Here is a 57,671-nt window from a genome sequence, read left to right on the forward strand (position 1 = left end):
GCTAAAGGCGCCGCGCGCCGTTATGCCAACCAGGCAAGCTACGCGGCACGCGATGCTGCTGACTGCATTAAGGATCAGGTTCAGTCTAATCCTGTTGCCGGTCTGGCTGTTGCGGCAGGCGTTGGTGTTATCCTCGGCTTTCTGCTGGGCCGCAAGTAATCCTGCAGAACGTCAGCAGAACGGAAGCCGGTGGCTTCCGTTTTTTTTCGCTCACAGCGACGTGCCGCTGAGAAACATCTGAAAAATAACCCTTTTCAGGCCAGATCGCGGTCAGTCACTATGATTAAGTGAGCTTCCCTTTTTCTGACAACATCAAGGTGACCTAATGAAAACAATTCCTGCCCTGCTGCTCGTTGCAGCGACGCTGACCTCTCTGGCGGGCTGCTCACACCAAAGCAGCGCGATTAAAGAAGATGGACGCCCTCATGCGCCAAGCGGTCAGTCCTCACCAGGTGGCACGCTCGGCTCCGGCCCGGTGGGTCAGCCTCAGTCCTGATTCCCGGCCCCGGCTCTGACGCCGGGGTCTGTTTTTAGTGCGCGGCATTAACCGATAGCGCGCATAAAATAATGTCACTCATTGTTATCCTGCTATTAGTTATTACTGCAATTAACATCACATGCAAAATAAAATAATTTTTTAAGATTCATCCCAGTCCTTTTCAATAAACCCCTACTCTCTTTACGCAATCCTGTAAATATACCCTGAATAAACAACACAGAAATTGTGGAAACAATTTAAACAGATCCTCTACAGCGTTTAAAAAAACATTTCCGCAATGAACTTTCTCGCTGAAACTATTCTCTAATCACGCATAATGATTTTTTGTTTAATATAATTGCTACGTGAAAGAGAATTGAGACGTGAAGAAAAAAAAGATTTATCTGATAGACCGCCTTTTAACGCTTTATTCTCGATTTTCCGGCAGAAGACAACCGCAGGCCCTGCAGCAGCTGAACCCGGAGACCGTGGTCATCTATTCCACCACCGCGCTGGGCGATTTCCTGATGAATACGCCCGCTATCTGGAGCCTGAAAAAACGCTTTCCTGCCAGTAAATTTATTCTCGTCTCCAGCCTGAAAAATAAGGATCTCGTCAGCCGCTACCCCTGGTTTGATAAGATTTATATCTGGGATAACAAACTGGCAAATTTTCTGCCGTTATTTTTCAAACTGCGTCGCCATAAACCAGAACTGTCCGTCATATTACACGCGCATTTCCCCTACGATATTATGAGCTCGGTACTGACCGGCAGTCAGGCTATTTTACGCGACCATTACGGCAGCGAATCGCCGGTACTGAATAAATATCTGGACCACTATTCGGGTTATTTCGACGACCACACCATCAAGCGTAAGCTGAAATTAATTGAAGCACTGGGCGCAGAGACGCAGCAGACCCGGATGCATCTGCCAGAGCTGAATAGCAGTGCCACGGCAAACGCGTCGCATCGCCGCATCGGGTTTCAGCTGGGGGCATCGAAAGATATCCGCCGCTGGCCGCTGGAGTCGTTCAGTCAGCTGGCCACCGCCCTGCTTGCGCGCTGGCCTGACAGTGAAATCGTTGTGACCGGTACAGCGGCTGAGCAACCGCTTGAGCAGGCGTTTATCGCCAGCCTGCCGCCGCACTGCCGGAAAAATGTGACGCCAATGGCGGGCAAAACAAATCTCAGTGGCCTGATTACCCTGATCCGCTCGCTGGATCTGCTGGTCACCGGCGATACCGGCCCGCTGCACATCGCCGTGGCAGCGCAGACGCCGACCGTCAGCCTCTTCTCCACCGCTAACCCGCGCTATACCGGCCCCTGTCAGGACAGCGATCGCCACATTATCATTCACCGTCCGGATAAGACGGCGACGCAGCATCCCATGGCATCGATTAAGGCGGAAGAGGTTGAGCAGGCCGTGGCGCAACTGGTGGGATAATGAACCGCTTATCTACCGCCATTATTACGCTGATTGAATATCATAATCAGCCGACCCCTCTGGGCTGGTTCCGCAGAGTGGACCGGCCGGGTTTTTACCTGCAACAGCTTCCGCTGAATGAGGTGGAATTTGCGCTGCTGATGAGCGACTTTTTTCTCACGTTTAACGTCAGCGCCGACCATTATGATGAGTCCCGCTATTTTCCGGCAACGCAACGGCGACGCTTGGCTTTCACTACCGGATTCAGAGCCGGCGCTGAACCGGCTTACCGCCCTGTCACCGTCGCGATGCTGTCTGAGGCGGCCAGCCGGGGATGCTGGCCTGAAGAGGATGACTGAATCAGGGTATGGACAACGGCGTCATAGACTTCACAGCTGTTCAGCGCGTTAACATTCCGTGACGCGGGCTGCAGCACCTGATAATTCACCTGCCAGGGATGCCAGCACGCCGGGTCGCTGTCGCCGAACAGCGCCACCACCGGCAATCCCAGCGCCGCACCGATGTGCATCGCCCCGCCATCACTGCTCACGAGCCCCTGACATAACGACATCGCCGCGATCAGTTGCGGCAGGCTGGTTGTTGAGACCGCTCTGATCGGCAGGTGCGGACAGAGCGCCATGATGTCTGCGGCTTTTTCATCATCACCCGGATGACGCGGATTATCGCGACTGCCGGGTGACCACAGCAGCATGATCTGGCAGGGATGGTGAGCGGCAATCTTCTCAGCCAGTCCGGCAAAACGTGTCGCCTCCCACTGCTGGCTCGGCTTACGGGCGCTGATTTGCAGCGCATACACCGGGAGGCCGGCATCAATCGCGTAAGTGTCGCGCAGGCTGGCGGCAAGGGCGGCGTCAGGCCGTAGCGTCAGTCTGCCCGGTCTGTTTTCACGGAGATTGAAGGGGCGTCCCAGGCTGAACAGCGTTTCGCTGATATGGCACGGCGACGGGTCGGGCGGTGGCAGCAGGTCGGTAATCAGAGGATGTGACTGTTCTCCCAGGGCGATGACTCTTGCCGGACGGAGGCTCTTTACCCATTTCAGGCCATGCTGATCCCAGCGGCTTTTCGCCAGTATCACCACCTCATAGCGTTGCTTTTTCAGGGTCAGCATCAGCTTCAGCCGCTGCAACAGGCAGGTCACTCTTCCCTGCCCTGACTCCCGGTGATGCAGTTTGGTGTAAAAGAAGAGCTGCCGGATGTCGGGATTATGCGCCAGCACAGGGGCGGCGTAGTTGTTCGTCAGTACATCGACCTGATACTGTCCCGACTGCGCCAGCGCACTGATGAGCGGCGTGGTCAGTAACGTGTCGCCAATATTATCCCTGCAAATAATTAAAACCCGCATGTCTGACATCCTCTGCGCACAGTCTGTGCTGGCTGGCTAAAAATAAGACGGCCCGTTAACGCTCGTGGAATGCTAACGTAACGGTACAGTCAGCTGATTAGTCAGCGAAGTGTCAGATTGGTTCAACAGTTGCCATATTGTTAAAACATGAGGCCGGGCAGAGCGGACGAATACGCTTAACGGGTTTGGGCAGTTAGCCGGTTTCCGGCAGGGAGAGCGTCAGGATCATTCGGCCCGGCACAGAGTATGCCGGGCACGCAGTTTTCAGGACGGGATTAATGGAGCCTGTCGTCTAACAGCTCAAGGGCGACCCGATAAATCAGCCCAGGCTGGGCATCGGGTAACATCCGCTTGATTTTCTCCTCCAGGGCGCGGTTCGTGACGGCCTGATTATCCGCCAGTAATTCCAGCACAGCCTGACCGAACATCAGGCGACAGATATAAATCGCGTCTTTGGTATATTTTGCGTCCATAAATCCTCCTTATGAATGAGTGTTTACAGTAACGGGATTCAGACGCTGAAGAATGGCCGATGCAGGGGCGCTGCCTTTTTTTGCAGTGGCATCAGACAATCCGATTTACAGAAATATTAAAACGCGATGATGTCACTGAAGGATCACGTGAGGCGGAGAAAGAGAAAAGCGTGGAACGCGGGCACAAAAAAGCCGGCACAGAGCATGACCCTGTGCCGGCCGCATCAGACATTACATATTTTCGATGATTGCGTCACCAAACTCTGAACATTTCAGCAGTTTAGCGCCATCCATCAGGCGTTCGAAATCGTAAGTCACGGTCTTGTTAGCGATAGCGCCTTCAACACCTTTAACAATCAGGTCAGCCGCTTCGAACCACTCCAGGTGGCGCAGCATCATCTCTGCCGACAGGATTACGGAACCCGGGTTCACTTTATCCTGGCCTGCATACTTCGGCGCAGTGCCGTGCGTGGCTTCAAACAGCGCGCACTCGTCACCGATGTTGGCGCCAGGTGCGATACCGATACCACCGACCTGAGCCGCCAGGGCGTCAGAGATGTAGTCACCGTTCAGGTTCATACAGGCGATAACGTCATATTCAGCCGGACGCAGCAGGATCTGCTGCAGGAACGCATCCGCGATCACATCTTTAACGATGATCTCTTTGCCGGTGTTCGGGTTTTTGAACTTCATCCACGGGCCGCCGTCGATCAGCTCGCCGCCGAACTCCTCTTTCACTAACTGGTATCCCCAGTCTTTGAAAGAGCCTTCGGTGAACTTCATGATGTTGCCTTTGTGAACCAGGGTCAGTGAATCACGATCGTTGGTGATGGTGTATTCCACTGCCGCACGCACCAGACGCTTGGTTCCCTCTTCGGAGCATGGCTTAACGCCGATACCGCACTGCTCAGGGAAGCGGATTTTCTTCACGCCCATCTCTTCGCGCAGGAACTTGATCACTTTGTCCGCTTCGGCAGAGCCCGCTTTCCACTCGATACCCGCATAGATATCTTCGGAGTTTTCACGGAAGATCACCATGTCGGTCTCTTCAGGACGTTTAACCGGGCTTGGCGTGCCTTTGTAGTAACGAACCGGACGCAGGCAGACGTAGAGGTCAAGCTCCTGACGCAGGGCCACGTTCAGTGAACGAATACCGCCGCCGACCGGAGTGGTCAGTGGACCTTTGATCGCAACGCGATATTCTTTGATTAAATCGAGGGTTTCCTGAGGCAGCCAGACGTCCTGGCCGTAGAGTTCGACTGACTTCTCACCGGTGTAAATCTCCATCCAGGAGATTTTACGCTCGCCGTTGTAGGCTTTCTTCACCGCCGCGTCGACCACTTTCAGCATGACCGGGGAAACATCAACACCGATACCGTCACCCTCAATGTAAGGAATGATCGGATTGTTTGGCACTGTCAGCTTGCCCTGATTCAGGGTGATTTTTTGACCTTCCGCCGGAACAACTACTTTGCTTTCCATTAACCTCTCCTGGGCGTTTGTTAATGATTTGTAAGATGCGCGTCAATACTACTTGAATATTTACGCCACGCCAATCACCGCAATTTCACGTTATAATGCGCCGAATGTTTCTGACTGCAAAGCCCATGCGAAAAACTTCTCAACGAATTCACCAGGATAAACGATTCAGCCGTCCGGCGCGTGATACGCGACGTACGCCTGCCCGCCCTGCGGCCCCGCGCCGCGTGATTCTCTTTAACAAACCCTTCGACGTTCTGCCGCAGTTTACGGATGAAGCGGGCCGCCGCACCCTGAAGGATTTTGTTACTGTTGCCGGGGTCTATGCCGCAGGCCGCCTCGATCGTGACAGTGAAGGCCTGATGGTGCTGACCAACGACGGCGCCCTGCAGGCCGCGCTGACTCAGCCCGGCAAACGCACCGGCAAAATCTACTACGTGCAGGTCGAAGGCGCGCCACAGGAGGCGGATCTGCAGCCGCTGCGGGATGGGGTTAATCTGAAAGATGGCCCGACCCTGCCCGCTGGCGTGGAAAAAGTCGATGAACCCGAATGGCTCTGGCCACGCCAGCCGCCGATCCGCGAGCGTAAAAACATTCCGACGCAGTGGCTGAAGGTCACGCTGTATGAGGGGCGTAATCGTCAGGTTCGCCGCATGACCGCCCACATCGGCTTTCCAACCCTGCGCCTGATTCGCTATGCCATGGGTCACTACAGCCTCGACGATCTGGCCCCCGGAGCGTGGCGCGAGATCGGCACAGACCCTGTCTGACAACCGAACTTTCATAACCTCAGGTTAACAATTGCGGAGAAGGGATGTTTAAACCTCATGTTACGGTCGCCTGTCTGGTTCAGGCGGAAGGTGAGCTGCTGGTGGTGGAAGAAACCATCAACGGACGCGCTACCTGGAACCAGCCAGCCGGCCATCTGGAAGCGGATGAAACGCTGCATGAAGCCGCGGCGCGTGAACTCTATGAAGAGACCGGCATCGTGGCGCAGATGGACTATTTCATTGCGATTAACCAGTGGATAGCCCCGGACACCACGCCTTTTGTGCGTTTTCTGTTTGGGGTCGATCTGCCGGAAAAAGTGGTGACGGAGCCACAGGACAGCGACATCGACTGCTGCTGGTGGCTGCCGCCAGCGCAGATTCTCACGGCTTCTAACCTGCGTTCGCCGCTGGTGGCGGAGAGCGTCCGCCTGTGGCAACAGGGCACGCGCTACCCGCTTCATCTGGTCAGCCCGTTCCGGTGGCCGTTTCACGAGGGTGCGCGTCTGCCTTCTGCATGATAGAATGCGCCGCCTGTTTTTTTATCGTAATGCGAGCGTGTCATGTCTGACAACAGCCAGAAAAAAGTGATCGTCGGTATGTCCGGCGGCGTCGATTCTTCCGTTTCCGCCTGGTTACTGCAGCAGCAGGGTTACCAGGTTGAAGGCCTGTTCATGAAGAACTGGGAGGAGGACGATGGCGAGGAGTATTGTACCGCCGCGGACGATCTGGCGGATGCGCAAGCGGTGTGCGACAAGCTGGGTATGAAGCTGCACAAGGTTAACTTTGCCGCGGAATACTGGGATAACGTCTTCGAGCATTTCCTCGAAGAGTACAAAGCGGGCCGCACCCCTAACCCCGATATTCTCTGTAACAAAGAGATCAAATTCAAAGCGTTCCTGGAGTTCGCGGCTGAGGATCTCGGCGCTGACTTCATCGCTACCGGTCACTATGTGCGCCGTCAGGATGTCGCTGGCCAGAGCCAGCTGCTGCGCGGCCTGGATGGCAACAAAGATCAGAGCTACTTCCTCTACACCCTGAGCCACCAGCAGATTGCGCAGAGCCTGTTCCCGGTCGGCGAGCTGGAAAAGCCGGAAGTGCGCCGCATCGCTGAAGAGCTGGACCTGATTACCGCGAAGAAGAAAGATTCGACCGGCATCTGCTTTATCGGCGAGCGTAAATTCCGCGACTTCCTGGCACGCTATCTGCCGGCCCAGCCAGGCGAGATTGAAACCACTGACGGTCAGATCGTCGGTGAGCACCAGGGGCTGATGTACCACACCCTGGGACAGCGTAAAGGCCTGGGTATCGGTGGCCTGAAAGAGAGCAAAGATGATCCCTGGTATGTAGTCGACAAAGATGTGGCGCGAAACCGCCTGATTGTCGCTCAGGGCGGCGATCATCCGCGTCTGATGTCTGTGGGACTGATTGCGCAGCAGCTGCACTGGGTCGATCGTCAGCCGATCACCGCCCCGCTTCGCTGCACCGTGAAAACCCGTTATCGTCAGACCGATATTCCCTGTGAGATTATTCCTCACGGTGACGATCGGATTGAAGTGCGCTTTGATGAGCCGGTTGCGGCGGTGACGCCCGGCCAGTCTGCGGTCTTTTATCTTGGCGATGTCTGCCTCGGTGGCGGTATTATCGAACAGCGTCTGCCTTTCGTGACAGAGTAAGCGGGCGCAGCCCCCTATTGATGACGCGTAAACAGGAGTAACCGTGGCGAAAAATTATCAGGAAATTACGCTGGCGCTGGCGGGCATCTGTCAGTCCGCGCATCTGGTGCAGCAGCTGGCTCAGCAGGGTCACTGCCAGCCAGAGGCGCTGACCGTTTCGCTGCGCAGCGTGCTGGATCTCAATCCTGACTCCACGCTGGCCGTGTTTGGCAACAATGAAGCCAACCTGCGTCTCGGACTGGAAACCCTGATGGCGGTGCTGAACAGCAGCAGTCGCCAGGGTGCCGGTGCCGAACTGACCCGTTACACCCTGAGCATGATGGTGCTGGAACGTAAACTCAGCGCCAGCAAGTCTGCCATGGCGACCCTGGCCCAGCGCATCAGTCAGCTGGATCGCCAGCTGGCGCATTATGAGCTGGAATCCGATACCATTCTCAGCGCCATGGCGGGCATCTATGTCGATGTCATCAGCCCGCTTGGCCCGCGGATTCAGGTGACCGGTTCACCTGCCGTGCTGCAGAACAGCCAGGTTCAGAGTAAAGTGCGCGCTACCCTGCTGGCCGGTATCCGCGCGGCGGTGCTCTGGCAGCAGGTCGGTGGTGGCCGACTGCAACTGATGTTCTCGCGTCAGCGTTTGCTGCGTGAAGCGAAAACCCTCTTATCCCGGCTGCCACTGACCTACTAAGTCGGTGTGGCCAAACACTGCTAAATGATTCAGGAGTTGCACTGATGGAATTATCCTCTCTGACCGCCGTCTCACCTGTCGATGGTCGTTACGGCGACAAAGTCAGCCCGCTGCGTGCGATTTTCAGCGAATTTGGTCTGCTGAAATTCCGCGTTGAGGTTGAAGTTCGCTGGTTACAAAAACTGGCCGCGACCGCAGAGATCAAGGAAGTTCCTGCATTTGACGCTGACGCAAACGCTTTCCTTGATGCGATTGTCGCCGGTTTTTCCGAAGAAGATGCCGCGCGCATCAAAACCATCGAACGCACCACCAACCATGACGTGAAAGCGGTCGAATACTTCCTGAAAGAAAAAGTTGCCGACACGCCTGCGCTGCACGCCGTCTCTGAATTTATCCACTTCGCCTGCACCTCGGAAGATATCAACAACCTGTCGCACGCGCTGATGCTGGAAACAGCCCGCCGTGACGTGCTCCTGCCTTACTGGGAACAGTTGATCGGTGCGGTGAAGGGTCTGGCCAGCGAATACCGTGATATTCCGCTGCTCTCCCGCACCCACGGACAGCCGGCAACGCCGTCAACCATGGGTAAAGAGATGGCAAACGTGGCGTACCGCCTTGAGCGTCAGTTACGTCAGCTGAAGCAGATCGAAGTGCTGGGCAAAATCAACGGCGCAGTGGGCAACTACAACGCCCACATTGCTGCCTACCCGGAAGTGGACTGGCACGCGCTGAGCGAGGATTTTGTCACCTCGCTGGGGATCACCTGGAACCCCTACACCACGCAGATCGAGCCGCACGACTATATCGCCGAGATGTTCGACTGCATCGCCCGCTTTAACACCATCCTGATCGACTTTGATCGCGATATCTGGGGCTACGTGGCGCTGAACCATTTCAAACAGAAAACCATTGCGGGTGAGATTGGCTCGTCAACGATGCCGCATAAGGTCAACCCGATCGACTTCGAAAACTCCGAAGGCAACCTGGGTCTGGCGAATGCGGTCATGCAGCATCTGGCCAGCAAACTGCCGGTGTCGCGCTGGCAGCGTGACCTGACCGACTCTACCGTGCTGCGTAACCTTGGCGTCGGCGTCGGTTATGCGCTGATCGCCTATCAGGCGACGCTGAAAGGCATCTCTAAACTGGAAGTGAACCGCGAACGTCTGCTGGACGAACTGGATCACAACTGGGAAGTGCTGGCGGAGCCGATCCAGACGGTGATGCGCCGTTATGGCATCGAGAAGCCTTATGAGAAGCTGAAAGAACTGACGCGCGGCAAACGCGTGGATGCCGCCGGTATGCAGGCCTTTATCGACAGCCTGGCGCTGCCGGAAGAGGAAAAAGTGCGTCTGAAGCAGATGACGCCAGCAAACTATATCGGTCGCGCTGTCCGGATGGTTGACGATCTGAAATAATGCCCGCCGCAGACCGGCTCACTCCGGTCTGCGTTAACATCCTGTTTAATACATTTCGCGTATACTTTCTGCAGGTTGACTCAAACAGAGTGTAAGGACTTTCTATGCGTGTTCTGGTTGTTGAAGACAATGCCCTGCTGCGCCATCATCTCGCCGTCCAGTTACGTGACATGGGCCATCAGGTCGATGCCGCCGAAGACGCCAAAGAAGCCGACTATTTTCTTCGGGAACATCTGCCCGATATCGCGCTGGTGGACCTCGGCCTGCCGGATGAAGATGGCATGTCGCTGATCCGTCGCTGGCGCGGCGACGCCGTGCGCCAGCCCATTCTGGTGCTGACAGCCCGCGAAGGGTGGCAGGCCAAAGTCGAAGCGCTGGAAGCCGGTGCCGACGACTACGTGACCAAACCGTTTCATATCGAAGAGGTGGCCGCCCGGCTGCAGGCGCTGATGCGCCGCAACAGCGGTCACGCCTCGCAGATTATCGATATGGCCCCCTTTCAGGTCGATCTCTCCCGCCGTGAACTCACCGTCAATGAACAGCCGGTGAAGCTCACCGCCTTTGAGTACACCATCGTCGAAACGCTGATTCGTAACGCAGGCAAGGTGGTCAGCAAAGATTCGCTGATGCTCCAGCTCTACCCGGATGCGGAACTGCGTGAAAGCCACACCATCGACGTACTGATGGGCCGCCTGCGCAAAAAGATTCTAGCGCTGCACCCCACTGACGTGATCGCCACCGTGCGTGGCCAGGGTTACCGCTTTGATCTCTGACCATGTCCTGGTTTAATCGTTATCGCCCGATTTCGCTGCGCGCCCGCTTTCTGCTGGCCTCCGCAGCGATTGTTCTGTTTCTCTCCCTCTCTTACGGCATGGTCGCAGTCATTGGCTATGTGGTGAGCTTTGATAAAAACACCTATCGCGTTATGCGTGGTGAGAGCAACCTCTTCTTTACGCTGGCGCAATGGCATGACAACAAGCTCACCATCGCCCAGCCGGAGCGGATGACGCTCAACTTCCCGACGCTGGTGTTTATCTACGACGAGCGCGGCAAGCTGCTGTGGCAGCAGCGCGACGTTCCGGATATCCGCAAAAAGATCCGCCATGAATGGCTGCTGAAGCCCGATTTTTACGAGATTGACACCAGCAACCGCACCAGCATGCTGGCGATGGGGAACAACCTGAATGCGCAGCGACGCCTCAATGACTGGGATAACGACAGCAACGATACCTTTACCCACTCGGTGGCTGTCAACCGTTACGATGCCACCACCAATCTGCCTGCGCTCACCATCGTGGTGGTCGACTCGATCCCGCAGGAGCTTCAGCACTCGGACGTGGTCTGGTCGTGGTTCAGCTACGTGCTGGCCGCCAACCTGATCCTGATTGTTCCGTTGCTGTGGCTGGCCGCGCACTGGAGTCTGCGGCCAATCGGTGCACTGACTCAGCAGGTGCGCGAACTGGAGACCAGTCAGCGCGAAAACCTGGACGACAATCCCCCACAGGAGCTGCGCAGCCTGGTGCGCAATCTCAATCTGCTGCTGACCAATGAGCGGCAGCGTTATACCCGCTATCGCACCACCCTCTCTGACCTGACCCACAGCCTGAAAACGCCGCTGGCCGTATTGCAGAGTACGCTGCGCTCGCTGCGCAACGGCAAAGAGCTGACGGTGGAAGAGGCAGAACCGGTGATGCTGGAGCAGATCAGTCGTATCTCGCAGCAGGTCGGATATTACCTGCACCGCGCCAGTATGCAGGCCGATCACAATCCGCTGCAGCGCGATCTGCATTCGGTCTCGGGCCTGCTCGACAGCCTCTGTTCGGCCCTGAATAAAGTCTATCAGCGTAAGGGCGTGGCGATTACCCTGGATATCTCCCCGGAGCTGACCTTTGTGGGTGACCAGAATGACTTTATGGAAGTGCTGGGTAACGTGCTCGATAACGCCTGCAAATATTGCCTGGAATTTATCGAAGTAAGCGCGTTTCAGAGCGACAAGGCGCTGCATCTCTATATCGATGACGATGGCCCGGGCATCCCTGAAAGCAAGCGCGACCTGGTGTTTGTTCGCGGACAGCGGGCCGATACGCTGCGTCCCGGCCAGGGATTAGGTCTGGCCGTGGTGCGCGACATTCTTGAGCAGTATGAAGGTAACGTCATCGCCTCCGGCAGTGCACTCGGCGGAACCCGCATGGAAGTGATCTTTCAGCGGCAGGAAGTCGAACATCGCCGCGAGTAGAAAAGCCGCCGGGCTGTTATACTTGCTGGCATTTACAGCCCTAAGCGGAACTCTTTTATGGACTATCAGCTCGATCTTAACTGGCCCGATTTTATTCAGCGCTACTGGCAGAAACGCCCGGTGGTGCTGAAGCGTGGCTTTAAAGACTTTGTCGATCCGATTTCACCGGATGAACTGGCCGGACTGGCGATGGAAAACGAGGTGGATAGCCGCCTTGTCAGCCATCAGGATGGCAAATGGCAGGTCAGCCACGGCCCGTTTGAGAGCTACGATCACCTGGGCGAGAACAACTGGTCGCTGCTGGTACAGGCGGTCAATCACTGGCACGAACCCTCTGCTGCGCTGATGCGCCCTTTCCGTTTCCTGCCTGACTGGCGCATTGATGACCTGATGGTGTCATTTGCTGTGCCTGGCGGCGGCGTCGGCCCCCATTTTGATCAGTACGATGTCTTTATTATTCAGGGAACCGGTCGCCGTCGCTGGCGCGTCGGTGAAAAAGTGCCGATGAAGCAGCACTGCCCGCATCCCGATCTGCTGCAGGTTGAGCCCTTCGACGCCATCATTGACGAAGAGCTGGAGCCGGGCGATATCCTCTACATTCCACCAGGATTCCCGCACGAAGGCTATTCGCTGGAGAACGCCCTGAACTACTCTGTCGGTTTCCGTGCCCCCAGTGGCCGGGAGCTCATCAGCGGCTTTGCGGATTATGCTCTGGCAAATGAGCTGGGCAGCCTGCGCTTCAGCGACCCGGATGTCCCGGCGCGCGAATGCCCGTCGCAGATCCTGCCGCAGGAGATTGAAGGTGTGCGTCAGCTGATGCTGGATGTCGTTAACCAGCCGGAGCATTTCGCGCACTGGTTTGGCGAATTTATTTCGCAGTCGCGCCATGAGCTTGATGTGGCCCCGCCGGAGCCGCCTTATCAGCCTGATGAAATTTATGATGCGCTGCAGCAGGGCGATGCCCTGAGCCGCCTGGGCGGCCTGCGTGTATTAACGGTTGGCGATGCGGTGTATGTCAACGGTGAGCGGGTCGAATGTTCACGCCCTGAGGTGATGGCGGTGCTGGCGCATCACTCCCGCATCACGCTGGATGATCTGGGCGATGCGCTGGATGATCCGGCAGTGCTGGCGCAGATCGCCGGTCTGGTGAATGCCGGGTACTGGTATTTTGGTGACGAATAACCGGTAGGCCGCTTACGGAATCAGGCTCTCTGCCCCTCAGGTCAGAGAGCCTTCTCTCATTATCCCTTCTTCTGCGCTGCCAGTTCTGACAGACGCACAATCACTTCCACCGTTTTCGCCATGATGTTCAGCGAGGCGAACTCGTGCTTGCCGTGATAGTTGTAGCCCCCGGTAAAGATGTTCGGACAGGGCAGCCCTTTCCACGACAGCGACGACCCATCGGTGCCGCCACGAATCGGTTTCACCACCGGTTCAATGCCGCAGTCACGCATCGCCTGCAGGGCCAGGTCAATGATATGCGGGAACGGCTCGACCTTTTCACGCATGTTGCGATAGCTGTTGGTGATCTCAACGGTGACGGAGCAGTCAGGATGCAGGGTTTTGTTGATCTCCGCAGCGATCTGCAGCAGGGTCTGTTTCCGCTGTTCAAAACTTTCCGTTTCAAAGTCACGGATGATGTAGAGCATCTCGGCGTGCTCGACACTGCCCTTGATCTGATGCAGATGGTAGAAGCCCTCGTAGCCGTCGGTAAACTGCGGTTTCTCACGGGCCGGTACCGCCGCATGAAACTGATTTGCCAGCTCCAGCGCATTCACCATCACCCCTTTGGCGGAGCCAGGGTGGACGTTGTTGCCGACGATGCGGACCGTGGCCGAGGCGGCATTGAAGTTCTCATATTCGAACTCACCCAGATCGCTGCCATCAATGGTGTAGGCCCAGTCGGCGGCAAAGCCTTCCACATCAAAGTGAGAGGTGCCGCGTCCGATCTCTTCGTCAGGCGTAAAGGCCACGCGGATCGCCCCGTGCGGCGTATCACTCGCCGCCAGCTGCGCCATCGCCGTCATGATCTCTGCAATGCCCGCTTTGTCATCCGCACCGAGCAGGGTTTTGCCGTCGGTGGTAATCAGCGTATGACCGATTAATTTGTGCAGCACCGGGAACATGACCGGCGACAGGATCTCATTGCCGCTTCCCAGCGCGATGTCACCGCCGCGATAGTTTTCAATGATCTGGGGATTCACATGCTTCGCCGTGAAATCAGGCGACGTATCCATGTGGGAGATGAAACCGATGACCGGGGTAGGCCAGTCGACATTGGCGGGCAGCGTGCCCATAACACAGCAGTGATCGCTTAAGGTGACATCGACAAATCCCAGCGCCAGCAGCTCTTCCTGCAGCTGCCGTGCCAGCGTCCACTGCCCTTCGCTGCTGGGCACCTGGCGCGCCTGCGGCTTAGCCTGAGTTTCAACGGCCACATAACTTAAAAAGCGCTCAAGTAACTGTTCCATATCCCATCCTTTAAAAGTGCTGTGCGGTATTATTCACCGATCGGCCAGTCACAACGTTGCGTAAAATCATCAGCAGACAGGTTAGCGCTGTCGCTGACCTTCAGCAAAGTAATAAGCCCGAAAAAAACGCCGGATGACGAGATTGTTGCATCGGGTCAGACGTCGTCGATAACAACAGGGGCGGCCATCGCCGCCCCTGTTTATTTATAAAGACCGCGCAGTAGCTTATGCACGAACTCCGGCACCACTTCACTCGCCAGGCCGTAATGCCGCTCGGCAAACTCGTTACCCACCTGGCTCGGCTCCAGGTTCAGCTCAACGGTATGCGCGCCCTGCAGTCTGGCTTCGTGAACAAAGCCCGCCGCCGGATAGACGTGGCCCGAGGTGCCGATAGCGATAAAATAGTCGGCCTGTTCCAGCGCCTGATAAATCTGCTCCATGCCCAGCGGCATCTCACCAAACCAGACCACATGCGGTCGGAGTGCGGAGGGAAACTGGCAGCAGGTGCAGCGATCGTCAGGAGTGATATCGTCGCTCCACTCAATCACCTGGCCGCTGGTCACACAGCGCACTTTTAACAGCTCGCCGTGCATATGCAGCACCCGGCTGTTTCCGGCGCGCTCATGCAGGTTGTCGATGTTCTGCGTGACCAGCAGAAAATTATCGCCTAACACCTGCTCCAGCTCCGCCAGCGCCAGATGGGCCGCGTTGGGCTGAATCTCTGCCTGCTGCAGCTGCTGACGGCGCGCATTGTAGAAGCGCTGCACCAGCGCGGGATCGCGCTGAAAGCCTTCCGGTGTCGCCACATCTTCTACGTGATGCTCTTCCCACAGACCGTCAGCCGCGCGAAATGTACGAATGCCGGACTCGGCGGAAATACCTGCGCCGGTCAGGATCACCACATGCGGCAGAGGGTGGGCGGCCAGTTCGGCCTGACGATCGCGCTCAAATATGCGCTGACGAAAGCGCTGATGCACTTTTCGCCGGGTTTTCTTCAGGCGGGCAAGTCGTATGCGGCGACGTGGTGTTCGCATAAAATCTCCTGGCGTAGCAGCTGCGGCGAGCTGCTCTGAACAGATTCCGGGTAAACATCACCCGATAGTAACGGTTGCCGGGGGCAGAACCCCATAGCAAAGGTCTTAAACAAAAGCGGCGCGATAATCACTCGCGCCGCATTGTGCTACTGACCGCTTAAAACCCGAGCCGGGTCAATGCGGCTGGCGCGTCTGGCGGGATACCAGCTCGCCAGCAGACTCAACAGAATCGCAGTAATCAGTACTGAGAACACATCAATCCAGTGCAGTTCCGACGGCAGAAAGTCGATGAAGTAAATATCGCCCGCCAGCAGATGATGACCGGTGATCGACTCCAGTCCGCGCACCAGTTTCGTCAGATTCAGCGCCACCAGCACGCCCGCGACCACGCCGCTGACGCTGCCCAGCAGGCCTGCCAGCAGCCCGTACCAGATAAAGATGGCACGGATCAGCCGGTCTTTGGCACCCAGGGTACGCAGGACCGCAATGTCGCTGCTCTTATCTTTCACCGCCATCACCAGCGTGGAGACGATGTTGAAGCAGGCGACGCCAATCACCAGTACCATCGCCAGATACATAATGGCGCGGATCATCTGAATGTCGCGGTACATGTAGCCGTAAGTGCCGATCCAGCTCTTAATGTAGACGTAAGAGCGGGTCGCCTCACCGGCCTCGCGCACCAGCTTAACGGCCTGGAACGGGTCGGTCATCTTCAGGGCGATGCCGGAGACGCTCTCCCCCATCTCCAGATAGTGCTGGGCATCAGCCAGCGGCACCAGCGCCAGGCTGTGATCGAGCATACCGCTGAGTTGCAGGATGCCGCTCACCTGCAGCCGGATGCGTTTTGGCTGCAGCAGTTTATTATCACCATCGTTATTCGGGATCATGATGGTGATCCAGTCGCCCTGCTTCACATTCAGCGATTTGGCAATACCGCCGCCGAGGATGATCTGCTGTTTACCGGCGGCAAAGGAGGACCAGGCGTTGTCTGCCACAAACTGCGGCAGCGCGCTCAGGCGCGGCTCCTGAGCCGGATCGACGCCCTTGACCTGCAGCGCTTCCAGCCGGGCTCCGCTCTCAATCAGGCCGGTAAAGTTAACGTAGGGGGCGGCGGCCGCAATGCCGGGTACCTTTTCAATCGGGGCGATCATCAATTGCCAGTGCTGAAACGGCTGATTCACCGCCTCGATCTCACCGTGCGGCACCACTGCCAGAATGCGGTTATTCAGTTCACGCTCAAAGCCGTTCATGGCGCTCAGACCGATAATCAGTACCGCCACGCCCAGGGCAATACCGATGGTGGAGATCACCGAAATCAGCGACACCATGCCGCCCCGGCGGCGTCCGCGGCTGAAGCGCAGGCCCAGTAACAGGGATAACGATGAACCCATTACACCGCTCCTGCCAGGGTGAGCCGATCGCTTAACTGCCCGTCACGCATCTCCATCTGACGCGTCATGCGTTTTGCCAGCATCAGATCGTGGGTCACCACCAGAAAGGCGGTGCCCTGACGGACGTTCAGTTCGCCCAGCAGTTCAAAAATGGCGTCGGCGTTGCGCGCATCGAGGTTGCCGGTGGGCTCATCCGCCATCACCAGCCGGGGACGGTTGACCAGCGCACGGGCAATCGCCACACGCTGACGCTCGCCGCCGGAAAGCTCAGACGGCCGGTGCGCGGCGCGATGGTCCAGCCCGACCGCGGCCAGCATTTCACGGGCGCGATCCTGCGCTTCCGCTTTTGCGGTTTTGCCAATCAGCAGCGGCATCGCCACATTCTCCAGCGCGCTGAAGTCCGGCAGCAGATGATGGAACTGATAAATAAAGCCCAGCTCGCGGTTGCGCAGTTCGGCTTTGGCCGGGGAGGACATCGCATTGAGTGACTGGCCGTCGAAGACCACATCGCCAGAGGTTGGCGCATCCAGGCCGCCGAGCAGATGCAGCAGCGTACTCTTACCGGAACCGGAGCTGCCGACAATCGCCATCAGTTCACCCGGCTGGAGGCTGAAAGCCACGTTGCGCAGCACATCGGTCTGCACGCTGCCTTCCTGATAGCGTTTGCACAGGTCGCGACACTGCAACAAAGGAGAGTTACTCATAACGTAAAGCCTCAGCGGGTTGAACGGCGGCAGCGCGCCATGAAGGATAAAGCGTAGACAGCAGAGCCACGATCATCGCGCTGAGGGCGATGGTCACCACCTGCCACGGATTAATATCGACCGGCAATGCTGCGCCATCCAGGAACAGGCCAATGACCGGCATTAAGGTGTTGAGCTGGCTGGCGAGCAGCACGCCCAGCAGGGTGCCGAGCAGCGTGCCGATAATACCGGCGCTGGCTCCCTGAACCATAAACACCGCCACAATCTGCCGGCGCGTCAGGCCCTGGGTTTGCAGGATCGCCACTTCGCCCTGCTTCTCCATGATCAGTAGGCCCAGCGACGTAATAATGTTAAAGGCGGCGACGGCGATGATCAGGCTCAGCAGCAGGCCCATCATGTTCTTCTCCATCCGCACCGCCTGGAAGAGATCGCCTTTGCGCTCGCGCCAGTCTTTCCAGACCAGGCCCGCCGGCAGCGTCTGCTGGCTCAGGCTGTCAACCTCAAGCGGTTTGTCGAGCCAGAGTCGCCAGCCGGTGATATTCCCGGCCGGATAGCGCATGACACGCGACGCATCCTGAAGATTGACCAGGATCTGATAACCATCGACTTCGCTGTTGGCAGCATAGGTGCCCACCACGGTAAACAGGCGCTGGCTCGGCACGCGGCCCATCGGCGTAAACTGGCTGACCGACGGCACCATCAGACGCAGCTGGTCGCCGCGTTTAACGCCCAGCTGAGAGGCCAGCTGTTCCCCGAGGATGACATTGTACTGCCCGGCCTGCAGGACGCGCTGATCGGTGTTGACCAGAAACGGCGTCAGCGGATCTTTCTCATCCGGCGCGATACCGAGCATCACCCCAACCGAGACGCTGTGCGGGCTTTGCAACACCACATTCGCCGTGGTCAGCGGTGCAATACGGCTGACCCCGTTGAGGTTGAGGGAACGGGCGGGTTGCTGTTGCGGATTAATGCTGCCTTTGTCGCTGGTGATCAGCGCCTGAGGCATCAGGCCAAGAATATTGCCTTCGAGTTCACGCTCAAATCCGTTCATGACCGATAACACGGTCACCATCGCCAGCACGCCGAGCGTAATGCCAATCGTTGAGAGCCAGGAGACAAAGCGACCGAAGCGATCCGATGCTCGTCCGCGCATGTAACGCAGACCGATAAATAGCGCGACAGGTTGATACATGGAATCCAGTAAGCCGTTGCCTGAAAATAGGTAGTGGGATGATAAAGGAGAGGCTGGCTTTATGAAACCTCTAACCCTCTGAGTCGGCAGCAAAGTTGCATCAGAATGCGTCACATTCCCTGCCAAAGCCGGGGAATAGAGCATAAAGCCGCCGCTTATTGGCTGATTATCCGCCACCGCAGAGGGTAGACTACAATCAGTAACAGGATAAGAAGCGAGGTTATCGCCCGGCCACAGAGGTAGCGACCATGTTCAGATTTCCCAAAGGCAGCATCGTGAAACATCAATCCGGGGAGATCCGGGGCGAGATTATCAACGTCTTTGAGCAGGGAGCGGCATCGGCTGGCTACTACGTAAAGTGGGACGACGGCAACCTCAGTTTTCATCCTGAGCAGGAGTTATCCTGGGCGAATATCGACCGCCCACGCATGCATTACACACAGCAATCCATAAAATAACTGCCCGTTTAACCCCGTCGCTGCATGGCGACGGTGGTTTTTTCCGATCCCCCCGCCCGACTCCGTCTATTCTCTTTTTAGCCGCTGCATTACCGCTGACACCCGGTAAGCACTGCCCGATTCGGGTTGAGCACGGTGCGGCAGGAAAATTGTGCCGCAAAGGTGATCCCCCTGACATAATATGGAATGATTACGTCCTGGAAAAATGGAGCAACCCCGAGATCCCATGCCCGAACAGACTCGTTATACCCTGCCCGTTAAATCCGGCGATCACCGGCAGCTTGGTCAGCTTATCGGCGCTGCGCACGCGGTAGAGTGTGCCAGCATTACCGAGCGACATGCCGGTCCGGTGTTGATGATTACGCCCGATACCCAAACCGCCCTGCGTCTGCTGGATGAAATCCGCCAGTTTACCGATCTGCCAGTGGCCCATCTCGCCGACTGGGAAACGCTGCCCTACGACAGCTTTTCACCGCATCAGGATATTATCTCCTCCCGCCTGTCGACCCTTTACCAGCTGCCGGTGATGCAGCGCGGGTTGCTGATTATGCCGGTCAATACGCTAATGCAGCGCGTCTGCCCGCACAGCTTCCTGCACGGTCACGCGCTGGTGATGAAACAGGGACAAAAACTGTCGCGCGACAGGCTGCGCGACCAGCTTGAGCAGGCGGGTTACCGCCATGTCGACCAGGTGATGGAGCACGGTGAATACGCGACGCGCGGCGCCCTGCTCGACCTGTTTCCGATGGGCAGCGATCAGCCCTACCGCATCGACTTCTTCGATGATGAGATTGACAGCCTGCGTCTGTTCGACGTTGACAGTCAGCGTACGCTGGAAGCGGTGCCGGAAATCAATCTGCTGCCCGCGCATGAATTTCCCAGCGACAAGGCAGCCATTGAGCTGTTCCGCAGCCGCTGGCGCGAGATCTTCGACGTGCGCCGCGAGTCGGAGCATATCTATCAGCAGGTCAGCAAAGGCACGCTCCCGGCGGGCATCGAATACTGGCAGCCGCTGTTTTTTGAGCAGCCTCTGCCCAGCCTGTTCAGCTATCTGCCTGACAACACCCTGATTGTGAACTGCGGCGACCTGGAAGGCAGTGCCACCCGCTTCTGGCAGGATGCGGAGGCGCGTTACGAGAATCGTCGCGTCGATCCGATGCGTCCGCTGCTGGAGCCAGCCACCCTGTGGCTGCGTCCGGACGGTCTGATGGGCGAACTAAAAGCCTGGCCGCGCATCTCCATGACCAATGAGGTGCTCCCGGCAAAAGCCGCCAACACCAATCTCGGTTATATCCCGCTGCCGGATGTGGCCGTTCAGGCCCAGGCAAAAGCGCCCCTTGACCCGCTGCGTCAGTTTATCGACACCTTCAGCGGTGCCGTGGTCTTCTCGGTTGAAAGTGAGGGCCGCCGGGAAAGCCTGCAGGAGCTGCTGGCACGCATCAAACTGCGTCCTCAGCCGGTGCATCGCTTCGATGAGACCGGTGAGGATCGTTTCAGCCTGATGATCGGGGCCAGCGAACGGGGTTTTATCGACACCGTGGGGAACCGGGCGCTGATTTGCGAAAGCGATCTGCTGGGCGAACGCGTCAGTCGTCGCCGTCAGGATACCCGCCGTACCATTAACCCGGATATCCTTATCCGTAACCTGGCGGAGCTGCATCCCGGTCAGCCGGTGGTGCATCTGGAGCACGGCGTGGGCCGCTATATCGGCCTGACTACGCTGGAAGCGGGTGGCATCCAGGCGGAATACCTGATGCTCTCCTACGCGAACGACGCCAAACTTTACGTGCCGGTCTCCTCGCTGCATCTGATTAGCCGCTATGCCGGTGGGGCTGACGAAAACGCGCCGCTGCACAAACTGGGCAGCGACGCCTGGTCGCGCGCACGGCAGAAAGCCGCTGAAAAAGTGCGCGACGTAGCGGCGGAGCTGCTGGACATCTATGCGCAGCGCGCCGCCAAAACCGGTTTTGCCTTTAAGCATGACCGTGAACAGTATCAGCTGTTCTGCGAAAGCTTCCCGTTTGAGACCACCCCCGATCAGGCTCAGGCCATCAACGCGGTGCTGAGCGATATGTGTCAGCCGCTGGCGATGGACCGCCTGGTATGCGGTGATGTGGGCTTCGGTAAAACGGAAGTGGCCATGCGCGCCGCGTTTCTGGCTATTGAGAACCACAAGCAGGTTGCCGTGCTGGTGCCGACTACCCTGCTGGCGCAGCAGCACTACGATAACTTCCGCGATCGCTTCGCCAACTGGCCGGTGCGCATTGAGATGCTGTCCCGCTTCCGCACCGCGAAAGAGCAGGCGCAGGTGCTGGAGCAGGCCAGCGAGGGCAAAATCGACATCCTGATCGGCACGCATAAGCTGCTGATGAGCGATCTGAAATGGCACGATCTCGGTCTGCTGATTGTCGATGAGGAGCACCGTTTCGGGGTGCGTCACAAAGAGCGCATTAAGGCGATGCGGGCCGACGTGGACATTCTGACCCTGACCGCCACGCCTATTCCGCGTACCCTGAATATGGCGATGAGCGGCATGCGCGATCTCTCCATTATCGCCACACCGCCTGCCCGCCGCTTAGCGGTGAAAACCTTTGTGCGCGAATATGATGATCTGGTGATCCGCGAAGCGATCCTGCGTGAGATTCTGCGTGGCGGCCAGGTCTACTACCTCTACAACGATGTCGAAAATATTGAGAAAGCGGCACAGCGTCTTAGCGAACTGGTGCCGGAGGCGCGGGTAGCGATCGGCCACGGGCAGATGCGTGAGCGTGAGCTGGAACGGGTGATGAACGATTTCCATCATCAGCGTTTCAACGTGCTGGTCTGCACCACCATTATCGAAACCGGGATCGATATTCCGACCGCTAACACCATCATCATCGAGCGGGCCGACCACTTTGGCCTGGCGCAGCTGCATCAGTTGCGCGGCCGCGTCGGGCGTTCGCACCATCAGGCTTATGCCTGGCTGTTAACGCCACATCCGAAGGCGATGACCACCGACGCGCATAAGCGACTGGAAGCGATCGCCTCGCTGGAAGATCTGGGGGCCGGTTTTGCGCTGGCCACGCACGATCTGGAGATCCGCGGGGCTGGCGAACTGCTGGGTGATGAGCAGAGCGGGCAGATGGAGACGCTGGGCTTCACGCTCTATATGGAGCTGCTGGAGAACGCCGTCGATGCGCTGAAAGCGGGGCGTGAACCTTCACTGGAGGATCTCACCAGCAATCAGACCGAGGTAGAACTGCGGATGCCCGCGCTGCTGCCGGAGACCTTTATACCGGATGTCAGCACCCGTCTGTCGCTCTATAAGCGCATCGCCAGCGCGGAAGCGGAAGAGGAGCTGCAGGAGCTGAAAGTGGAGATGATCGACCGCTTTGGCCTGCTGCCCGATCCGGCGCGCAATCTGCTGGATGTCGCTATCATCAGGCTGAAGGCCCGCGCGGTGGGGCTGCGCAAGATTGAAGCCAGCGATAAAGGCGGCTATTTCGATTTTGCGCCGCAGAACAAGGTGGATCCGGCCTGGCTGATCAGCCTGCTGCAGAAAGAGCCTCAGCAGTGGAAGCTGGATGGCCCGACACGGCTCCGGTTTACGCGTGAGCTGACGGAAAGAAAGATTCGTATGGATTGGGTGCAGAGCTTCGTTTCACAACTGGCTGAGCATCAGGCGTAACCGGTTCTTCCGCGCCTCGCCCGTTTTCCGGCGAGGCGCGCAGAACGCCATGAAAAAAGGCGCATCCTGAGATGCGCCTTTTTTATTACGTCGTGCTGTGTGGCCGCGAGTGCGGCAAAGCTTTGCCCAATTACGCCTGGTCGCCGTTAAGGATCAGCTGACCATTGCGGTCCAGTGGAATACGGGTGCCGGGATCATTTTCCATACGGATTTTGCCCTGCTGGTCGCCTATTTTATAGGTCACGTCATATCCCAGTTGTTTCTCTTGTTTGTCGTAAACTGTTTTGCAGCGCTGCTCGGTTGTGGTGTAGGTATCCCGATCCTGCAGTCCGCCCTGGACCTGATTACCGGCATAACCGCCCGCTAACGCACCTGCGACGGTTGCCACGTCCCTGCCGTGTCCGCCACCAAACTGGTGACCTAACACGCCCCCGGCTACTGCACCTAACACCGAGCCAGCAATACGGTTCTCATCCTGAACCGCCCGGCGATGCGTCAGCGTGACGTTTCGGCACTCCTGACGTGGCTGTGTGATGCTCTCTTTGATTGGCGTTGCAGCCAGTACCTGAGCGTATTGAGGACCGCGATCAAACACGTTCATGCCTGCTACGGCGGCAACACCCAGTGCTGCTGCCACACCAATACCGATACCCGCTAACATTGATTTATTCACAGGAAGTCCTCCTGAAAAGTGTTACCGCGCATTCCTGCCGTAAAGCATCCTCGTTAACTGAGGCATAACCGACGTGCGCGACTCGCCGTGTTTGTTGGGATGAAGTTTTACAGATGGACCGAAATTGCAACATCAGATAAATGGAGGAAATCGGTCACTTTGCTTTCAGGACCAGTTTTTAGGAGAGTTCTGAGGAGAGAAAAGCAGCAGTATCCGCTTTTACAGGCTATGGATAAATTCATTTAAATCAATGGGATAACAGAAACCACCCTGCACGCTGTCAGGCACTGGCGTTATCCGGTAATACAGGGCGCGCGTCTGGCGTCTGAACGTTGTTTATCGGGGTGAATGTGGAATAACCCCGGCCAGAGGACCGGGGTCAGAGAACCAAAGGTGGCTCAGAAACGGTAGCCGATACCGATGTTGAAACCATTGATGGCAAAATCATCGCTGTATTTCACGCGAGTGCCTTCATAACCGATATTAATGGACAGCGTACTGATTGGATTAATGACGACACCTGCACCGTAAGCAAACGACGTTTTGCTTTCACTGTAGTGTCCCGCATAGTTGCCATAAGGCGTCCGGTACGAATCTTTCCCGTCTACCTTAGTACGTGCCACTCCCAGTAATCCATACAAGCTGACATAGTCATTAATACGATAGGCTGGACCCGCCATCAGAGAATAATATTTTGCTTCTACTTTTTGATGATATTCTGCGGTGCCGTCCGTGAAATAATCCAGTTCGGAATAACTGTCATCCCCTTTCAGGTAGCTGAATGAACCAATAACGCTGAGAGGCGAGTCCCACTCATAGCGATACTGAACGTTAACGCCGCGTAGGTTTATAAAATCTTCGACTTTACTCTGTGCGTAGCCGACCGAGACGGTGTGGTTATTTGCCAGCGCATTACTGCCTGCTAACAGGCCTGCGCAGAGCACTGCCATAATTGAGAGTTTGCTTTTCATTTAAATGATCCTTTTAATAATTTTATAAATTATTTCCCTGCGCTTAGCGCAGGACTTCATTCCCTGAATCACCCACATCTGACGGAAAGAGGATGCTGCATGTCTGACCGCCTGTGTCGGACAGGAATTTCTTTACACGCTCCGCGTATGACGCTGTACATGATCGGATGCCTTTCATGTAAACAGATATGCCATTATTTAATGATTAAAATCTGGAAAAAACAACCTGGCGCGCGCATTGAGTCAAGCTTATATAACCCTCAAAAAGAAACGCAAGTTATGAATATATTAATCATCACGCGATGGAGTAACTTTTTATCTAAATTATGTTTTTAACAGCATGCACAGAAAACGCGTCATGGCATTATTCACTTACATACTCCATTACCTTTTTATTACCGCATGCCAGCCTGACTGCAGTATCTGTCGCAGCGGGCATTTCCTCAGGATATCTTCTCTGATAAAGCGGCTGCATATTTCCGGCCACCTCTGCATCTGACCTTCGCGGGTCAGTTTATAAAAAGCAAAAAAAAGCCCCCTGCCATGAGGGGGCTGATAGCAAAACGGTACTCGCCTGTGGCGAATCAGTGCAGCTTAAGCCGCGGACGGATCACCCGGTTGATGCTGCCGACCAGCATCATCAGGCCGGTTTTAAAGTAGCCGTGCAGTGCGATCTGGTGCATACGATAGAGAGAGATGTAGACAAAGCGCGCAATGCGCCCTTCCACCATCATGGACCCGCGCATCAGGTTGCCCATCAGGCTGCCGACGGTACTGAAGCGGGAAAGCGATACCAGCGAGCCATGATCTTTATAGACATAGGCTTTCAGCGGTTTACCGTGACGCTGCGCCAGGATATTTTCCATCGCGCGTGAAGCCATCTGGTGCGCCGACTGAGCACGCGGCGGGACAAATCCGCCACCCGGCAGGGCGCATGAGGCGCAGTCGCCAATCGCATAGATGTCATCATCCAGCGTGGTCTGCAGCGTCTCTTTCACCACCAGCTGATTGATACGGTTCGTTTCCAGTCCGCCAATCTCTTTCAGGAAGTCTGGTGCTTTGATGCCCGCCGCCCAGACCATCAGATCGGCTTCGATAAACTCACCGCCTTTGGTGTTAAGACCGTTGCGCTCGGCACTGGTCACCATGGTCTGTGTCAGCACCCGCACGCCCAGCTTGGTCAGCTCCTGATGGGCGGCGGCAGAGATGCGCGGTGGCAGTGCAGGCAGAATGCGCTCGCCCGCTTCAACCAGCGTCACGTTCAGCGCTTCGCGTCCCAGACCTTTAAATCCGTAGCTGTGCAGCTGTTTCACCGCGTTGTGCAGTTCGGCTGAGAGCTCAACGCCCGTTGCGCCGCCGCCCACAATGGCGATATTCACTTTCTCGACCTTGCCTTCGCTGGCAGAGAACTTCAGAAACAGGTTGAGCATCTCATTATGGAAACGACGCGCCTGATGCGGGTTATCCAGGAAGATACAGTGATCTTTCACGCCAGGCGTGCCGAAGTCATTGGAGGTGCTGCCCAGCGCCATAACCAGCTGGTCATAGGCCACTTCGCGCTGTGGCACCAGCACTTCACCGTGCGCATCAAGCACTTCGGCCAGGCGGATCACTTTACGGCTGCGATCAATATCGGTGAGCGATCCCAGCTGGAACTCGAAACCGTGATTGCGGGCATGGGCCAGATAGCTCAGTGCATCAATGCCTTCGTCCATCGAGCCGGTCGCCACTTCATGCAGCAGCGGCTTCCACAAATGACTGTGGTTGCGATCGACCAGAATAATCTCGGCCTTCTTTTTACGGCCCAGTTTATGGCCCAGCTGCGTCGCCATTTCCAGGCCGCCTGCTCCCCCGCCGACGATAACAATTTTCTTAACAGATGTAGTCAACAAAGACCCCCTCAAATTGTGAACCAAAAGTTAACTGAAGGTTAAATTAAACCTTAATAAACATAGGGTTGGCGAAGTTAAAAATCGCAATCTGCTGGCAGAATAGCATGGCAGGAAGAGGAGGACATAAGAATATTGATATACATCAAAGAAGACGAATAAAACTCAGAGAATTACGCAATGAAAACAGGCACCCCATGGTGCCTGCTCTGCTTAACCTGCTGTTTTAAAGGCTTTTATCCGCTGAAGGTGTGGGGATATATTTTTGAATTTGTGCCCTTCCGTTTCGTCCCAGACAATCTGATAAAAGGGATGCAGCTCACTGGCGATGCGCTGCGTATCCAGCGCCTCATCCTGACGGGAAAGAAAAGTCAGGCAGCGATCGCGGTTACGCTCGCGAAAGTCACTGACGCATTTCGTGGCGATATCCTGATACTCCTCTGGCCGGTCGATCTTCCCCTCCATGTTCTCCTGCGGGAAAAGGTTAGGGTTGAAGATCGCCTGCCGGATGCCACATAAAAATCCGATGCGTTCTGACCAGTAGCCGCCCAGCCCGACCCCGCAAATCAGCGGACGGTCATCGTCGGACAGGGTCAGCATTTTGTCCGTCTCTTTCAGCAGAAACTGCATGTCATGTTTAGGATGGCGGGTGCTGTAACTGATCAACCTGACGTCAGGGTCGATAAACTGCAGTTGCAGCACTTTTTCGTGATTGCCTGGACTGTTTGAATCAAAACCGTGCAGATAGATGATCATGTTAATCCTCAAGGTATCGATAGCGCCGGGCAATCCCTCCTTACCACGACGCTTTATGAGCCAGCCAGCGTTCCTGAAGTGCACTCAGTTGCCGGGCATTCTCTTTCCAGCGAGACGTTGCCTGCAGCGCATCGCGGGTCAATCTGCCCTGATGATACAGCTGCGTAACCCGCTCTGACCCGACCGGGATCAGGTTATCGAGCACACTGATAGCCCCCTGACGCTGATTACAGACCAGAATCATGTCGCAACCGGCAGAGAGAGACTGCTGTGCCCGCTCAGGATAGCTGCCCATGACCGCGGCGCCCTCCATCGAGAGATCGTCGGAGAAAATCACCCCGTTGAAGCCCAGCTGCTCGCGCAGGACGGTTTTCAGCCAGTAAGGCGAACCACTGGCAGGCAGCGGGTCCACGTCGGTGTAGATGACATGCGCGGGCATAATGGCATCCAGCGCCTGCTCGGTTATCAGCTGGCTGAAGATCGCCATGTCATGTTCACGCAGCGTTTTTTCATCGCGCGGATCGCGCGGGGTCTCTTTGTGCGAATCGGCACTGACCGCACCATGCCCCGGAAAATGTTTCCCGGTGGTTTTCATGCCCGCTTCATGCATCCCGGCGATAAAACGACGGGCGACGGCAAGCGCAATAGCCGGATCGTCATGGAAAGCGCGGTCGCCAATCGCGGCGCTGATATGACCCACATCAAGCACCGGCGCGAAGCTGATGTCGATGTCCATCGCGATCATCTCTGCCGCCATCTGCCACCCTGCCTGCTGTGCCATCTCACCGGCGCGCTCTGCGTCGTGAAGGGCGGCAAAAGATTGCATGGCGGGCAGCTGGGTGAAGCCGTCGCGGAATCGCTGCACGCGCCCCCCCTCCTGATCCACCGCAACCACCAGCCGGGTGTGAGAGGCGGCGCGAATCTGGCGCACCAGCTCGGCCAGCTGAGCGGGATCGTGATAATTGCGGGCAAATAATATCAAACCGCCGACCAGCGGATGCTGCAGGATGTCGCGCTCTTCGCCATCCAGTTCATAACCCTCAACGTCGAGCATCAGTGGGCCGGGTAAATGTGATTTCATAACCTGAATCCTGTAGCGTTACGCCTCTGCGTGACGCGATTAAATCTGTTGCCAGCTCTGTCGAGCCATCTGTTGTAGTGCTTCATCGTCACACTGAGCGGCACGGAGCTGATACCAGCTGGCTATCAGTAACCGCAGCCAGGGCTGCCAGCGTCTGACCTGCTTTACCAGGGCATCAGGCGGCAGCCGCATTGCCGCAGCATAGTCGGCCAGCCAGTCAGCCTGGTTTTGCGGATCGCTGGCGCAGAGTGCGGCCAGCTCCAGCGCCACATCACCATCCGCGGCATACTCCCAGTCAATCAGATGCAGCCCTGTCTCACCCTGGATAATATTCCCGGCATGCACGTCCATGTGCAGCGGTGCCAGCCTCAGCGGCTGAGGTTCGCCCTGCTGGGTCAGCCGCCGGAGCGCCCGCAGCCAGCGATGATTGCGCTGAGCAACCTGCTGCCAGTACCGCCAGAGCAGCGGCAGCAGCGACAGACGGTAGCCGGTCAGCGGCTGCTGGTGCAGCTGTTGCAGCAGAGTGACAATCTGCGGACGCTGCTGGCTGAAGCGCTGTTCATCCAGCGCCTCACCAGGACACCAGCTCAGCACATTCCCCTGCCGGTGGCCTGCAACGGGCTGAGGGGCCACTCCGCTGGCGCGCAGTTTTCGTAACAGACGAAACTCACGCTGCCGGTCAACAAAGGGAATCGGCGGCTGAGGTGCCGCCCGCGCGATGAAGAGACCACGCGGGCTGACGATTTTCTGACTGTGCCCGGTCAGCCCGGCGAGCGGAAGCGATGTCGTCCTCTCTGGCTCGCCGGTGACCTGATGAATCATCCGCGAAAATGCGGAATCAATGCTGTGCAATGCCGTTGCCAGACCAGATGATTTCGCCGGTCTGCACCAGCATCAGCTGCATCTGCAGGGTCGGCGCTTTCACATCGCCGCGTGCATTGCTGTAAAGCACATACTGCGCGTTAACATTGCGTGCCAGGCCAATCGCTTTACTGCGCGAGTTCAGGCTGTCATCCGGCGACAAACCCAGCGCCTGCTTGGCCTGTGCCAGTTGATCGGCTGAAACCAGAGTGAATTTGCCGTTGTTGTTCAGCGCATTCTGGATCGCCGCTGTGGCTTTCTCGCTTTGCAGCGATCCGTTGGTGCTGTTTTTAATCCGATCCACCAGCAGCACGCTGCCTGGCTCGGCGCTGGTCGCCTGGAGCATCTGCGCCACCAGCGGCTGAACGCTGGCGTCCCAGTTGATCGTCACCAGCTTCGGTGGCTGCGGCACCGGCTGTGGCTGCGGTTGCGGCACCGGTTCAGGTTGCGGAACAGGCTGCACCGGCTCAGAAGGCTGGGTCGGTTCAACCGTGGCGGGCTGCTGCTGCTTCACGACACAGCCGGTGAGAATGAGCGCCATCAGGAGCGCTCCGGTACGATTAATACTGCGTATCACGTCGAAAATCCTTAAAGATAGAGATAGAGACGAACCTTGCTGGCAGTCAGGTTACCCAGTTGCGATGTGGCGACAATGCTCCCCTGTGCCGGAACGGTGACGGTCTGCGCCGGTTCCTGCGGGGTGATTTCCAGCCCCTTGTCGTCATACCAGTAGTAACGATAGTGCACAATGACCGGGGTTTCGCGCTGATTATAGAGCACGCTGGTGGCGCGTTTCAGTCCATCGTTCTCATCCAGCCTCGGCTCATCGGTGATGATCCCTGCCGACAGCACAGAGGACTCCATCACCAGCGACTGCGAGGTATTGATCATCGGTTTATCACTGCTACAGGCCGTCAGGCAGAGCAGGATCGGCAGGCCAGTCAGCCAGGATCGCATAGCACGTTTCCGTTGTCAGTTCAGTTTGAAAGCATCGGGCCCAGCGGTTCGCCACCCAGCAGATGCATGTGAATATGATAAACCTCCTGACCCCCATGTTGATTGCAGTTCACAATCAGCCGATAACCATTCTGATCGATGCCTTCCTGACGGGCGATTTTCGCCGCGGTGGTGAACATGCGGCCCAGCGCATGCTCATGCGCCGCTTCCGCCTCGTTAACCGTCGGGATCAGTACATTCGGCACGATCAGGATATGGGTCGGGGCTTTGGGCGAAATGTCGCGGAAGGCAGTGACCAGCTCATCCTGATAAACCACATCAGCGGGGATTTCGCGGCGGATAATTTTACTAAAAATGGTTTCTTCAGCCATGGTGCAATTCCTTTAGCATGAGTCGTAATCAAGCAGTATGAGGGAGAAATTTGTTTTCTTTCAACCTCGGTGCCACTTTTCTTGTTTTGTTAGCCTGCCTTTGTAGCAGCGCGCTATCTTCCTGGCCAGTATGCCGTTTTGCTGGTCCTGCTGACCACCGCCTCATTATAAAAATGAAACGCTGTTTCATAAATAAGAGTTTCGCCCCCCTTTTCTTCATCTGGTTGCCATTCTGGCGCCATCCCTTGCCAAATCGCGAAGGTTTACCCCTCCGGTCAGTTCTACTTTGCTAACCAGTCCGGTTGAGATGTCCGGCGTCACCAGAGTTAACCGCCATACAACCTCAAGGAGCCTCTGCTATGCGCTCACGTAAAATTGGTCCGGGCCACTATCTGGCCTATGGTTCTGGAGATTTTCTTGGAGCCGGCACGACGGCACTGACTGCCGCCTGGTTGCTCTATTTTTACACCACCTTTTGTGGATTGACCCCGATTCAGGCCACCCTGATTTTCGCCGCCGCCCGCGTTCTGGATGCGATAGTCAGTCCGCTGATGGGGTTTATCACCGATAACTTCGGCTCTACCCGACTGGGTAAACGCTTTGGCCGCCGCAAATTCTTTATCCTGCTCGGCATTCCCGCGGTGTTCAGTTACAGCCTGATGTGGGTCAGCGACATGAGTTTCTGGTGGTATCTCTCCACTTATCTGCTGTTTGACATCGTCTACACCATGATCCTGGTGCCTTATGAAACGCTGGTCCCGGAAATGACGGACGATTTCCGCCAAAAAACGCACTTCTCCGGTGCACGCATCGGGCTGGCACAGCTGTCGGCCATACTGGCAGCGTTTTTGCCTGGCCTTTTGCTGGGCTGGCTGGGAAAAGATAACCCTCTCTCCTTTTTCTACGCCAGTCTGGTCTTCTCCGTCATCTGTGCGCTGGTGCTGACACTGGTGTGGTGTTTTACCTGGGAGCGTCATCCTGATGATTTTTCCGCGGAGTCGCGCCGGGCCGGGCTGGAAAAACAGCAACTGACGCTCCGGCAGAGCCTGAAACGGCTCTATGTGGAGCTGGCTTCTACCCTGCGCATCCGCATCTTCCGCCAGCACCTGGGCATGTATCTCGGTGGCTATATCGCTCAGGATATCTTTAACGCCGTCTTTACCTGGTATGTGGTATTTGTGCTGATGCAGAGCGCCCAGGTCGCCTCAAGCCTGATGGGCACGATGGCGGTGCTGCAGTTCATCGCGGTAATGGTGATGATCCCGCTTTGCATCCGTCTTGGTCCTGCGCCTGCCTACCGTATGGTAGCCCTCCTGTTCGCCCTGGCAGCGCTCTCCTATGCCGGATTGTGGTATGCCGGCCTGAACGACAACATGTCACTGCTGCTCGCCGTCTCTGCCCTGGCTGGGCTGGGACGTGGCGGCATCAATTATGTGCCGTGGAACACCTACACCTATATCGCCGACGTGGATGAGGTGATCACCGGTCAGCGACGGGAAGGGATTTTTGCCGGCATCATGACGCTGACGCGGAAAGCGTCGCAGGCGGGTGCGGTGATGCTGGTTGGCATCATTCTGCAACTCTCGGGCTTTGTCTCAGGTCAGTCGACGCAGTTACCCGGGGTCAGCCACACCATCCTGGCGATTCTGAGCATCGGCACCGTCGCCGTTCTGGCCTGCGGCTTTATGGTGTCACTGCGCTTCAGGCTGAATCTGCAGACCCATACTGTGCTGCGTCAGGAGACGCAGAAAATGCGTGAAGCGGGCCGTATCGTGCCGGAAAGTATCACCCCGGACGCGCGCAGGATCGTTGAAACGCTGGCGGGCATGCCCTATGAGAATCTGTGGGGTAACAATAATATTGGCTTTCTCAATCGCAACAAGCCCGCTCCCGGCAAACTCCCGGCCCCCTCTCTGATCTCCCCTTCTTTAAACCCGACCTTAAACAGGAATAAATCATGATGCTCTTTCCCGTTAAACAGAGTCCGCTGCTGCGCCAGCCTGAGTATCTGCTGCCACGCCGTGAACTGGTACAGCTGATTGAGAAGCTGACACAAAATCTGATTAACATCACCGACGAAACCGGCGAATTTTTGCTGCGGCTGGATGATGGCCGGGTGATTGATACCAAAGGCTGGGCAGGCTGGGAGTGGACTCACGGCATTGGTCTCTATGGGATGCTGCACTACTACCAGCAGACCGGTGATGAGCAGACGCTGTCGATTATCGATACGTGGTTTTCGCAGCGGCTGGCGGAAGGCACGCCGACCAAAAATGTCAATACGGTCTGTCCTTTTCTGACTCTGGCCTATCGCTATGAGGAGACCGGTAATCCGGTCTGGAAGCCGGTACTTGAGCGCTGGGCGGAATGGGTCATGTATGAGATGCCGCGCACCGAACAGGGTGGCCTGCAGCACATTGTCTATAACAGCGAAAACAGGCAGCAACTCTGGGACGATACGCTCATGATGAGCGTGATGGCGCTGGCCAAAATCGGGCAGCTGCTGAAGCGCGACGCGTGGATTGAGGAAGCGGTTTATCAGTTCCTGCTTCATACCCAGTATCTGATGGATCGCGGGACCGGCTTGTGGTTTCACGGCTGGAACTTTGACGGCCGCCATCACTTCGCGAATGCGCGCTGGGCCCGTGGCAACAGCTGGGTGACGATAGTGATCCCCGACTTTCTGGAGATGATGGACTGGCCTGAGCATCACGCCACCCGCCGTTTTCTGCAGCAGGTGCTGGAAAGCCAGGTCAGGGCACTCAGCGCCTGTCAGCACAGCAGTGGATTATGGCACACCCTGCTCGATGACCCACACAGTTATCCGGAAGCCTCTGCCACGGCTGGCTTTGCCTATGGGATTCTGAAAGGCGTCCGTAAGCGTTATCTGCCCGCTGAATTTCGTGAGGTCGCTGAAAAAGCACTGCGCGGTGTGATTGCCAACATTGATGACGATGGTGAGCTGAAGCAGGTTTCGTTTGGCACCGCGATGAGCAGCGATCTCGATGACTACCGTAACATTCCCCTGACCTCAATGCCGTACGGCCAGGCAATGGCGCTGCTCTGTCTGACCGAGTATCTGCGGGTTTACCTCTGAGTGGTAATAAAAAAAAAGCCCCGCAGTGCGGGGCTTTCTCATCAGCGTGTCTCGTTACATGCTGCGGATGTAATCATCCATATCGGTTTTCAGGTTATCGGACTTGGTGCCGAAAATGGCCTGCACACCTGAACCGGCCACCACCACGCCGCGGGCGCCGAGGTTTTTCAGTTCTGACTGATCCACTTTCGCCACATCGGCCACGCTGACGCGCAGACGGGTGATGCAGGCATCCAGGTTAGTGATGTTCTCTTTACCGCCAAACGCAGCAACCAGTTTGCCAGCCATCTCTGTGCCGGTCGCAGAAGATTGCTCGCTGCTGCTGCTCTCTTCACGGCCAGGCGTTTTCAGGTTCAGCTTAACAATCAGTACGCGGAACAGGGTGTAGTACACCAGACCGTAGATGATACCGATAATCGGGAACAGCCAGATTTTGCTGCTGTTGCCGCTCAGCACGATAAAGTCGATCAGACCGTGCGAGAAGCTGGTGCCATCACGCATCCCCAGCAGGATACAGATTGGGAACGCCAGACCCGCCAGAATGGCATGGATCACATACAGAATGGGTGCCACGAACATGAATGAGAATTCAATCGGTTCGGTGATACCGGTCAGGAACGAGGTCAGCGCAGCAGAGATCATGATGCCGCCGACTTTGGCACGGTTTTCAGGTTTCGCGGAGTGCCAGATAGCAATCGCAGCAGCCGGCAGGCCGTACATTTTGAACAGGAAGCCGCCTGAGAGTTTACCGGCAGTCGGGTCACCCGCCATGTAGCGTGGAATATCGCCGTGGAACACCTGGCCTGCGGCGTTGGTGTACTCGCCAATCTGCATCTGGAAAGGCACGTTCCAGATGTGATGCAGACCAAACGGCACCAGAGCGCGTTCTACGACGCCATAGATACCAAAGGCCACAACCGGGTTCTGATAGGCCGCCCACTGCGAGAACTCCTGAATCGCGGCACCCACCGGTGGCCAGATGAAGGAGAGCAGCACGCCCAGCACAATCGCCGCCAGGCCGGAGATAATCGGCACAAAACGCTTACCGGCAAAGAAGCCCAGATACTCAGGCAGCTTGATGCGGTAAAAACGGTTAAACATATAGGCGGCGATGGAGCCGGCGATAATTCCGCCCAGCACCCCGGTGTCGGCGAGGTGTTTAGCCTCGATCTCTGCCGCCGGCAGATGCAGAACCAGCGGCGCCACGACCGCCATGGTTTTCACCATGATGCCATACGCGACCACAGCGGCCAGTGCGGAAACGCCGTCATTGTTGGTAAAGCCCAGCGCCACACCAATCGCAAAAATCAGCGGCATATTGGCGAACACCGAGCCGCCCGCTTCTGCCATCACATGCGAAACTACCGCAGGTAACCAGCTGAAATTAGCTGAACCGACCCCTAATAAAATCCCGGCAATCGGCAGAACCGATACCGGCAGCATCAGCGATTTACCGACCTTTTGAAGGTTGGCAAAAGCATTTTTGAACATAGCGTGAAGCTCCTGAGTATGAGTGCATATTTGCGCAGTGCGCGTGGTAAAGAGGGAGGATTCTTTACCGGGGTGGCGGTAACCGCCTTTTGATTTATTACGAAGGGTAAAATAATTACCGATTTTTTACTTTGACGGCTATCACGTTTCAACAATTACAGCGGCATGATTTGCGAAATTTCTGATTAATTCAGCGCTGCAACACGCAATAAAAAACTGACCCTGTTCAGAAAAACAGGGTCATTCAGGAAGATTGCAGATTAATTACAAAGACTGAAATAAACCGGCCGACTCAGGCACCCAGCTGGCTCATCGAGATATGAAACAGCGTGGAGAAGTTGCGGGTGGTCGCCTCCGCCAGCGTTTCGATATCGACCCCTTTCAGCACGGCCAGATAGTCGGCAACATCGCGCGTATAGGCGGGCTGGTTCTCTTTGCCGCGATAAGGCACCGGGGCCAGATACGGGGAGTCGGTTTCGACCAGCATCCGGTCCAGTGGTACATAGCGTGCCACCTCACGTAACTGTTCGGCATTACGGAAGGTAACGATACCGGAGAAGGAGATGTAGAAGCCCATATCCAGCAGTTTAGCCGCGGTAGGCTGATCCTCTGTGAAGCAGTGCAGCACGCCGCCACAGCGCTCAACCTGCTCTTCCCGCAGGATCGCCAGCGTATCGTCACGCGCATCGCGGGTGTGAACAATAATCGGTTTGTTCAGTGCGATACCGGTTCGGATATGTTCCCGGAACGAGCGCTGCTGCTGCTCCCGGGTCTCAGGCTGGTAGTGATAATCCAGCCCGGTTTCACCCAGCGCGACCACGCGGGGATCGGCAGCGAGCCGGCGAAACTCCTCAACATCGTACGCCTCTTCCTGATTCAGCGGATGAACGCCGCAGGAGAGCGCAATGTTTTTTCGTTCCCCCACCAGCTGCTTCAGGGTATGAAAACCCGGCAGCGTGGTGGCGATGGCCAGCATAAATTTCACATCACGCGCCGCCGCTTTGGCGAGCACGTCATCCAGGTCACGGTGGTTCTTTTCATAATCCAGGCCATCAAGATGGCAATGGGAATCGACAATAAACATAAAGACTCTCAGAGTGATTTAGCCGATCAGGGCGGGCTTCTGGTTATCTGCCCAGCTCAGGAGCTGATCGGTCAGCAATAATTCACGGTTGACTGACGCCACATGCAGTAGCTGTTCACGGCAGCGCATCCAGGTCCGGGCCGTGTTGTTGAGCGCGCTGGCTGAAAAGTGGCTGGCCAGTAAGGCCACCACATCCTGGCGATCGATGTTGCTCAGCCACTGCTCCGCATTCTGCTGCCATTTCATGGCGTCCAGCAGTAATGAAATCAGCCAGCCAATGCGTGCTGCCGCATCGTCTGCATTCAGCACAGGCAGCAGTTGCAGGATGTCATGCTGCAACGCCGCAGGCAGCGCGTCGCAGAGCTTCTGTCTGGCCTGCCACGGCCCGGTGTCCAGCAGGCTCAGCGCCGCACCAGGCGCGCCCGCGCTCAGGCGTAACGCCGCCAGCAGCATCGCTTCATCCTGTGAGGCGTGCTTCTTCAGCCAGAGCAGGCTCTGCCCTTCATCCGGTGGCGTCAGGTGCAGCGTCATGCAGCGACTGCGCAGCGTTGCCAGCAGCCGTGACGGATCGCGGCTGCTGAGGAAGAACCAGCTGTTAGTGGGCGGCTCTTCCAGCGTTTTCAGCAGGGCGTTGGCCGCCGCTTCCGAAAGCTGTGCCGCATCCGGCAGCCAGACGACTTTTGCCCCCCCCTGCTGACCAAAGTGGTACATTTTTTCTGTCACCTGCCGCACTGCATCAATGCCCAGCGTGGATTTACCTTTCTCCGCCTCAAGCCGGTACCAGTCCGGGTGCGTATTGGCCTGCATCAGCTGGCAACCGTGGCACTGGCCGCAACTTTTCAGGCCATCCGGCTGCTGACACATCAGCCAGCGGCTCATTCCCCAGACCAGCGCCTCATCGCCCATGCCCGTCATCGCATGGATCATCAGCGCATGGTGAGCGCGATTCTCCTGATGCTGACTAATGATCTGGCGATAAGGCTGGTTCAGCCACGGATACCAGTTCATCACGCCTGCTCCGCCAGCCACGTATCCAGCGCTGCCTGAAGTGACGCCGTCACATCAGGCAGCGCCTGTGTGGCATCAATCGTGAGGATGGCCGGATCCGCTGCTGCCAGCGCCAGGTAGCGCGCCCGGGTGCGTTCGAAGAAGCGCAGCGACTCCTGCTCAATGCGGTCCAGTTCACCGCGTGCCCGGGCGCGCTGCAGACCGATCTCAGGTGTCACATCCAGATAGAGCGTCAGATCCGGACGGAAGTCGCCGAGTACCGCACTGCGCAGCGTCTGCATCAGATCGCTGTCGAGTCCCCGTCCGCCCCCCTGATAAGCCTGAGAGGAGAGATCGTGACGATCGCCGATCACCCAGGCCCCGCGCGCCAGCGCCGGTTTGATCACGGTTTCCACCAGCTGAACCCGAGCAGCGTAGAGCATCAGCAGTTCCGCTTTATCGGTAACCTGTTCACCCTCAATCCCCTGCTTGACCAGCACCCGCAGCTGTTCCGCCAGCGGCGTTCCGCCCGGCTCCCGGGTAAAGACCAGATCGGTGATGCCCCGGGCGCGCAGCGTGGCGACGATAGCGTCGCGCGCGGTGGTTTTTCCGGCGCCTTCCAGGCCTTCAATGACGATAAACTTACTGTCCATTTTTTTCCTTAACCGTCTGCCGGTAGACCTGCACCGCCTTATTATGGCTGGCAAGATTCGTGGTAAAGGTATGCCCGCCCTTGCCATCCGCCACAAAGTAGAGATAGTTGGTTTTTTCCGGATGGGCCGCTGCCTGCAGCGAGGCTTTACCCGGTATGGCGATCGGGCCAGGCGGCAGGCCATTAATCATATAGGTATTGTAACTGCTGGCCGTCTCCAGATCTTTGCGGGTCAGCGTACCGGTGTAGCTGTCGCCCATGCCATAGATCACCGTGGGATCGGTCTGGAGTCGCATCCCCGTACGCAGACGATTGATAAAGACCGACGCAACCCGCGCACGCTCGGCGCTGACGGCGGTCTCTTTTTCAATAATAGAGGCCATCGTGACCAGATCCTGTGGCGTTTTATAGGGCAGATTGTCTGCCCGGCCCTGCCACACTTCCTCAATGGTTTTTTTCATGCGTTCATGTGCACGCTGCAGCAGCGAAACATCGGTGGTGTTCGCCGTGTAGAGCCAGGTATCGGGGAAAAAGTTGCCCTCCAGCTGATCCGCTGGCACGTTAAGCGCGCTGGCAACGGTAGCGAACTGATCGTCTTTCAGGGTATGCCGGATATAGGGTGCCTTGCGCAGTTCACTCAGCCACTCTTTCAGCCGCTGACCTTCCACAAACCGCAACGGGAACTGGGCTTCTTTACCGCTGGCCAGCAGCTGTAACAGCGAACGCACCGTCATGGTCGGCTCAAGGCGATAGGTTCCCGCCTTAAACGTCGCCAGTTCCGGCTCCAGCTTCAGCAGCGCACCGAACCAGATGCTCTCAGGTATGATCTTCTGCTCTTCCAGCTGCGCTTCAAGCGCCACCCGTCCCGTACCGGCAGGCAGCGTGTAGATCGTTTCCTGATGCAGTGTTAAAGGGGTGGCCGCAAACTGCTTAACCTGCCAGTAACTGACAACCGCGGCGAGACCCACTATCGCCAGCAGAGCGGCGAGAATTTTTTTGCTTCGACTCATGATGCATCCATTATCTTTTCACAGCTTGCGAGCAACTGATTAAACAGCGAGCGTTCAGTAAAGTGCGACGCTTCTATCTGTCGGACCGGCAGAACCGGCATCAGCGCATTACATATCACCACTTCATCGGCGTCCAGCAGCTGCGCCGGTTCGCTTTTTATGACCTGGCAAGCCTGACCTGCCGCCGCGAGTTGTGCCATCAGACTCCGCCGCATAATGCCATCCACACCCGATTCTGACAGATCGGGGGTGTAAATCTGCGTGCCGTGACGCCAGAATAAATTGGCCGCACAGCATTCCACCACCCAACCTTCAGTGTCAAGCACCAGCGCCTCGTCGGCGTCTGTCTGGTCAAGATGAGCCCTGATCAGCACCTGCTCCAGGCGATTAAGATGTTTGATACCGGCAAACAGAGGATTACGCGCCAGACGAACCGGACTGAGGCTGAGAGACACACCGCGCTGCTGCAACGTGGCGTAATGGTGCGGCCAGGGCGCGAGCGAAACAATCCGTGTGGGTTCGGCGCAGCCCTGCCGGCTGTATCCGCGTCCACCGCTACCGGCGCTGATAATCACTTTCAGAACGGCCTGCTCCTGCCCCTGCGCGGCCTGTTTCATCTCAGCCTCAAGCTGAAGCCAGTCAATGCCGCCGATCCATAACCGTTCGCAGCCCTGCCTGAGCCGCTGAAGGTGGTTCTCCAGCAGCAGAATGTTACCCTGACGCACAGCCGCGGTGGTAAAGCAGCCGTCGCCAAACTGCAGGCCACGGTCGCTGGCTGCCAGCGTTGATTGTTTGATACCGTTAATCCACATCGCTCTCTCCCGGGGATGACGTGTGATTTCAGCGCATTCTGCAGGATAAAAAAAGGCCCGCATCGCGGGCCTTTTTACGCATCAACACCGATTACACTTTACGGAAAATCAACGAACCGTTGGTTCCGCCAAAGCCAAAGGAGTTACACAGCGTGTATTCCAGGCCGGTAACCTGACGTGCGGTATGAGGCACGAAGTCGAGATCGCAGCCTTCATCCGGATTGTCGAGGTTGATGGTCGGTGGAATCGCCTGATCGCGCAGCGCCAGAATCGAGTAGATCGCCTCCACTGCGCCTGCCGCACCCAGCAGGTGACCGGTCATCGACTTAGTCGAGCTGACCATCACGCTCTGTGCCGCCGCACCAAACACGGATTTCACTGCCTGCGCTTCCGCTTTGTCACCGGCCGGCGTTGACGTGCCGTGCGCGTTAACGTAGCCGATCTGCGCCGGATCCAGCTGAGCGTCCCGCAGCGCGTTGACCATCGCTGCCGCCGCACCAGAACCGTTTTCCGGTGGTGATGTCATGTGGTAAGCGTCGCTGCTCATGCCGAAACCGACGATTTCTGCATAGATCTTCGCGCCGCGTTTTTTCGCGTGTTCGTACTCTTCCAGCACCACGATACCGGCACCGTCGCCCAGCACAAAACCATCACGATCTTTATCCCACGGACGGCTTGCCGCCTGCGGGTTGTCGTTACGGGTTGAGAGCGCACGTGCAGCACCAAAACCGCCCACGCCCAATGGCGTACTGGCTTTCTCTGTGCCACCTGCCAGCATCACGTCAGCATCGTTATAGGCGATGATACGTGCAGCATGACCGATGTTATGGACACCAGAAGTACAGGCTGTCGCAATAGAGATGCTCGGACCTTTCAGGCCATACATGATGGAGAGATGACCCGCCACCATGTTAACGATGGTTGAAGGCACAAAGAATGGACTGATTTTGCGCGGGCCGCCGTTGACCAGGGAGGTATGATTCTCTTCAATCAGACCCAGGCCACCGATGCCGGAGCCAATCGCTGCGCCCATACGGCCTGCATTTTCCTCGGTCACAACCAGACCGCTGTCCTGCATGGCCTGAATACCAGCCACGATGCCGTATTGGATGAATTCGTCCATCTTGCGCTGATCTTTGCGCGAGATGAAATCATCACAATTAAAATCTCTTACCAGACCTGCAAAACGCGTTGCGTAAGCACTGGTATCAAAATGGTCGATCAGGGTAATGCCGCTCTGACCGGCAAGGAGAGCACTCCAGGTAGACTCTACGGTATTGCCGACAGGAGACAACATGCCAAGACCAGTCACAACTACACGACGCTTAGACACGTTCGTCCTCCAGGGAGGGGAAATAGGAACTATGTGGGACAAACAAAAAAATCAGGCGGTCGAGCGACCGCCTGAAGATATTCATTAGCCTTTATGGCTATTGATGTAGTCGATCGCTGCCTGAACGGTAGTGATTTTCTCAGCTTCTTCGTCTGGAATCTCAGTATCAAACTCTTCTTCCAGAGCCATCACCAGCTCAACGGTATCAAGAGAATCGGCACCCAGGTCTTCTACGAAAGATGCAGAGTTGGTGACTTCTTCCTCTTTCACACCCAGCTGCTCACTGATGATTTTCTTAACGCGTTGTTCGATATCGCTCATACTATTTAATTTCCTATCAAAACTCGCTTTCGCGATGGTTTTCGTAGTGTATAAAATGGTGAAAAAGATGCAACAAAATCCCGGCTGGTCTAACCACGATTTTGCGTTATTTTGCGGTTTTAACCGCAAATAATGCAAATGATTTCGTGATTTATCAGACCATGTACATTCCGCCATTGACGTGCAGCGTTTCACCTGTGATGTAGGCTGCTTCGTCAGAGGCTAAAAATGCCACAGCATTGGCGATTTCCTGCGCTTCGCCTAAGCGACCCGCTGGCACTTCCGCCAAAATACCGGAACGTTGATCTTCGTTCAGTGCCCGCGTCATGTCAGTCTCAATAAAGCCTGGAGCCACGACGTTGACGGTAATGCCACGTGACGCGATTTCGCGCGCCAGTGATTTGCTAAAGCCAATCAAACCCGCTTTTGCTGCTGCGTAGTTTGCCTGGCCCGCGTTACCCATGGTGCCGACAACGGAACCAATGGTGATGATACGGCCCACGCGCTTTTTCATCATGGCACGCAGAACCGCCTTAGAAAGGCGGAATACCGATGTGAGGTTAGTATCCAGGATATCCTGCCACTCATCGTCCTTCATGCGCATGAGAAGATTGTCACGCGTAATGCCTGCATTATTGACTAAAATATCCACTTCGCCAAATTCAGCGCGAATATTCTCTAAAACGCTGTTAATGGAGTCAGCGTCAGTCACATTCAGTAACAGGCCCTTGCCCTTGTCGCCAAGGTAAGCACTGATAGCGTCGGCGCCACTCTGGCTGGTTGCAGTTCCGACGACTCTGGCACCGCGTGCCACCAGGGTTTCTGCAATCGCACGACCAATGCCGCGACTCGCGCCGGTAACCAGCGCAACTTTACCTTCAAAGCTCATGATTTTCCTCTTATTCCTTTCCGAGTGCAGCGTTCAGTGAAGCCGTATCGTTCACGGCAGCAGCGGTCAGGGTATCGACAATGCGTTTGGTCAGACCGGTCAGGACTTTGCCCGGACCCATCTCCAGCAGGTGTGTCACACCCTGTGCTGCCATCGCTTCCACGCTCTCGGTCCAGCGAACCGGGCTGTAAAGCTGACGAACCAGCGCATGGCGGATAGCCGACGCGTCGGATTCTGCTTTGACATCGACATTATTAATGACCGGCACCGCTGGCGTATTAAACGTTATGCCTTCAAGCGCCACTGCCAGTTTGTCGGCAGCAGGCTTCATCAGTGCGCAGTGGGAAGGCACGCTGACCGGCAGCGGTAAGGCACGCTTGGCACCCGCTGCTTTACAGGCCGCGCCTGCACGTTCAACGGCTTCTTTGTTACCCGCAATGACCACCTGGCCTGGCGAGTTGAAGTTTACCGGCGAAACAACCTGGCCCTGAGCACTCTCTTCACAGGCCTGACGGATAGCGGCGTCATCCAGGCCAATAATCGCCTGCATTGCGCCCGTGCCTTCCGGCACCGCTTCCTGCATCAGTTTGCCGCGCAGTTCAACCAGTTTCACCGCGTCAGCGAAGTTGAGCACGCCTGCACACACCAGTGCCGAGTACTCACCCAGGCTGTGACCGGCCATCAGAACGGGCTGTTCGCCGCCCTGCGCCTGCCAGACACGGTAGATAGCCACGGAGGCGGTCAGCAGGGCTGGCTGGGTCTGCCAGGTTTTATTCAGCTCTTCAGCCGGACCCTGACTGACTAACTGCCACAGATCGTATCCCAGCGCGTCAGAAGCTTCACGGAAGGTCTCTTCAACCTGCGGATAAGTGGCTGCTAATTCAGCCAGCATGCCCACGGTCTGTGAACCCTGACCGGGAAAAACAAATGCAATTTGCGTCATCTTTCGTTCCTGTCAATCAAAAGCGAACCAGCGCAGAACCCCAGGTGAATCCACCACCAAAGGCTTCCAGCAGAATAAGGTGTCCGGGTTTGATGCGGCCATCACGAACCGCTTCGTCCAGTGCGCTTGGCACCGAGGCGGCAGAGGTGTTGCCGTGGCGATCCAGTGTGACGACCACTTTATCCATGGTCATGCCGAGTTTTTTCGCGGTGGCGCTGATGATGCGCAGGTTAGCCTGATGCGGCACCAGCCAGTCCAGCATTTCACGATCGAGATTATTGGCCTGCAGCGTTTCGTCAACGATGTGGGCCAGCTCGGTTACGGCGACTTTAAAGACTTCGTTGCCCGCCATGGTGACATAGGCAGGCTGATCCTGATGCGCGCGATCCTGATAAGGCAGGGTCAGCAGCTGCGAATAGCGACCGTCGGCGTGCAGATGGGTAGAGATGATCCCCTGCTCTTCGCTCTGGCCCAGCACAACCGCACCCGCGCCATCACCGAACAGGATGATGGTGCCGCGATCTTCCGGATCCAGCGCACGCGCCAGCACATCAGCACCAATCACCAGCGCATGTTTTACGGCACCATTTTTGATGTATTGATCGGCCACGCTCAGTGCATAGGTGAAACCGGCGCAGGCGGCCGCAAGGTCAAACGCCGCGCAGTCTTTGATCTCCAGCATTTGCTGGATCATGCAGGCGGAGCTCGGGAAGGCATGGCTGGAAGAGGTTGTGGCGACAATGATCAGCCCAACGTCGTTCGCCTCAATGCCGGCCATTTCCAGCGCGCGCTGAGCGGCGCTGAATCCCATGGTGGCGACGGTTTCGTCAGGTGCAGCAATGCGACGCTCACGGATGCCGGTACGGGTAACAATCCACTCGTCCGACGTCTCCACCATTTTTTCCAGATCGGCATTGGTGCGAACCTGGCTGGGCAGATAACTGCCCGTACCGATAATTTTGGTATACATCTAGGCTTTGTCACTCCTGGCTAATACAGCATCAAGGCGCGCAGCAATTCGTTCGGGAATTTGCTGCCTCACCGCCTGCTCTGCCTGTTCTATCGCCACGGCGAAGGCGTGTTGATTTGCTGCGCCGTGACTCTTGATCACTGTTCCGCGCAATCCTAACAGACAAGCGCCATTGTACTGGTCGGGGTTGAGATGCCCGAAGCGCTTTGCCAGACGTTTCTGAACCCAGCGCCCCAGCAACTGAAGCCACCATGACCGTTTTTTGCCTTCCCCTGAGGACTTCAGCAGAGAAAGAAACATTCTTACCACGCCTTCCATCGTCTTCAGCGTGACGTTCCCGACAAAACCGTCACAGACCATGACATCGGTTTTACCGGTCAGCAGCTCGTTACCTTCGAGGTAACCAATATAGTTGATGTGCGGTGATTCTCGCAGCATAACCGCGGCGTCACGGATTGTTTCCAGCCCTTTGGTCTCTTCATGACCGATGTTGAGCAGTGCAACACGGGGCTGAGAAATCCCCAGTACATACTCGGCCATCACGGAACCCATCACGGCAAACTGCACCAGCATCGCACTGTCTGAGTCCACATTCGCGCCCAGATCGAGTACCACCGTTTTACCCTGCTGCTGATGCGGCAAAACGGACATCAGCGCCGGACGCTTAATGCCGTCCAGCGGTTTTAATAAGAGTGTCGACAGCCCCATCAAAGCCCCGGTATTACCGGCGCTGATACAGGCCTGGGCACGTCCCTCTTTCACCATCTCCAGCGCCATACGCATTGAGCTGCCGCGACTGTTCCGGATGGCCTGAGCGGGCCGCGCATCACTTGCAATAACCGATTCGGCAGGGATAACCTGCAAACGCCCCATCAGGGAGGAATCCGCTTTGGCAAGCAATGGCATGAGAGTGTCGGGATGTCCGACCAGAAGAAGGAATAGTTCCGAATGAGAGGCCAGTGCCTGCAATGCTGCAGGCACTGTCACGCAGGGACCGAAGTCCCCGCCCATGGCATCAATCGCCAGGGTCAAACGTGTCAAGGTATCGCCTTGCTAAGCAAGAAACTTACTTAACGATAACCTTGCGACCGCGGTAGTAACCGTCCGCAGTGATGTGGTGACGCAGATGAGTTTCGCCAGAAACTTTATCTACTGACAGAGCAGCAGTGGTCAGCGCATCGTGCGAACGACGCATACCACGCTTAGAACGGGTGGGTTTATTCTGTTGTACGGCCATGGACCTTACTCCTATTACTTACGCTTTAAACTGGCTAATACGGCAAATGGATTTGGTTTCTCCGCCTCTGCAGGCAGTTTGCCAAAGACCATGTCCGCCTCGGACACTTCACAGTGTTCAGAATCGTGCACCGGAACGACCGGCAGCGCGAGGATCAGTTCATCCTCAACAACCGCCAGCAGATCGATCTCACCAAATTCGTTGACATCGACCGGCTCGTACGCTTCCGGCAATGCTTCGGCCTGCTCTTCAGAAGAGACGGGACTGAAACAAAAACTGACTTTTACGTGATGGGGAAAGGTCTGGTTGCAGCGCTGACAACGCAACGTCACCTGAACTTCAGCAGTACCCGTCAGTACCGCCAGACGTTGGCTATCAACCGCGAACGACATGGCACAATCCACATCACTGTCCACACTAACGACCGACTCGGCCACACGCTCCACCTGTGCAGATGTGTAGACACCCTGATAATCAAGGCGCTTCTGAGCGGTGCGGACAGGGTCCAGCGTTAGGGGTAATTTTACCTTTTGCATAGGGCGCGCATATTAACTTTGTAATGTCATAGAGTCAAAGAAAAAGGCCGTTAAACAGCATCTTTCAACCACTATTCGCATCCAGTGCGGCGCACAGTTTAAAATGACTGTCACCAATTCGCTATTACTATTGAAAAAAAATGACGCCATCGATTCTTTTAGCTTCGACCTCCCCCTTCCGACAGGCGCTGCTGCGCAAGCTGGGGCTGCCTTTTATTACGGCTGCGCCAGAAGTAGATGAGTCGCCGCTGCCGGATGAATCGGCGCAGGCGCTGGTGATGCGACTTGCCAAAGCCAAAGCGCAGGCACTGGCAGAAACCTACCCCAGTCACTGGATTATCGGCTCCGACCAGGTCTGTGTACTGGATGGCGTGATTACCGGAAAGCCTCACACCGCAGAGAAGGCGCGGGCGCAGCTGCGTGCCGCCAGCGGCAAAGCGATCACGTTTTATACCGGCCTGGCACTCTGTCATCCCGCCAGTGGCACACTGCTGCAGGAGTGTGAACCTTTTGTGGTGCATTTCCGCACCTTAACCGAGGCAGAGATTACCGGCTATGTTGAGAGGGAGCAGCCGCTTCAGTGTGCGGGCAGCTTTAAAAGTGAGGGGCTGGGAATTTGTCTGTTTGATCGACTGGAGGGGCGTGACCCCAACACGCTGGTCGGCCTGCCGCTGATTGCGCTCAATGCAATGCTGCAGCAGGCCGGCATCAATCCTTTAACCGCGTGATGCCGGAGCACTCACCCTTTACGCTGACGTAACCTGAGCAGACACTGCTTCAGGCCTTCGTCCAGCGGCGCTTCCACCCGCATCACGTCGCCCGTGCCAGGATGGGTAAAGGTCAGGGCCGCCGCGTGCAGGAAGAGGCGATTTAAGCCGGTTGCCGCCAGCTGACTGTCAAAGTCACGTTCGCCATAGCGATCGTCAAAAGCGATAGGATGACCGGCGTGCAGCGTATGCACACGAATCTGGTGCGTGCGACCGGTTACCGGGCTGGCCTTCACCAGCGTGGCAAACTCAAACCGCTCTTCCACTTTAAAGCGGGTTTCAGAGGGTTTGCCTTCGCTGCTGACGCGCACCACGCGTTCGCCGCTCTGCAGGATGTTTTTCAGCAGCGGAGCCTGAACCACTTTCAGATGTGACGGCCAGTTGCCGCGCACCAGCGCCAGATAATCCTTCTGCATCCCCTTTTCGCGCAGTTGCTCATGCAGAGAGCGCAGCGCCGAGCGCTTTTTCGCCACCAGCAGAATACCGGAGGTGTCACGGTCCAGGCGATGCACCAGTTCCAGGAAGCGTGCTTCGGGACGCAGTGCGCGCAGGCCTTCGATGACGCCGAAGGTCAACCCGCTGCCTCCGTGAACGGCGGTGCCGGAAGGCTTGTTCATCACCAGCAGCGCCTCATCTTCATACAGAATGGCGTCAGCCAGTGAGGCCACTTTTGCCAGTTTCGGTGACACGGCCTCGTCATCGCGTTCGGCGACCCGCACCGGTGGAATGCGAACCTCATCGCCCTCCTCCAGCTTATATTCGGGCTTGACGCGCTTTTTATTCACTCGCACCTCGCCTTTGCGAACGATGCGATAAACCATGCTTTTTGGCACACCCTTAAGCTGGGTGCGCAAAAAGTTATCAATGCGTTGTCCGGCATTTTCAGCCGTGATGGCGACAAATTGTACGCCCGGATTCTCTGTTTTCATGGCGGCGATTCTAAATAGTGTCCCCTGATAGCGCCACCCCTTTTTCTGTGCTTAACTCTGGGGTTGATGTGGCGGCAGGTCGCCTCCCTGCTGACTTTTTCAGCAAAGCGCTGCTTTGTCCGACACATTAATAAGTTAAATGTAAAGAAACTTCACAAGCTGGCTAAAGTCGCCTTGCTATATGAAGGTTAGCAGTGGAATAATGCTTGAGTTTCTTACCTGAAGCATTTCAGGGCAGAAAAAGAGCGAAATTGTCATTTTGCCGGATTGAGCAGACACGCAGCAATGGCGTAAGACGTAATGCGAAATCAGGCACTTAGCGGGCTGCGGGTTGCGGCCTGGACAACAGTATGGGATGCACGGGTTTTTTAATTGTCTCAGGCATTTCCACTATCTGGTGCTGTTTTCCCTTATGAAAAACAGGCCACCGACGTTATTTGCGCCCCTCGCGCGGTCGACAGCCGTGAGGTTGACGACATTGCACTAAGTCACGGGGCCATCGGTTGATACTCGTCCAGGGTAACTATGCCCGCAGCTGTAATCACTCATGAAAGAATAACGAGTAAGTCACGATGAAAAGAATGTTAATAAACGCAACTCAGCAGGAAGAGTTGCGCGTTGCCCTGGTTGACGGTCAGCGTCTGTACGACCTGGATATCGAAAGCCCCGGACACGAACAGAAAAAAGCCAACATCTACAAAGGTAAAATCACTCGCATTGAACCCAGCCTTGAAGCTGCGTTTGTCGACTACGGCGCAGAGCGTCACGGTTTCCTCCCGTTAAAAGAAATTTCCCGCGAATACTTCCCTTCCAGCTACAACGCGCACGGCCGTCCCAACATTAAAGATGTGCTGCGTGAAGGTCAGGAAGTCATTGTTCAGATCGATAAAGAAGAGCGCGGCAACAAAGGCGCGGCGCTGACCACATTTATCTCGCTGGCGGGCAGTTATCTGGTGCTGATGCCGAACAACCCGCGTGCAGGCGGTATCTCCCGCCGCATTGAAGGTGACGACCGTACCGAGCTGAAAGAAGCCCTGTCTGCGCTGGAACTGCCGGAAGGCATGGGCCTGATCGTCCGTACCGCCGGCGTCGGCAAATCTGCCGAATCGCTGCAGTGGGATTTAAGTTTCCGTCTTAAGCACTGGGATGCGATCAAAAAAGCCGCAGAGAGCCGTCCGGCGCCCTTCCTGATCCATCAGGAAAGTAACGTGATTGTGCGTGCCTTCCGCGACTATCTGCGTCAGGACATCGGTGAAATCCTTATCGATAACCCGAAAGTTCTGGAGCTGGCGCGTCAGCACATCGCTGCGCTTGGCCGTCCGGACTTCAGCAGCAAAATCAAGCTCTACACCGGTGAAATCCCGCTGTTCAGCCACTATCAGATCGAATCGCAAATCGAATCCGCGTTCCAGCGCGAAGTTCGCCTGCCATCCGGTGGCTCCATCGTCATCGACAGCACGGAAGCACTGACCGCTATCGATATCAACTCAGCCCGTGCGACACGCGGCGGTGACATCGAAGAGACGGCGTTTAACACCAACCTGGAAGCGGCCGATGAGATTGCCCGTCAGCTGCGTCTGCGCGACCTGGGCGGGCTGATCGTTATCGATTACATCGATATGACTCCGGTTCGCCATCAGCGCGCCGTCGAGAATCGGCTGCGTGAAGCGGTCCGCCAGGATCGTGCCCGTATTCAGATCAGCCACATTTCACGTTTTGGCCTGCTGGAGATGTCACGTCAGCGCCTGAGTCCGTCACTGGGCGAGTCCAGCCACCACGTCTGCCCGCGCTGCAGCGGCACCGGCACCATTCGTGATAACGAGTCGCTGGCGCTGTCGATTCTGCGTCTGATTGAAGAAGAAGCGCTGAAAGACAACACCAAAGAAGTGCACGCGATTGTTCCGGTTCAGGTGGCCTCTTACCTGCTGAACGAAAAACGTGAAGCGGTCAACGCGATTGAAAAACGCCAGGGCGGCGTGCGGGCGATCATCGTTCCTGATGACAAGATGCAGACCCCACACTACTCCGTGCTGCGCGTGCGTAAAGGCGAAGAGACGCAGACCCTGAGTTATCACCTGCCGAAGCTGCATGAAGCCGAGATGGCGATGCCGTCGGATGAGGAGCACTCTGAGCGTCGTCGTCCTGAGCAGCCAGCTCTGGCCGCCTTTGTGATGCCTGATGCGCCGCCGGCCCCGGTTGAAGTCGCCCCTGAAGCGAAGCGCACCGAAAGCAAACCCGCAGCAAAAGGCGCGCCGGCTGTGGCACCGTCAGCGACCGTCAGCACCGGTTTCTTCGGACGCCTGCTGGGTGGCCTGAAAAAAATGTTCGCGGGCGAAGAAGCCCCTGCTGCTAAGCCTGAGACCGCTGCCGTTGCTGAACCGCAGAAAGCCGCAGAAAGTGAGCAGGAGCAGAGCTCCTCCCGTGGCGGCGAGCGTCGCAACAATAACAACCGTCGCAACAACAATCGTCGTGAACGCACGCCGCGTAACGGTGACAATGCACAGTCACGCGAAGGCCGTGAACCGCGTGAAAGTCGTGAGCCACGTGAACCGCGTGAGAGCCGTGAGCCACGCGAAAGCCGCGAGCCGCGTGATGGCAACGATAATCGCCGCAACAAGCGTCAGTCTCAGTCTGGCGAGGCTCGCGAAGAGCGTCCGGCACTGAGCGAAGAAGCGCGTCAGCAGCGTGAAGAGCAGCAGCAACAGCGCCGTGAACAGCGTGCAGAACGTCAGCGTCGTCGTCAGGAAGAGAAGCGCGCGGGTGAAGAAGCCGCCAAAGCCGCTGAGCAGTCAGCCGTGGCAGATGCGCCGGAAGCGACTGACGCACAAGAAGAGGAACGCGTTCAGGTTATGCCGCGTCGTAAGCCGCGTCAGCTGAACCAGAAGGTCCGCGTTGATGACAACCGCCAGCCTGTGGCAGCGGATGCCAGCGACAATGCGCAGCCTGCCGAAGGGCGTCAGCCTCAGCCGGCCGACGTTGCTCAGCCGCAGCCTGAGTTGCAGAGTGCTCAGACTGATGAGCAGGATGACAACGAGAACCGCGACGGTGCGAATATGCCGCGTCGCTCACGTCGTTCACCGCGTCATCTGCGCGTCAGCGGACAACGTCGCCGTCGTTACCGTGATGAGCGTTATCCGACGCAGTCTGCAATGCCTCTGGCTGCGGCAGCAGCCTCGCCTGAGATGGCGTCCGGTAAAGTCTGGGTTCGCTACCCGGTAAGCCAGGCCAGCGAAGAGCAGGTTCAGAATGTGACGCATGAGACACCGGCGTACAGCCCTGAAGAGAGCGCAGAAGTCACTGCGCTGCCGGTCGCGGCTGCGGCTGCGGCTGAATCCGCAGTACAGGCAGACGTCTCTGCAGAGCAGGCTGCGCCGCAAGCCGATGCGCCAGTTCAGCAGGCTGACGCCGCAGTACAGCAGGCCGAGCCGCTGGCAGAAACGCCCGTGCCGGTGGTGAACACTGACGACACCCGTGCTATTGAAGCACCGGTTGATCAGCAGCCTTCTATGGTTCCTGCTGCAGACGAAGGAAAAGCAGAAGTGGTCGCGGCTGAAGCCGTTCCTGCTGAACCGGTCACGGAAACCCCGGTTGCGACCTCTGCGGATGCCGCACAGCCAGCTGACGTTGCTGAGCACGCTGCCGTTGATGTCAGCGAAGCGATTGCCGCCGAGGTTGAAGAGGTTCTGAAGGCTCCGGTCGCAGCCGATGCTGACACTGCGCCGGTTCAGGAACCTCACGCACCGGTTGCCGCGCGCGATGTTGCGCCTGCAGCTCCCGTAACCGCAGCCGAGCCGGTAGCAGCCGCGCCTGCTGCTGATGCGGTAGCCAATGACGGCACGCGCTGGAAGCACTTTGCCTCTGCGCCAATGACTAAAGCCCCGGCGCCAGCCTGGCAGTCAGAACCGGCTCCGCACAGTGACTGGGTACGTTCACCGTATCAGTTCGACGGTCGCGGTTCAGCAGGCGGTCACAGCGCCACGCATCAGGCAACAGCCCCGGCAACCAAGCCGTAATCTCTCAGCAGTTGTCATCTGAACCCCGGCCTTAGCCGGGGTTTTTTTATGGCTGCCATTCTGTCCCCCTGCTCCGCCAGTCGCTAAATCACAGGCAAAAAAAATCCCACCCTCCCTGAGGGGAGAGTGGGAAAAACTAAGCGTATCCGGTTAAAGTACGCTCAAATTTTCAGGTCAGATTACGAGTTCATCTTAAACAGTGACATCTTCGACATGTCGGTAAAGGTCTTATAAGAAGCCTGTAGTGCCGTCTGCTGCATGGTGTAGCTGGAAGCGGCCTCGGTGTAATCCACATTCACCAGGTCACTCATCTGGGAGTTATAGATCACGTCGCGGTCATCACCCTGCGCATTCAGCGTATCGATTTCAGACAGCTGGGTACCAATCTCAGCACGCACGGTTAAAACATTATTCAGCGCATTGCCCAGGCCGCGGTTGGTTTTATCCATGGCGTCCTGGAAGGTCTTTTTGGTTGCGGCGTCAGCATCATTCTGCGGCACTTTCAGTGCGGCAATCGCGCTATCCAGCATCTTAAACAGGTTGGTTTCGCTGGCGCTGCCATCCGGCTCTTTGGTTGCGTTGCTGGTGATAGACATAAAGACATTGTCACCGGTGTGCGCCACGGTCATGGTACGGCTGGTATCGACCTTCTGGGTGATGGCTTCTGTGCCGCCCGTGTAGGTGACGCCGGTTCCGGCACCATCAACAAAAGGTGCGCTGTCGGTTTTATAACCTGCAAAGATGTAGCGTCCGTTGGCATCCTGGCTGTTTGCCTGGTTCAGCAACTGAGCACGGATCCCCTCCAGCTGGGTGGCGATCGAGCCACGGTCATCGTCGCTCAGCGTACCGGTTGAACCGTTGATGATCAGCGTCTGTGCGCTCTGAATACTGCTGGTCACGCCTTTCAGCGCATTCTCTTCCAGGGAGAGCCCCTGCTCAGCAAAGGTACGCGCCAGCGCATACTGACTTCCCTTCTGCTGGGTCTGTGACAGCACCACCGCGCGTGACGCCGCAATCGGGTCATCCGAGGGATTCGTTACACGGCGACCGCTGGAGAGCTGCTCACCCACTTTCAGCCAGGAGGCCTGCGAGTCGGTAATGCCGCGCACCTGCTGGTCAAAAATCATATTTGTACTGATTCGCATGTTATCTCCTGCCCTTAGCGAATATTGATCAATGCGTTAAACACGGTGCTGGCCGTCTGCAGCACCTGCGCATTAGCCATGTAATATTGCTGGTATTTAGTCAGATTGGCGTACTCCTCATCGAGGTTGACACCCGAGACCGACTGCTGGCGATCGGTCAGCTGACTGACCACGCTTTTCTGGGTGGTGCTGGTGGTTTCCAGCGAGCTGGTTTTGTTACCCACGGTGCTGACGATGCTCGCATAAGCCTGCGACAGCGTGGCATTTCCGCCCACCAGCTTCACATCCTGCAGGTTCAGCAGCTTTTGCGCATTGCGGTTATCACTTTCGCCGCCCACGGCGCTCGCCGCGGCTACCTGGGATTCACTGGTAATCGCTACGGACATGTCGTTAATCACGTTCTGAACCGGCTTCACCAGGAAACTGTCTTTCGCGGCAGGTGCCGGGGTGGCCGCGACGGTCAGTTTCAGACCATCAAAGCTCAGCGTCGTGTTGCCACTGGCGTCGGTTCCCTGCGCAATGGTGACCGCCGTGCTGTCTGAAGCACGGGTGGCAGTCCATTGGCTGCCGTCATAGCTGACGGTGTAGTTAGAGGCTTTCAGCGCGCTGGTGTCGGTCCATTCGGCGGTAACGGACGCAGCGGTGCTGTTTTTGCTGTTGCTGACCACCAGCGGAGTGCCGATGTTAAAGAAATTGACACCCTGGTCGCCGTTGCTGTCAAAGCCCTGTTTATGCACGTCGTTAAAGCTGGTGGTAAAGGCCGCCGCCAGCTGTCCGAGCTGATTCTGTGCCAGATCGAGATCCTGAGAGCGGAACGCCAGCAGACCGCCCAGCGATCCGGTGGTGATCAGCTTTTCCGGGATCTCGACGTTGCCTGCCTGCTTGTCGACATAGCCGATGGTGGTGCGTGTCGGATCGCTGCTGGAGTTCATCGCCACCAGATCGCTGGATTTGTAGCCGTTCACCAGCGTCAGGCCGTTGGCCATGGATACGGTGTAATTACCATCCTGCTGCGAAACCGTGACGCCAACCACGTTATTCAGCTCGTTAACCAGCTGATCGCGTTTATCCAGCAGATCGTTAGGTTCGGCACCGTTGCCGTTTGTCAGTTTGGCAATCTGCTGGTTGAGGTCGGCAATCTGCGAGCTGTAGGTGTTGATCTGTTTCACGCTGGAGGCGACATCGGCATTGACGCTGTTCTGCATGTTGTTCAGATACTGCGCCGTGGTCTGAAACTGGCTGACCAGCCCCTGAGCGTTACTGAGCATAGACTGACGCGCCGAGGGATCGTTGGCGTTGCTGACCACGTTCTGCAGGTTGGTAAAGAAGCCCTGCAGGGAGGTGGAGAGACTGGTGGTCGAGGTCGACAGCAGATCGTCAATGTTAGAGATCTGGCTATGCTGGAGATCGACAGCACTGTAGCTGGCACTGGCACCGCGCAACTGCGTTGCGATGAAAGCATCATACTCGCGCTGTACACCGGAGATTTTTACGCCGTTGCCGTAATAGCTGTTGCCCTGCAGGGTACTGTTTGCCTGCGCCAGCACCGTTGTCTGACGGGAGTAGCCCGCCACGGTGTAGTTCGTGATGTTATTACTGGTGGTGCTCAGGGCGGCCTGTGCGGCACTCAATCCGCTCATCGCGGAGTTAATTATGCTGGACATCTCGGTTCCTTACGTTCCCCCGTCAACCGGGCTGGCAGAGATCTGAATGAACGCCAGCGGGCGAAAACGCATCTGGCTTATGGTGATGTTATCGGCTTGCTTAAGTGAAACTTGAGGCGCAATGATCAGAACAGGTCGCCAATATCCTGGCTGTACGCTTTAACGACTTTGTCGCCCATGCTTTTGAATTGCTGAATCATTCCCACCAGCTTCTGCGCATATTTAGGATCGGTGGCATAGCCCGCCGCCTGCAGCGCCTGCGCACCCTGCTCTGCACTGGATGCGGTAGTGACCGCCGCATAGCGTGGGTTTTTCGTCAGGAGCCGGACGTAGTCGGTCAGCGCCTCGAAATAGGAGTTATAGACCCGGAAGCTGGCCCGGACTTTTTTCGCTTCGCCCTGCTCATATTCGGTGGTCATGATGTCGGTGGTGTCACCCTTCCAGTCGCCACTCGCTTTGATGCCGAAGACGTTGTAGCTCGGTTTACCGTCGCGGGTCAGGATCTGACGCTGGCCCCAGCCCGACTCCAGCGCCGCCTGCGCCAGAATCAGGTGATGAGGGATACCACTCTGCTGACTGGCCGCCTGCGCGGGCTGCGTCAGCTGCGCGATGAACTCGCGGCTGTCGCTGGGCAGGCCGGTTGGCGAAGCGGCAGGCAGACGCGGCATAGCTTTACGCACCATCTGCTCCAGCTGCTGCGCCGGCATCGGCGTCGCCCCGCTGGTGCTGAGGATGAAGCTGTTATCCAGCTTCATCGGCACCGTTCCGGCTTTCTCATCCGGCGCGACAGCGGGCTGCATCTGTTTGACGATGGTTTCCGCCAGGCCAAGCCCGCGTTTCCCCATCTCCTGCGCAATCTGCTGGTCATACATAGAGGTGAAGAGTTTGGTCTGTTCGTTGCTCATAATGCCGTCCTGCGGCAACGCCTCGCGCATACTCTTCAGCATCATCTGTACAAACATCCCTTCGACCTGACGCGCCACCTGCAACGCATGCCCTTTCGGGTCGTTGCTGGCCTGGTGTTTCAGTTCATTCAGGGAGCGGCTGTCGTAAGCCGCACTCATCACAGATTGCATATCAGCCATCAGATAATTTCCAGTTTGGCACGCAGACAGCCGGCACTCTGCATTGACTGCAGAATCGACATCAGCTCGATAGGTGAAGCGCCCAGCGCATTCAGTGCACGCACCACGTTGTTCAGGTTGGCGCTGGCGTTGACGCGTTGCAGCGCACCGCCGCTCTGACGCAGATCGATCTGGGTCTGCGTTGTCGCCACCGTCTGACCACCGGCCAGCGGGGTATCAGGCTGGCTGACGTTCTGTTGCTGGTTGACCGTCACAGAGAGGTTGCCCTGCGCCACCGCACACTGATTCAGCGTCACTTCGCGGTTCATCACCACCGAGCCGGTACGGGAGTTGATGATCACTTTGGCATCTTCGACCGGAATCGAGACGTTAATGTTCTGGATATCGGCCAGCAGACGCACCTGCGCGCCATTGTTTGGCGAGACGCGGATCTGCACGGTACGCGCATCCAGCGGCTGAGCCGAGCCATATCCCCCACGCGCGTTAATGGCATCAGCAATCCGCTGCGCCATGGAGAAGTCTTCGTTGTTCAGCTGCAGGTTAATGGTGTTCTGCGAACCAAAGTTGCTCTGCAGTTCACGCTCTACCGTGGCGCCGCCGGTAATCCGGCCGCCGTTAAGCTGGTTAACCTGAACACTGCTGCCGCCCGCCGATGCGCCTGCACCGCCGACGAGGATATTTCCCTGCGCCAGCGCATAGACCTGGTTATCGACCCCTTTCAGCGGCGTCATTAACAGCGTGCCGCCGCGCAGGCTTTTGGCGTTACCCAGCGAAGAGACCACCACATCCAGGTTCTGTCCCTGACGGGCAAACGCGGGCAGTTTTGCGGTGACCATAACCGCCGCCACGTTTTTCAGCTGCATGTTAGTGCCTGCGGGTACGGTAATCCCCAGCTGTGACAGCATGTTGCTGACGGTCTGAGTGGTAAACGGCGTCTGGGTCGTCTGGTCACCGGTACCATCAAGACCCACAACCAGGCCATAGCCCAGTAGCTGGTTCTCGCGAACCCCCTGGATGGTGGTTAAGTCACGGATCAAATCGGCTTTTGCCAGCAGGCTGACGCCCAGCAGCAGCGCCAGCCCGGCGCGCAACAGCGTTAACTTTTTCATTGAAACCTCTTACATCGGCGAGATGTTCAGGAAGAAGCGCTGTAACCAACCCATGGTCTGCGCCTCATTGATATAGCCATTTCCGACGTACTCAATACGTGCATCGGCGACAGCGGTAGATAACACGGCGTTGCTGGCGCTGATGGTGCGTGGGTTGACTACACCTGAGAAGCGAATGAACTCCGTGCCCTGATTAATGGCGATCTGTTTTTCACCGACCACGTGCAGGTTGCCGTTCGACAACACCTGATCCACCGTGACGGTGATGGTGCCGGTAAAGGTGTTGTTGGCAGATGCGCCCCCTTTCCCGGCGAAATCGTTTTTGCCTTCCGCGCTGATATTGGCTTTTTCGCCACCGGCACCCACCAGGCCCGCCAGACCGGTCGGCACGGCGTTCAGGCCAAAGCTGTTGCTGCCATCGCGGCTGGCATTGGCGGAAGAGCTTTTGCTGGCACTGACGTTTTCCTGCAGCGTGATGGTCAGGGTATCGCCAATGTTGCGTGGACGGCGGTCTTCAAACAGCGGCTGGTAGCCGTAGTTAAGCGGCGCGACGCCCTGGAAAATGGAGCCGTTTACCACCGGTGGCGCGGACGGCATCGGCTGTGCTGTGGTTGCGCCTTCGACCAGCGGGGTCCGGGGGACCAGGGCACAACCGTTAAGAGTTAGCAGCAGCGAGGCGACTAACCAATGTCCAGGCTTGAGAATCTGTTGCTTCGCCACGGCGTCACGACCTTATTAATGTCTGTCATTCAGGCCAGCATGGGCTGGCCCTGTTCGGGATTAAATCTGCGTTAATTTCGCCAGCATCTGATCAGAGGTACTGATCGCCTTGCTGTTGATTTCGTAAGCGCGCTGCGTCTGAATCATGGTGACCAGCTCTTCCGCCACGTTAACGTTTGAGGTTTCGGTATAGCCCTGATAGAGCAGACCCGCGCCGTTCTGGCCTGGGGTGCTGTCAGTCGGTGCGCCCGATGCCTGAGTTTCCTTGTAGAGGTTTTCACCCACACTATCGAGACCGGCATCGTTCATGAAGGTGCTCAGGGTTAACTGACCCACCTGCGCAGCCTGGGCCTGGCCCTGCTGCGTCACGCTGACCACACCGTCACGCGAAACCGTGATGCT

Annotated in this window: 56 protein-coding genes (2 of these 56 cut by a window edge); 18 read left to right on the plus strand and 38 right to left on the minus strand. The window is 56.9% G+C overall.

Going from position 1 to position 57,671, the window contains the following annotated elements; translation table 11 throughout:
• The 4 genes from HFD92_RS04105 to HFD92_RS04120 all read left to right on the plus strand — a co-directional run.
• Positions 1 to 159: the 3' portion of a YqjD family protein gene (locus HFD92_RS04105; protein ID WP_046101619.1), read on the plus strand. The gene continues 90 nt to the left of window position 1, outside the view; 159 of the gene's 249 nt are visible here — the last part of the coding sequence; its start codon lies beyond the left edge, outside the window; it ends in the stop codon at positions 157 to 159.
• A gap of 166 nt (positions 160 to 325) precedes the next feature.
• Positions 326 to 496, plus strand: coding sequence for a hypothetical protein (locus HFD92_RS04110; RefSeq protein WP_009090806.1), 171 nt, complete (start codon positions 326 to 328; stop codon positions 494 to 496).
• Positions 497 to 861: 365 nt separating this feature from the next.
• A complete protein-coding gene (locus tag HFD92_RS04115; protein ID WP_009090808.1) occupies positions 862 to 1,923 on the plus strand; it encodes a glycosyltransferase family 9 protein in 1,062 nt (353 codons plus the stop codon).
• Entirely contained in the window at positions 1,923 to 2,261 is a 339-nt protein-coding gene (locus HFD92_RS04120; RefSeq protein ID WP_167428378.1) for a DUF1493 family protein, read from the plus strand. The genes HFD92_RS04115 and HFD92_RS04120 overlap by 1 nt, the downstream gene beginning before the upstream one ends.
• On the opposite strand, the gene HFD92_RS04125 is transcribed toward HFD92_RS04120, so the two are convergent.
• From HFD92_RS04125 to icd, 3 genes are all read right to left on the minus strand, one after another.
• The gene (locus HFD92_RS04125; RefSeq protein ID WP_140924292.1) at positions 2,189 to 3,265 is read right to left on the minus strand and encodes a glycosyltransferase family 9 protein; all 1,077 of its coding nucleotides are present in this window, start codon (positions 3,263 to 3,265) and stop codon (positions 2,189 to 2,191) included. The two genes, HFD92_RS04120 and HFD92_RS04125, sit on opposite strands and share 73 nt — an antisense overlap.
• A gap of 275 nt (positions 3,266 to 3,540) precedes the next feature.
• Positions 3,541 to 3,738, minus strand: coding sequence for a hypothetical protein (locus HFD92_RS04130; protein ID WP_111207915.1), 198 nt, complete (start codon positions 3,736 to 3,738; stop codon positions 3,541 to 3,543).
• A 231-nt stretch (positions 3,739 to 3,969) separates the two neighbouring features.
• On the minus strand, positions 3,970 to 5,220 hold the full coding sequence (gene icd, locus HFD92_RS04135; protein ID WP_009090813.1) for an NADP-dependent isocitrate dehydrogenase: 1,251 nt from the start codon (positions 5,218 to 5,220) through the stop codon (positions 3,970 to 3,972).
• Positions 5,221 to 5,324: 104 nt separating this feature from the next.
• Here icd and rluE point away from each other — a divergent pair, with 104 nt between their 5' ends.
• From rluE to HFD92_RS04175, 8 genes are all read left to right on the plus strand, one after another.
• Positions 5,325 to 5,987: a 23S rRNA pseudouridine(2457) synthase RluE gene (gene rluE, locus HFD92_RS04140; RefSeq protein ID WP_167428379.1), complete on the plus strand. Its 663-nt coding sequence runs from the start codon at positions 5,325 to 5,327 to the stop codon at positions 5,985 to 5,987.
• Positions 5,988 to 6,031: 44 nt separating this feature from the next.
• Positions 6,032 to 6,505 carry an NUDIX domain-containing protein gene (locus HFD92_RS04145; RefSeq protein WP_111207916.1) on the plus strand — a complete coding sequence of 158 codons (474 nt, stop codon included), beginning with the start codon at positions 6,032 to 6,034 and terminating at the stop codon, positions 6,503 to 6,505.
• Between the two features lie 42 nt (positions 6,506 to 6,547).
• Entirely contained in the window at positions 6,548 to 7,660 is a 1,113-nt protein-coding gene (mnmA, locus tag HFD92_RS04150; protein ID WP_111207917.1) for a tRNA 2-thiouridine(34) synthase MnmA, read from the plus strand.
• A 43-nt stretch (positions 7,661 to 7,703) separates the two neighbouring features.
• A complete protein-coding gene (gene hflD / locus HFD92_RS04155; protein WP_009090821.1) occupies positions 7,704 to 8,345 on the plus strand; it encodes a high frequency lysogenization protein HflD in 642 nt (213 codons plus the stop codon).
• Positions 8,346 to 8,389: 44 nt separating this feature from the next.
• Entirely contained in the window at positions 8,390 to 9,760 is a 1,371-nt protein-coding gene (purB, locus tag HFD92_RS04160) for an adenylosuccinate lyase (protein ID WP_150029668.1), read from the plus strand.
• 104 nt (positions 9,761 to 9,864) lie between these two features.
• Positions 9,865 to 10,533 carry a two-component system response regulator PhoP gene (gene phoP, locus HFD92_RS04165; RefSeq protein ID WP_009090826.1) on the plus strand — a complete coding sequence of 223 codons (669 nt, stop codon included), beginning with the start codon at positions 9,865 to 9,867 and terminating at the stop codon, positions 10,531 to 10,533.
• A gap of 2 nt (positions 10,534 to 10,535) precedes the next feature.
• Positions 10,536 to 11,996 carry a two-component system sensor histidine kinase PhoQ gene (gene phoQ / locus HFD92_RS04170; protein ID WP_046101611.1) on the plus strand — a complete coding sequence of 487 codons (1,461 nt, stop codon included), beginning with the start codon at positions 10,536 to 10,538 and terminating at the stop codon, positions 11,994 to 11,996.
• Positions 11,997 to 12,053: 57 nt separating this feature from the next.
• Entirely contained in the window at positions 12,054 to 13,178 is a 1,125-nt protein-coding gene (locus tag HFD92_RS04175) for a cupin domain-containing protein (protein ID WP_046101610.1), read from the plus strand.
• Between the two features lie 59 nt (positions 13,179 to 13,237).
• On the opposite strand, the gene pepT is transcribed toward HFD92_RS04175, so the two are convergent.
• From pepT to lolC, 5 genes are all read right to left on the minus strand, one after another.
• Positions 13,238 to 14,467 carry a peptidase T gene (gene pepT, locus HFD92_RS04180; protein ID WP_009090830.1) on the minus strand — a complete coding sequence of 410 codons (1,230 nt, stop codon included), beginning with the start codon at positions 14,465 to 14,467 and terminating at the stop codon, positions 13,238 to 13,240.
• 200 nt (positions 14,468 to 14,667) lie between these two features.
• Entirely contained in the window at positions 14,668 to 15,501 is an 834-nt protein-coding gene (cobB, locus tag HFD92_RS04185) for a Sir2 family NAD+-dependent deacetylase (protein ID WP_167428380.1), read from the minus strand.
• A 146-nt stretch (positions 15,502 to 15,647) separates the two neighbouring features.
• Positions 15,648 to 16,892 (minus strand): lipoprotein-releasing ABC transporter permease subunit LolE, encoded by a 1,245-nt coding sequence (lolE, locus tag HFD92_RS04190; RefSeq protein WP_167428381.1) that lies wholly within the window; start codon positions 16,890 to 16,892, stop codon positions 15,648 to 15,650.
• Positions 16,892 to 17,596, minus strand: coding sequence for a lipoprotein-releasing ABC transporter ATP-binding protein LolD (gene lolD, locus HFD92_RS04195; protein WP_009090833.1), 705 nt, complete (start codon positions 17,594 to 17,596; stop codon positions 16,892 to 16,894). The genes lolE and lolD overlap by 1 nt, the downstream gene beginning before the upstream one ends.
• A complete protein-coding gene (gene lolC, locus HFD92_RS04200; protein ID WP_167428382.1) occupies positions 17,589 to 18,788 on the minus strand; it encodes a lipoprotein-releasing ABC transporter permease subunit LolC in 1,200 nt (399 codons plus the stop codon). The genes lolD and lolC overlap by 8 nt, the downstream gene beginning before the upstream one ends.
• A gap of 248 nt (positions 18,789 to 19,036) precedes the next feature.
• Here lolC and HFD92_RS04205 point away from each other — a divergent pair, with 248 nt between their 5' ends.
• Entirely contained in the window at positions 19,037 to 19,246 is a 210-nt protein-coding gene (locus HFD92_RS04205) for a hypothetical protein (RefSeq protein WP_009090835.1), read from the plus strand.
• A 226-nt stretch (positions 19,247 to 19,472) separates the two neighbouring features.
• Positions 19,473 to 22,916: a transcription-repair coupling factor gene (gene mfd / locus HFD92_RS04210; RefSeq protein ID WP_167428383.1), complete on the plus strand. Its 3,444-nt coding sequence runs from the start codon at positions 19,473 to 19,475 to the stop codon at positions 22,914 to 22,916.
• 130 nt (positions 22,917 to 23,046) lie between these two features.
• On the opposite strand, the gene HFD92_RS04215 is transcribed toward mfd, so the two are convergent.
• The 9 genes from HFD92_RS04215 to hinT all read right to left on the minus strand — a co-directional run bounded on the left by HFD92_RS04215 (position 23,047) and on the right by hinT (position 30,475).
• Positions 23,047 to 23,589 carry a glycine zipper 2TM domain-containing protein gene (locus HFD92_RS04215; RefSeq protein ID WP_167428384.1) on the minus strand — a complete coding sequence of 181 codons (543 nt, stop codon included), beginning with the start codon at positions 23,587 to 23,589 and terminating at the stop codon, positions 23,047 to 23,049.
• 398 nt (positions 23,590 to 23,987) lie between these two features.
• Positions 23,988 to 24,560, minus strand: coding sequence for an Ail/Lom family outer membrane beta-barrel protein (locus tag HFD92_RS04220; RefSeq protein WP_167428385.1), 573 nt, complete (start codon positions 24,558 to 24,560; stop codon positions 23,988 to 23,990).
• A gap of 584 nt (positions 24,561 to 25,144) precedes the next feature.
• Positions 25,145 to 26,449, minus strand: coding sequence for an NAD(P)/FAD-dependent oxidoreductase (locus HFD92_RS04225; protein WP_009090841.1), 1,305 nt, complete (start codon positions 26,447 to 26,449; stop codon positions 25,145 to 25,147).
• Positions 26,450 to 26,662: 213 nt separating this feature from the next.
• The gene (gene ycfP, locus HFD92_RS04230) at positions 26,663 to 27,205 is read right to left on the minus strand and encodes an alpha/beta hydrolase YcfP (protein ID WP_046101607.1); all 543 of its coding nucleotides are present in this window, start codon (positions 27,203 to 27,205) and stop codon (positions 26,663 to 26,665) included.
• A gap of 40 nt (positions 27,206 to 27,245) precedes the next feature.
• On the minus strand, positions 27,246 to 28,286 hold the full coding sequence (gene nagZ, locus HFD92_RS04235) for a beta-N-acetylhexosaminidase (RefSeq protein ID WP_058957492.1): 1,041 nt from the start codon (positions 28,284 to 28,286) through the stop codon (positions 27,246 to 27,248).
• A 39-nt stretch (positions 28,287 to 28,325) separates the two neighbouring features.
• Positions 28,326 to 29,108, minus strand: a complete 783-nt coding sequence (thiK, locus tag HFD92_RS04240; RefSeq protein ID WP_167428502.1) for a thiamine kinase — start codon at positions 29,106 to 29,108, stop codon at positions 28,326 to 28,328.
• 16 nt (positions 29,109 to 29,124) lie between these two features.
• Positions 29,125 to 29,724: a penicillin-binding protein activator LpoB gene (gene lpoB, locus HFD92_RS04245; protein ID WP_009090848.1), complete on the minus strand. Its 600-nt coding sequence runs from the start codon at positions 29,722 to 29,724 to the stop codon at positions 29,125 to 29,127.
• Between the two features lie 11 nt (positions 29,725 to 29,735).
• Positions 29,736 to 30,104, minus strand: coding sequence for a YcfL family protein (locus tag HFD92_RS04250; protein ID WP_111207923.1), 369 nt, complete (start codon positions 30,102 to 30,104; stop codon positions 29,736 to 29,738).
• A gap of 20 nt (positions 30,105 to 30,124) precedes the next feature.
• Positions 30,125 to 30,475 carry a purine nucleoside phosphoramidase gene (gene hinT, locus HFD92_RS04255; RefSeq protein ID WP_009090851.1) on the minus strand — a complete coding sequence of 117 codons (351 nt, stop codon included), beginning with the start codon at positions 30,473 to 30,475 and terminating at the stop codon, positions 30,125 to 30,127.
• A 359-nt stretch (positions 30,476 to 30,834) separates the two neighbouring features.
• Between hinT and HFD92_RS04260 the strand changes: the two genes are divergently transcribed.
• Positions 30,835 to 32,436: an MFS transporter gene (locus HFD92_RS04260; RefSeq protein ID WP_167428386.1), complete on the plus strand. Its 1,602-nt coding sequence runs from the start codon at positions 30,835 to 30,837 to the stop codon at positions 32,434 to 32,436.
• A complete protein-coding gene (locus HFD92_RS04265) occupies positions 32,433 to 33,572 on the plus strand; it encodes a glycoside hydrolase family 105 protein (protein WP_150029673.1) in 1,140 nt (379 codons plus the stop codon). The genes HFD92_RS04260 and HFD92_RS04265 overlap by 4 nt, the downstream gene beginning before the upstream one ends.
• 54 nt (positions 33,573 to 33,626) lie before the next feature.
• On the opposite strand, the gene ptsG is transcribed toward HFD92_RS04265, so the two are convergent.
• The 14 genes from ptsG to yceD all read right to left on the minus strand — a co-directional run bounded on the left by ptsG (position 33,627) and on the right by yceD (position 45,837).
• On the minus strand, positions 33,627 to 35,063 hold the full coding sequence (gene ptsG, locus HFD92_RS04270) for a PTS glucose transporter subunit IIBC (RefSeq protein ID WP_009090856.1): 1,437 nt from the start codon (positions 35,061 to 35,063) through the stop codon (positions 33,627 to 33,629).
• Between the two features lie 292 nt (positions 35,064 to 35,355).
• Positions 35,356 to 36,147, minus strand: coding sequence for a metal-dependent hydrolase (locus HFD92_RS04275; RefSeq protein ID WP_167428387.1), 792 nt, complete (start codon positions 36,145 to 36,147; stop codon positions 35,356 to 35,358).
• 18 nt (positions 36,148 to 36,165) lie between these two features.
• Positions 36,166 to 37,155 carry a DNA polymerase III subunit delta' gene (gene holB, locus HFD92_RS04280; protein WP_167428388.1) on the minus strand — a complete coding sequence of 330 codons (990 nt, stop codon included), beginning with the start codon at positions 37,153 to 37,155 and terminating at the stop codon, positions 36,166 to 36,168.
• Positions 37,155 to 37,787 carry a dTMP kinase gene (gene tmk, locus HFD92_RS04285; protein ID WP_009090858.1) on the minus strand — a complete coding sequence of 211 codons (633 nt, stop codon included), beginning with the start codon at positions 37,785 to 37,787 and terminating at the stop codon, positions 37,155 to 37,157. Before tmk ends, holB begins: the two co-directional genes overlap by 1 nt.
• Positions 37,777 to 38,796: an endolytic transglycosylase MltG gene (gene mltG, locus HFD92_RS04290; protein WP_167428389.1), complete on the minus strand. Its 1,020-nt coding sequence runs from the start codon at positions 38,794 to 38,796 to the stop codon at positions 37,777 to 37,779. Before mltG ends, tmk begins: the two co-directional genes overlap by 11 nt.
• Positions 38,793 to 39,608: an aminodeoxychorismate lyase gene (gene pabC, locus HFD92_RS04295; RefSeq protein ID WP_154927852.1), complete on the minus strand. Its 816-nt coding sequence runs from the start codon at positions 39,606 to 39,608 to the stop codon at positions 38,793 to 38,795. Before pabC ends, mltG begins: the two co-directional genes overlap by 4 nt.
• A 91-nt stretch (positions 39,609 to 39,699) precedes the next feature.
• Entirely contained in the window at positions 39,700 to 40,941 is a 1,242-nt protein-coding gene (fabF, locus tag HFD92_RS04300) for a beta-ketoacyl-ACP synthase II (RefSeq protein ID WP_167428390.1), read from the minus strand.
• Between the two features lie 84 nt (positions 40,942 to 41,025).
• The gene (gene acpP / locus HFD92_RS04305) at positions 41,026 to 41,262 is read right to left on the minus strand and encodes an acyl carrier protein (protein WP_003849865.1); all 237 of its coding nucleotides are present in this window, start codon (positions 41,260 to 41,262) and stop codon (positions 41,026 to 41,028) included.
• A gap of 154 nt (positions 41,263 to 41,416) precedes the next feature.
• A complete protein-coding gene (fabG, locus tag HFD92_RS04310; RefSeq protein WP_009090862.1) occupies positions 41,417 to 42,151 on the minus strand; it encodes a 3-oxoacyl-ACP reductase FabG in 735 nt (244 codons plus the stop codon).
• Between the two features lie 10 nt (positions 42,152 to 42,161).
• A complete protein-coding gene (gene fabD, locus HFD92_RS04315) occupies positions 42,162 to 43,094 on the minus strand; it encodes an ACP S-malonyltransferase (RefSeq protein ID WP_046101599.1) in 933 nt (310 codons plus the stop codon).
• A 16-nt stretch (positions 43,095 to 43,110) separates the two neighbouring features.
• Positions 43,111 to 44,064, minus strand: coding sequence for a beta-ketoacyl-ACP synthase III (locus tag HFD92_RS04320; RefSeq protein WP_009090864.1), 954 nt, complete (start codon positions 44,062 to 44,064; stop codon positions 43,111 to 43,113).
• The gene (gene plsX, locus HFD92_RS04325; protein WP_167428391.1) at positions 44,065 to 45,105 is read right to left on the minus strand and encodes a phosphate acyltransferase PlsX; all 1,041 of its coding nucleotides are present in this window, start codon (positions 45,103 to 45,105) and stop codon (positions 44,065 to 44,067) included.
• Between the two features lie 25 nt (positions 45,106 to 45,130).
• Entirely contained in the window at positions 45,131 to 45,301 is a 171-nt protein-coding gene (gene rpmF, locus HFD92_RS04330) for a 50S ribosomal protein L32 (protein WP_003849870.1), read from the minus strand.
• A gap of 14 nt (positions 45,302 to 45,315) precedes the next feature.
• Positions 45,316 to 45,837: a 23S rRNA accumulation protein YceD gene (gene yceD, locus HFD92_RS04335; RefSeq protein ID WP_009090867.1), complete on the minus strand. Its 522-nt coding sequence runs from the start codon at positions 45,835 to 45,837 to the stop codon at positions 45,316 to 45,318.
• Positions 45,838 to 45,977: 140 nt separating this feature from the next.
• On the opposite strand from yceD, the gene HFD92_RS04340 reads away from it, so the two are divergent.
• Complete coding sequence (locus HFD92_RS04340; RefSeq protein WP_167428392.1) at positions 45,978 to 46,565, plus strand: nucleoside triphosphate pyrophosphatase; 588 nt, start codon at positions 45,978 to 45,980, stop codon at positions 46,563 to 46,565.
• Positions 46,566 to 46,576: 11 nt separating this feature from the next.
• Here the strand turns inward: HFD92_RS04340 and rluC are convergent, their stop codons facing one another.
• Positions 46,577 to 47,533 carry a 23S rRNA pseudouridine(955/2504/2580) synthase RluC gene (rluC, locus tag HFD92_RS04345; RefSeq protein WP_009090870.1) on the minus strand — a complete coding sequence of 319 codons (957 nt, stop codon included), beginning with the start codon at positions 47,531 to 47,533 and terminating at the stop codon, positions 46,577 to 46,579.
• A 572-nt stretch (positions 47,534 to 48,105) separates the two neighbouring features.
• On the opposite strand from rluC, the gene rne reads away from it, so the two are divergent.
• Complete coding sequence (rne, locus tag HFD92_RS04350; RefSeq protein WP_167428393.1) at positions 48,106 to 51,546, plus strand: ribonuclease E; 3,441 nt, start codon at positions 48,106 to 48,108, stop codon at positions 51,544 to 51,546.
• Between the two features lie 179 nt (positions 51,547 to 51,725).
• Here rne and flgL read toward each other — a convergent pair whose 3' ends face one another.
• The 6 genes from flgL to flgG form a co-directional block, all read right to left on the minus strand.
• The gene (gene flgL / locus HFD92_RS04355; protein WP_009090872.1) at positions 51,726 to 52,691 is read right to left on the minus strand and encodes a flagellar hook-associated protein FlgL; all 966 of its coding nucleotides are present in this window, start codon (positions 52,689 to 52,691) and stop codon (positions 51,726 to 51,728) included.
• A 14-nt stretch (positions 52,692 to 52,705) separates the two neighbouring features.
• On the minus strand, positions 52,706 to 54,355 hold the full coding sequence (gene flgK, locus HFD92_RS04360; RefSeq protein WP_167428394.1) for a flagellar hook-associated protein FlgK: 1,650 nt from the start codon (positions 54,353 to 54,355) through the stop codon (positions 52,706 to 52,708).
• A gap of 125 nt (positions 54,356 to 54,480) precedes the next feature.
• Positions 54,481 to 55,440, minus strand: coding sequence for a flagellar assembly peptidoglycan hydrolase FlgJ (gene flgJ, locus HFD92_RS04365; RefSeq protein ID WP_009090874.1), 960 nt, complete (start codon positions 55,438 to 55,440; stop codon positions 54,481 to 54,483).
• Positions 55,440 to 56,549 carry a flagellar basal body P-ring protein FlgI gene (locus HFD92_RS04370; RefSeq protein WP_009090875.1) on the minus strand — a complete coding sequence of 370 codons (1,110 nt, stop codon included), beginning with the start codon at positions 56,547 to 56,549 and terminating at the stop codon, positions 55,440 to 55,442. The genes flgJ and HFD92_RS04370 overlap by 1 nt, the downstream gene beginning before the upstream one ends.
• A gap of 9 nt (positions 56,550 to 56,558) precedes the next feature.
• Complete coding sequence (locus tag HFD92_RS04375; protein WP_033736336.1) at positions 56,559 to 57,269, minus strand: flagellar basal body L-ring protein FlgH; 711 nt, start codon at positions 57,267 to 57,269, stop codon at positions 56,559 to 56,561.
• Between the two features lie 60 nt (positions 57,270 to 57,329).
• Positions 57,330 to 57,671, minus strand: the end of a protein-coding gene (gene flgG / locus HFD92_RS04380; RefSeq protein ID WP_009090877.1) for a flagellar basal-body rod protein FlgG. 441 nt of this gene lie beyond the right edge of the window; 342 of the gene's 783 nt are visible here — the last part of the coding sequence; its start codon lies beyond the right edge, outside the window; its stop codon occupies positions 57,330 to 57,332.

Source organism: Pantoea sp. EKM101V, assembly GCF_011800325.1.
In the GTDB taxonomy this organism is placed as follows: domain Bacteria; phylum Pseudomonadota; class Gammaproteobacteria; order Enterobacterales; family Enterobacteriaceae; genus Pantoea; species Pantoea anthophila.

Coding starts and splice junctions, on each gene's coding strand:
- HFD92_RS04125 (WP_140924292.1), bottom strand. CDS start 3,265: ATGCGGGTTTTAATTATTTGCAGGGATAATATTGGCGACACGTTACTG.
- HFD92_RS04130 (WP_111207915.1), bottom strand. CDS start 3,738: ATGGACGCAAAATATACCAAAGACGCGATTTATATCTGTCGCCTGATG.
- rluE (WP_167428379.1), top strand. CDS start 5,325: ATGTTTCTGACTGCAAAGCCCATGCGAAAAACTTCTCAACGAATTCAC.
- cobB (WP_167428380.1), bottom strand. CDS start 15,501: ATGCGAACACCACGTCGCCGCATACGACTTGCCCGCCTGAAGAAAACC.
- HFD92_RS04205 (WP_009090835.1), top strand. CDS start 19,037: ATGTTCAGATTTCCCAAAGGCAGCATCGTGAAACATCAATCCGGGGAG.
- rluC (WP_009090870.1), bottom strand. CDS start 47,533: ATGAAAACAGAGAATCCGGGCGTACAATTTGTCGCCATCACGGCTGAA.
- HFD92_RS04265 (WP_150029673.1), top strand. CDS start 32,433: ATGATGCTCTTTCCCGTTAAACAGAGTCCGCTGCTGCGCCAGCCTGAG.
- HFD92_RS04220 (WP_167428385.1), bottom strand. CDS start 24,560: ATGAAAAGCAAACTCTCAATTATGGCAGTGCTCTGCGCAGGCCTGTTA.
- purB (WP_150029668.1), top strand. CDS start 8,390: ATGGAATTATCCTCTCTGACCGCCGTCTCACCTGTCGATGGTCGTTAC.
- lolE (WP_167428381.1), bottom strand. CDS start 16,892: ATGGGTTCATCGTTATCCCTGTTACTGGGCCTGCGCTTCAGCCGCGGA.
- phoP (WP_009090826.1), top strand. CDS start 9,865: ATGCGTGTTCTGGTTGTTGAAGACAATGCCCTGCTGCGCCATCATCTC.
- pabC (WP_154927852.1), bottom strand. CDS start 39,608: ATGTGGATTAACGGTATCAAACAATCAACGCTGGCAGCCAGCGACCGT.
- HFD92_RS04320 (WP_009090864.1), bottom strand. CDS start 44,064: ATGTATACCAAAATTATCGGTACGGGCAGTTATCTGCCCAGCCAGGTT.
- flgJ (WP_009090874.1), bottom strand. CDS start 55,440: ATGGCTGATATGCAATCTGTGATGAGTGCGGCTTACGACAGCCGCTCC.
- HFD92_RS04340 (WP_167428392.1), top strand. CDS start 45,978: ATGACGCCATCGATTCTTTTAGCTTCGACCTCCCCCTTCCGACAGGCG.
- fabD (WP_046101599.1), bottom strand. CDS start 43,094: ATGACGCAAATTGCATTTGTTTTTCCCGGTCAGGGTTCACAGACCGTG.
- flgL (WP_009090872.1), bottom strand. CDS start 52,691: ATGCGAATCAGTACAAATATGATTTTTGACCAGCAGGTGCGCGGCATT.
- HFD92_RS04120 (WP_167428378.1), top strand. CDS start 1,923: ATGAACCGCTTATCTACCGCCATTATTACGCTGATTGAATATCATAAT.
- flgK (WP_167428394.1), bottom strand. CDS start 54,355: ATGTCCAGCATAATTAACTCCGCGATGAGCGGATTGAGTGCCGCACAG.
- HFD92_RS04275 (WP_167428387.1), bottom strand. CDS start 36,147: ATGTTTATTGTCGATTCCCATTGCCATCTTGATGGCCTGGATTATGAA.
- HFD92_RS04370 (WP_009090875.1), bottom strand. CDS start 56,549: ATGAAAAAGTTAACGCTGTTGCGCGCCGGGCTGGCGCTGCTGCTGGGC.
- lolD (WP_009090833.1), bottom strand. CDS start 17,596: ATGAGTAACTCTCCTTTGTTGCAGTGTCGCGACCTGTGCAAACGCTAT.
- fabG (WP_009090862.1), bottom strand. CDS start 42,151: ATGAGCTTTGAAGGTAAAGTTGCGCTGGTTACCGGCGCGAGTCGCGGC.
- HFD92_RS04145 (WP_111207916.1), top strand. CDS start 6,032: ATGTTTAAACCTCATGTTACGGTCGCCTGTCTGGTTCAGGCGGAAGGT.
- ptsG (WP_009090856.1), bottom strand. CDS start 35,063: ATGTTCAAAAATGCTTTTGCCAACCTTCAAAAGGTCGGTAAATCGCTG.
- phoQ (WP_046101611.1), top strand. CDS start 10,536: ATGTCCTGGTTTAATCGTTATCGCCCGATTTCGCTGCGCGCCCGCTTT.
- HFD92_RS04110 (WP_009090806.1), top strand. CDS start 326: ATGAAAACAATTCCTGCCCTGCTGCTCGTTGCAGCGACGCTGACCTCT.
- pepT (WP_009090830.1), bottom strand. CDS start 14,467: ATGGAACAGTTACTTGAGCGCTTTTTAAGTTATGTGGCCGTTGAAACT.
- icd (WP_009090813.1), bottom strand. CDS start 5,220: ATGGAAAGCAAAGTAGTTGTTCCGGCGGAAGGTCAAAAAATCACCCTG.
- mltG (WP_167428389.1), bottom strand. CDS start 38,796: ATGAGTCGAAGCAAAAAAATTCTCGCCGCTCTGCTGGCGATAGTGGGT.
- lolC (WP_167428382.1), bottom strand. CDS start 18,788: ATGTATCAACCTGTCGCGCTATTTATCGGTCTGCGTTACATGCGCGGA.
- HFD92_RS04250 (WP_111207923.1), bottom strand. CDS start 30,104: ATGCGATCCTGGCTGACTGGCCTGCCGATCCTGCTCTGCCTGACGGCC.
- yceD (WP_009090867.1), bottom strand. CDS start 45,837: ATGCAAAAGGTAAAATTACCCCTAACGCTGGACCCTGTCCGCACCGCT.
- nagZ (WP_058957492.1), bottom strand. CDS start 28,286: ATGAAATCACATTTACCCGGCCCACTGATGCTCGACGTTGAGGGTTAT.
- mnmA (WP_111207917.1), top strand. CDS start 6,548: ATGTCTGACAACAGCCAGAAAAAAGTGATCGTCGGTATGTCCGGCGGC.
- ycfP (WP_046101607.1), bottom strand. CDS start 27,205: ATGATCATCTATCTGCACGGTTTTGATTCAAACAGTCCAGGCAATCAC.
- acpP (WP_003849865.1), bottom strand. CDS start 41,262: ATGAGCGATATCGAACAACGCGTTAAGAAAATCATCAGTGAGCAGCTG.
- rpmF (WP_003849870.1), bottom strand. CDS start 45,301: ATGGCCGTACAACAGAATAAACCCACCCGTTCTAAGCGTGGTATGCGT.
- holB (WP_167428388.1), bottom strand. CDS start 37,155: ATGAACTGGTATCCGTGGCTGAACCAGCCTTATCGCCAGATCATTAGT.
- tmk (WP_009090858.1), bottom strand. CDS start 37,787: ATGGACAGTAAGTTTATCGTCATTGAAGGCCTGGAAGGCGCCGGAAAA.
- thiK (WP_167428502.1), bottom strand. CDS start 29,108: ATGATTCATCAGGTCACCGGCGAGCCAGAGAGGACGACATCGCTTCCG.
- HFD92_RS04260 (WP_167428386.1), top strand. CDS start 30,835: ATGCGCTCACGTAAAATTGGTCCGGGCCACTATCTGGCCTATGGTTCT.
- mfd (WP_167428383.1), top strand. CDS start 19,473: ATGCCCGAACAGACTCGTTATACCCTGCCCGTTAAATCCGGCGATCAC.
- rne (WP_167428393.1), top strand. CDS start 48,106: ATGAAAAGAATGTTAATAAACGCAACTCAGCAGGAAGAGTTGCGCGTT.
- hinT (WP_009090851.1), bottom strand. CDS start 30,475: ATGGCTGAAGAAACCATTTTTAGTAAAATTATCCGCCGCGAAATCCCC.
- HFD92_RS04175 (WP_046101610.1), top strand. CDS start 12,054: ATGGACTATCAGCTCGATCTTAACTGGCCCGATTTTATTCAGCGCTAC.